The following is a 57671-nucleotide window of genomic DNA, read 5'->3' as shown; positions in this document are numbered from 1 at the left end:
TCGATTGATTCAGCCGCGGTCTGGCGCGGATGTCGGCGATTGTAGCGGGGCGTGGGCGCCGCGGGCATTTGGGTCGGCGCGGGTGAGCATTGATGGTGGGATCGTTGCCGGCCTATTGCGGGCCTTTCGCAGGCCTTTCGCGCGACTTCTGCGCGACTCTTGCGCGACGCGTGATGGTTCGCAACGCGCGTCGACACTTGCGGGTCAGCCGTGGTCGGCTAGATTCAATCGAAGAGTGCCTTGACGTTCTCCGGCGGCCGGCCAATTACCGCTCGTCCGCCGCGCACGACGATCGGACGCTGCATCAGGATGGGATGCTTTTCGATTGCTTCGTATAACTGAGCGTCGGTCAGATTCGGGTTGTCCAGGCCGAGGTCCTGATAAACAGATTCCGTATCGCGCAGCATGTCGCGCACGGGACAGCCCAGCATTGCGTTCAACGCCTTCAATGCGGTTGCCGATAAAGGTTGCTGCAGGTATTCGATGATTTCGACGGGCTCGTCTGCAAGGTCGTAGCTGGTGGTGATCAGTTCGCATGCGCCGCGCGATTTGGAGCAGCGTGGGTTGTGGTAAATCGTGATCATGGTGGGGGGGGCGGCCCGGTGCGGAATGGGTGATGAGAGGACGAAGTTTAGCGTCGATGGATGGGGTTTGTGGGGTGGGCCCGGCCGCATGCGCAGTTGGAGGGCTTGGGTTCAGCTGGAGGGTTGGGTTCGGTTGGAGAGGTTGGGTTGAGCTGGAGGCTGGGTTCTTCGCTGCGGTAGATGAAATGAATACGTTTTGCTTGGGTTGATTCGCGCAATCGACCAAGCGCCGCGCTGATCGGGTCAGTTGTCACACGCTTCCTTAGCGGTTGAGGCCGGTGGGCTGGCCGTGGAGTTTGGTTTATGCGCATAAACCGCGGCGGGTCCGTGCTCTCGATGGAGCCGCTCAACGGCCGCTAAGCAGGCAGCCACCGTCTTGCGTCTCCAAGGACGAACATCTAGTCCCCTAGCCCCGACCCCACCACCAAATCTTTTGCGCATTGGGCTTGCACCGCTGTGATCTGGTTTATGCGCATAAACCGCGGCCGATTCGCGCTCTGCTGATGCGACTGCTCTCATGGCAAACCGTGGCTCGGCCCTCCTTATGGAACCAGACATTGCGATCGCCGCTTGCTTGCGGACCGAAACTCCGATCCAGGAGTCAGTGTTCCAAAGAACTCCCGGACACGTCATTCCCAAGTCGGTCGGTCGATCAACAACACAGTTGTGAACGGAACGGCCGTCGCCAGTGCGGTCTCCATCGACAATGCGCCACTGCGGAGCCGATCAACCTCAGCCGTCACTGGGTCCTCATCCTGTTTATGCGCATAAACCTTGGCCGAATGGCCTACTCCTCTCGTCTTTACGACAAAAAACATTGAAATACAAATTCATCAAGGTAAAATCCATCAGCGTCTAAAAAGAGAGGTGAAGATTGGCAGCTGAAATCATCGCGGTAACGCAACAGAAGGGCGGGGTCGGGAAAAGCACGATCGCGATGCACCTCGGCGCTGCCTTCCACGAAAGAGGCAAGCGAGTCCTCGTCGTCGATGCTGACGGGCAAAACACCCTGGTTCACTGGGCCGGCGCTTCGTCAGATAGCGAATCCGGTATCCCTTTTCCCGTCGTCAATCTCTCTGAATTCGGTGGCCAGATCCATCGCGAGATCAAGAAGTTCGTTGGGGACTACGACATCATCGTCGTCGATTGCCCGCCCTCCATTACCGAAAAAGTCTCTGGCGTCGTGCTGCTGGCGGCGACCGTTGCCATCATCCCGACGTCCTCGTCGCCGGCGGATTATTGGTCGAGCGTGGGCCTCGTCAAACTCGTCCAGCAAGCGCAAGTGATGAACGAGGATCTGCGCGCGGTCTTTCTGCTCAACAAGACTGAAGAGAAGCGGATGCTGACCCGCGAACTCAAGCGCGCCTTGGAAGAACTGGGCTTTCCGTTGCTCAAGACGCAGATTCCCACTCGAGAAGCCTACAAGCAGGCCATGGCACTAGGGCAAACCGTGCTGCAAATGAACGACCGCGGCGCCAAGCTTGCCGCCCTCGAAGTACGCGCATGCGCCGACGAAATCGCCGCGCTGCTCCCCTGAATTTATGCGCATAAAGGACACTGAATGAAACCCTCCCAATTCGCTAAAGGCTTTCAAGCACGTCCGGATACGACTAGCAGTGAAAAGCGGACCGCCCTCGACCGTCTGAACGCGATCGACGGTCTGGTCAAGAATGGGCCGAAGGCCGCTGAAATCACCGGTCGATCGCAGCCGCAAATTGATGCGCAGGCCGTTGCCGAGGCCGACCCAGCGGAGACACTGAACGAGTCCACGGCTTACCATGTATGGCGTCTTGAACATGGATACCGTCCGGGGCAGATCATCGAGCTTGCCTTGAAGGTGATCAAACCGAGTCCGTTTAATCCACGGCACTTCTATTTGAAGTCCTCGATTGCGGAACTGGCGGTCAATCTCGCCAAGCAAGGACAACAGCAGGCGATCCACGTGATCCCTGACTACGACAATCCGGGCAGCTATTTCGTCAGCGACGGAGGACGCCGGGTACGCGCGTTAAAGGAAGCGAACAAGGAGTCGGTCAAGGCGATCGTGATCGATCTGCCAATCGGCATTCAAAGCTACAAGCTGGGCTACGACCTGAACGTTCAGCGCGACTCGCAGACCGTTTTCGACAATGCTGTCGTCTGGAAACGGTTTCTCGACGACCGGCACTTCCAGAGTCAAAAGGAGCTGGCCGAACACCTTGGACTGGACGAGTCGACGGTCGCCGTCGCCCTATCGATTGCGAAGCTGCCCGAGGCGGTCATGCATGAGATGGTTGCAAGAACCGACCGATTCGGCTCGAACATGGCATATCAGGTCGGCCGATACCATGCCGCGCGCGGATCGGACGCCACGCTGCGCCTGATCAACAAGATTCTTTCTGATGACCTGAGCACACGCCAGGTGGCCGACATTGTGAAGGGCAGGGCGAGTGCACAGGAAAGCGCAAAGCCTGCCGGCCGCCAACGCTATGCGCAGCGACTCGAGATCAAGCTGGATGGCGTGTCCGTTGGCGATCTGAAGTCGTACGGTGACGATCGCATCGAACTCAGGTTGAAGGGACTGTCGAAGGACAAACGCGACGATATCCTTCGTCAGATCGAGCAGATTTTGCAGCAGAAGTAACGACCCTGTGTGGCGTCGAAACCCGACGCCGCACACGTCATTGAGCCAGTGCCAGAATCAGGCCGCGCGGGATTGGCTCAAGGTGAAGGCGAGCAAGTCGCCGTCAGTCGGCTCGCCCCACGTCTTACGTGCCAGCCAGTCGAAGAAAGCGGTCTCCGCGAGCTTCGAATCCAGCCCGCGCCGGCGCCAGTCGTCGCGCATATGCGTGCCCATCTCGGGCAATTCGTCCTCTTCAAACGATTGACGCGCGAGTTCGCGATCGGACTCGCCTTGCTCGTCGTAAAGCGCGCGGGCTTCCTTGCGGCGATACGCCGAGTACTCGCCAAGCAATCGCGCTTTGAGATCGTCCGCAGGCGCCGCGACGGCTGCCTTGGCGCCGCTCGCAGACGTGACCGATTCGACCGGCGGCGCGTAACCTTTCTTCAAGGCGTCCTTGAACAGCGCAGGCGCGCTGCGCACCGGCGGCAGCGACGTGCTGCGCATACGCTGCTCCGTCATCTGCAACGCGGCGCGGATGCGATTTTCCTCGCTGTCTGCGTAAAGCGTTTGCGCCTCCTTGAGCGGAATGCCGATCTTGACCATTCTGTCGACCAGCGTGCTGTCGAACACGTTCGGATGCTCGTCGAGCGCCAGCATGGGCTGCTTGCGCTCGGTCACGCGAAACTGAATTTCCGCGACCCGCCGCCCTTCGCGATGCTCGATCAGCTCGACAAAGATGTTCGTTACCGCGTTGACTTCGGCGATAGCCGGCCGCAAATAGTCGCGCTTGAAGTACTTGTACTCGCGCTTCGCCTCGTCACCGGCCTCGGTGTCGGGTGTGCCGGAGAGGATAGGGCGCCACCATTCCCACGACTCCCGCATTGTCAGATGACTCGGATTGGTCAGATAGCGCACGCAGATCTCATACAGTGCGAGGCCCGCGCTACTGCGCAACTGGCTCTGGAACTGCAGACTGAGCCGCGCGTACTGAACTGGATCAAGCAGCTTTTTCTTGATCTTGGGCGCAAACGAGAATTCGACCCAGACACGTCGCGTCGTCGGGTCTTCGAGAATTTCGGCGTCGGCAATCAGGGTTGAGATACCCCATTTTCGGCCGGGCTTCTGACTTGATGTGCCTGTGCTCCATTCGACCTGCACCGACACCATTCGCCGAAGGTGTTCCTTGACCAGCGCGGTGTCATTCGAATCGAATGCCGAGTTGGCGACAATGTCCGAGAGGAGCGCCCGGTAGGTATCGCCGGACTCGTCTGCCTGCTGTGCGACCGCAAGCAGCACATTGAACAGCTTACGGGTGAGGAGGGTGATCTTGCCGCTTTTCGGCTGAATCGCGATCGCCTCGACGGCTTTGCGCAATTCGGCGGAGCTCGGGCTCACCACATCAGTCTTCTTCGCGCGCTTCGTGGCCATGCGTCGGGTCGAGGAGGGATTTGGCGAGAGCATACCGGCTGTGGTGAAGCACGTCTATAGGGTGCATCTCACCATTCCCGGTGAAGTGAGTTTACGGATCACGACTCACCTCGATCGTCTCCTGAAAATCCTCACCTCAAGCGCTGCCGCGAGATTCCGGGGTTTCGTTGCGCCTCGCGCGATCGAGAAAATTGGCCCCATCCAGGGTCCGTCCTGAACGGGAGGATTTTGCTCCTGTATTGGCTCACCTAAAAGATCGTCGTAATTTTGCGACGTGATTTCCGCTGCGAGGACAGCACAGCAAACCAGACTCAACCGTCGGTCCGACCGTCAACCGAGATTGCCGATGACGCGGCAAGGGAGGGGCGTCCTCCCGGATCGGATCAATACCACGACCAGGAATGGGCGATCGGCACACGAGCCTCGCTCATCGATACCTAGAACCCTCTCAAGGTCCAGCGACGCTGCCCGCGCGATGCTTCGTGCGGGACATACCACGTCATCAATCGCGCCGTGCCAACGGCTCGGAAGGGATTTCAGTCATGCGACGGTTCATGCGAGCGTCAAGCACGAGACCCTCAGCTGCCGGAAACAACCTCATGTCACGCGGACGCAAGCGACTCGAATCGCTGCTCACCCACGAGCCCACGCCTCTGGTCTAACCGTACCCTCAGATCGAACCCCCGAAAAGTCTCACCTTGACGCTGGCTGGACCCGCGAAATTACGCGGTTCATGCCGGGCCACGCCAAAATTCACCGTCAGAACACTCCCGAAAAACCTCACCATTGGCGCAAACGGAGCGCCCTCATACGCTCGTTGAGTGACCTCAAGCGGCTCCCGAAAAGCCTCACCTATCCTCGCTACCAGGAAAATCCCCAATCATTTCCGTGACTTAGCAATAACACGTTATAGATCGCTTCAACTTCAGCGGTCCCGAAAACCCTCACCTTTGGAATGTCGCGGCGCCATGCGCTGCTCGATCTTGCGACAGCCGGGTGCCCCCGAATATCCTCACCTTTGGAAAATCCTCGACGCTCAATTCGTTCTCACCCATCAAGTCTGACAGGCCTTTTCCGGTAAGTAACCGCAAACTTTCTCCTGAATATCCTCACCTCAGAGGATTTTCCGCGGCACAAAGGCTCCCGAAAAACCTCACCTCAACGAGTGAAGGATGCTTTACGACCGAATTGGGTGATCAAAAATATCGCCTCCCGAATTCCCTCACCTTGGTACGCCAGGCCTCCTCTCGCGCCTACTTGAGCACCTCAGCAGCGGTGAAAGGGGGCGCAGAGCTCCCGCAAAGTCTCACCGTAGACGTTTCGCCGCTCAAAAAACGGGCATACCTGGCGCCTTGCCCCCGAAAAACCTCACCTTGGGGGCTCGTTTTCTCCCGCGTTGCCTCACCAAAGGCTTCCGACACCCCAAATCCGGGCCGAAAACACGGTGGATTGACCGTCCCGAAAGCGCTCACCCCAAGGTTTCCACACGCTCCGGGTATTTTTTACGTCCCGCGGGCCGCCAGGCTCCGTTTGGTCCCGCAAAATCTCACCTTTGCCCAAACCGCATTTTGTAAGCGACTCCTGAACCCGCTCACTGTACGTCCCGCAGCCCCTCACCCACGCCCCCGAACCCCATCACTCAACCATCCCGCAAGCCCTCACCACGATTCCCGTAAAGCTTCACCTGACTCCCCGGAAACCCTTGCCTGGTAAGGATCTGCCGTGGCGTTAACGTTTTTAACAAGGGTTCAAGGGTGTTTACTTTTATTACTCTCAAGAATTTCCACCCCGTGCGTCCTTCGGACAGCAGCACAACCCCAAGCGGGGCGTCATTCCGCTTCGTGAAACAGTGGCCAAAATCCGGGAAAAGATAGAAATCCGTTTTCAGACAAGGGCTTATAGACTATTCTTCGTTTTGTTTCACGGAAATCGCAATGAAACCCGATGGGACGTCGATTCCGGAGCACGTGGCGGGACCCTATCGCCCCCAAAGCGACCGTACCCTATAAAGTTGTAGCGAATACTACGTAAATTGTTATGATTCACGGAATCCCAGCAATATCGAGGTGTAAATGAATCTGGACGAAGAACGCCAGGCCATTCGGCAAGAACTCGACTCAATGCGCGAATCCGGCGCACGCCGGCAGGAATTGTCACTGCATGCCTGCAAGCGGCTATTTTTCGATCTGGGCATTCGTCCCTCGATGGCCGCGGTACGCGATCTCACGCAAACCGGCAGCGCCAGCGATATCCCCAAAGACATTGATACCTTCTGGGAACGCATTCGTAGCGCGTCGCGCGTTCGCGTGGGTGCCGGATCCATTCCAAAAGCTCTCGAAGATCGCGCCGGTGAACTCCTTGGGGCATTGTTCGAAGAAGCGCTTTCACATGCGCGTTCGTCGTTCGAAGGCGAACGCGAGGAAGCACAGACGCTGATTAGCGCCGCTGAGCGCGAAACCCGCGAAGCAGAAATCCGCCGGCAAGCATCCGAAGCCGCGATCAACCGCAGCGACGCCCGCGCCGACGCGGCGTGGGAGCGTGTTCGGACACTCGAAGCCGAACTGGCCATGGCCAGTTCGCAAGGAACAGTTCATCAGGAAGGTCTACAGGCTACGGTACGTAGACTCGACGCGGAAAACGAATCGCTGCGCAAACGTCTCGATACCGAACAGTCCACCAATGCGTCCTTGCGCGACAGGATCGATACCTTACATATCGAGATGCGTCAAAGTACCGAGCACTATGCGCAACAGATCAAGGATGCGGTCGCCGAAGCCGAGCGTCGCGTCAAACCCATGCTGGTCGAGCTCGATTCGCTACGCACGATGGCGGCGACCTACCAGTCCGGCGTTCGCGATGCAAGTCGCAAGGAATTCGACTTTATTCAGCAGATCGCGGCAGCCAAGGGGCGCGGCGACCGGTTGGACGCGCAGTTGCGCGAACAATCCGATGAACTGGACGCCCTTACCAAAGAGATCGCCACGTTGCGCGCGCAACACGGCATCGACCCCGTTCTCGCGCGCGTGCTATCGGAGCTGGCAAGCGCCGGCCGGTTGAGCGCCGACCAGATGGCGAGTATCGGTACACTCGCCGATGGTCACGTCGTATTGCCGCTGCGCTGCCCGAAATGCGAGGACGGTGAGCCTGAACTGTCCCAGGTCGATCATCGCTACGAACTGCAATGCCCGGAGTGCGAGCATTCATCCGGGCCCGGGCATTCCCGCCTCGAAGCGGTCACGCGATTTTTGGCGGTCAAAGCAGTGCCGGCAGCCGTCTAGCGGAATGCATCCCGTTATCCCGTGATCGAAAGAAGCCTAAAGGTGAGGAGATTCGGGACCAGAAAGGTGAGGCTTTTCGGGCCTCCCTTCACACTTTAGTTAACGTGGATCCGCGTCGGACGGCGCTACCGGCTCTCGGGGCGCGTCCGAATACTCCTCGCTGCTAGTGGGAATTTCCTCCGTTTCCGCCCAGCTTTTCCAGGACCGAAATAGCCGATTCGCGGAAACAGGTTGCATGAAGCCCAGCCACTGCCCAACCAGATCCGGGGCAACGCCGGTTTCAAAAAGATCCGCGGCAAAAGTGTTGCGCAGTGTCTGCGGGCTTGCACGTGATTCGCGGGAGCCTGCGAAGCCAGCGGCCTCGATCAATGCGTCGACGGACCGAAGCATGGTGGCCTTGTGCATGGGCCGCCCGGACGGCGAAGCCGGAAACACCAGGTTGCCGGCCAACTCGGAGGCCCGCCGGTCGGCAAGCCACGCATCCAGCACAGCAACAGCAAAGGGCGAGAGGCGCGTGCGTCGGGTCATTGCCGGATTCGGCGACTCGATCACCACCCAAGGTGAGCCGACGGCCACGCAACTAACCGTAAGTGTTCGGGCCTCACCGGTCTTCAGCCCACCCCCGAGGAACATGGCAATCAGCGCCCGGTCGCGGCGCTCCCGCCAGCGTTGCGCGGCAGACAAGCCGGTGACGGACGAGAACAGATGCGCGATGAGCAACCCCCGCTCGTGGCTGGTCAAAAACCCGGTCGGTTCATTGTCGCGCGCGTTGCGCCAGGCCGCTTCGCCGTCCTGCGCGATGAAGCGCGCCGGGTTGGTGGAGGCGAGTTCGATTTCGCGAACGTGGTCGAGGACCCGCTCGATCAGACGCAGATAGCGCACACGCTGAGGTTTGCGGGCATCGAGACCGGCGACGAAATCGGCGATCGTCCGGGTGTCGACCGTGATCAGCGTTTTGTGACGGATGCTGAGCCAATCAAGAAAGAGGCCCCATTGCGCCTGGTACACCTGTGCGGAGGAGCGGCGGAAATGCTGGCGGGATAGCCACGCATCGAAGGCAATTTGCGGATCGCGTCGCCAGTCTTCGCGTTCCTGATCGAACAGGTCAGTGGACGGAATGTGTCGGTCGGCGGAGCCGGACGAGTGGGGAGGGAGCATGGTCTATCTTTCCGTTAGTTGCGTCTGATTGTAGGTCGTACGCACGAAAGATGACAGCAAGCCGGGCGTGCGAGGCCCGTTCGCCGTCTCAAACACGATCGCAATCAGCCACCCCAGGCGCGCGGACGCCGCACGACCGGCCGCTGTCGGGGGGCGGCGCGTGCCGCATCACGCTGGGCTTCTTCATACACCGCGACGGCGAATGCGAACACCGCCGGCAGTGCATTCGACGCGCCGAAGTCGACTGGTTCGTCCGTCTCGGGATAAGGCAGCGCGGACGGACGTTGAAAGAGGCCAAGCATCAAGGCGTCGTGACGGCTGGCGAATCCCAGGTCCGCGAGTGCCTCCGCTTCGATGGCGTGCAAGAGCCGCCAGGTGAGCGGAACCTGCTGCACGATATAGCGCGCGGCGATGTTGCGGACGATGTGTTCCAGATCGCGCGCCGCTGTTTGATAGCGGCGCGCAGCCAGGCCGTGATCGGCATGGCCGGATGTTAGTTCGTTCATGTTCGGCTCCGGTCAATCTGCGTATACTGTACAAATATACAGTGGTCCGCGCAACCTCGGCCGAATGGCCACGCGTGCAAAAGGTGCGGCGCGCGCTCAGCCGTGAATCACCACGAGCAGCGCTTTGGCTTCGCTTTTGCCGGCATTGCGAATGGCGTGCGGTTCGTCGGCAACATAGCGTGCCGTGTCCGCCGCCTTCAACCGTCTGGTGGTGCCCGCCGCCTCAATTTCGATCGCCCCGTGCAGAACGGTCAAATGCTCACGCGTGCCTGGCTCGTGTGCATTCGACACCAGCGCCCCGCCCGCCTGCAGCGTCAGTTCGTACCACTCGAACTTCCCTGCCAGTTCAATCGGTCCCCACACCCGCAACTGATATTTGGCGTCGTGCCCGTTCAACGTGGGAATCTCGTGCGGTCCCGACACGGCGATGGCCTCCGGCGCCTTTTGCTGCGCGAACAGCGAATCGAGACTGACGCCCAGCGCGTTGGTCAGCCGCCAGGCAACCGCAATAGTCGGATTCGCCTTGTCGCGTTCGATTTCCGAGAGCATCGACTTCGACACGCCCGCTGCCCGTGACAGATCGTCGAGCGTCATTCTGCGCTCGCTGCGCAAGCGCTGAATCTGTTCGCCCACACGCGGCGGCGCAGCCACGCTCTGCGCTAGAGTAGGTGCTGCGCCTGCTGCCGCGCGGCGAGTGCCCGAACTTGCCATTTTCTGACCTATCGTTTAGAGTTGTTCGACATACCGAACATGAGTTCGGAAAATCGAAAATGTTCGATAAAACTGATAATCGACTATAGCAGGCCGCGGCAGCGCCGAACATGGCGGTTGCGCGGCCTCGTGCCCATTCAGGAGTCTGATGTATGCGTGAACCCTATCTCGCCCATCTGCGCAGCACGCTCGAACAGATCCGCGCCGACGGCTTTTACAAGACCGAGCGCGTGATCGCCAGCCCGCAATCGGCCGATGTAAAGCTTGCCAACGGCGCGGACGTATTGAACTTCTGCGCCAATAATTACCTGGGTCTGGCCGACGACGCGCGCCTGATCGCCGCCGCCAAAGACGGGCTGGAGCGCGACGGATTCGGCATGGCGTCGGTGCGTTTCATCTGCGGCACGCAAACGGTGCACAAGGAACTGGAGCAGGCCTTGGCCGCGTTCCTGCAAACCGACGACTGCATTCTGTATTCGAGCTGTTTCGACGCGAACGGCGGTCTGTTCGAAACGCTACTCGACGACAACGACGCCATCATCAGCGACGAACTGAATCACGCCAGCATCATCGACGGCGTGCGGCTGTCGAAGGCCAAGCGTTACCGCTACAAGAATAACGACCTTGCCGACCTCGAAGCGAAGCTGAAAGAGGCCGACGCCGCCGGCGCCCGCTTCAAGCTGATCGCGACGGACGGCGTGTTTTCAATGGACGGCATCATTGCCGATCTCGCCGGCATCTGTGATCTGGCCGACCGTTATGGCGCCCTGGTGATGGTCGACGATTCGCACGCCGTGGGTTTCATCGGCGAGCACGGACGCGGCACGCCGGAGCACTGCGGCGTGCTGTCGCGCGTCGACATCATCACCGGCACGCTCGGCAAGGCGCTGGGCGGCGCCTCCGGCGGTTACGTGGCCGCGCGCAAGGAAATCGTCGAACTGCTGCGCCAGCGCTCACGCCCGTACCTGTTCTCCAATACGCTGACGCCCAGCATCGCCGCAGCTTCGCTGAAGGTACTCGAACTGCTCGCGAGCAAGGAAGGCGCGGACCTGCGCGAGCGTGTGCGTGCCAACGGCGCACACTTCCGCAACAAGATGAGTGCGCTCGGATTCACGCTGGTGCCTGGCGAACATCCCATCATTCCGGTGATGCTCGGTGACGCGCAACTCGCCTCGCGCATGGCCGACGCGCTGCTGCAAGAAGGCGTCTACGTGATCGGCTTCTCGTTCCCGGTGGTGCCGAAGGGGCGCGCGCGCATTCGCACGCAGATGAGCGCGGCACATACGTCCGAACAGATCGACCGCGCGGTCGATGCATTCGCACGCGTCGGCCGTTCGCTCGGCGTCATTTGAACCTGGGGACGCACATGAAAGCATTGGCAAAACTCGAACGCGCTCCGGGCTTGACGCTCACCGACGTGAAGAAGCCCGAAGTCGGTCACAACGACGTGATGATCCGCATCAAACGCACGGCCATTTGCGGCACGGACATTCATATCTGGAAGTGGGACGACTGGGCACAAAAAACCATTCCCGTGCCGATGCATGTGGGTCACGAGTATGTCGGCGAGATCGTCGAAATGGGCCAGGAAGTACGCGGCTTTGCAATCGGCGACCGCGTCTCGGGTGAAGGGCACATCACCTGTGGTTTCTGCCGCAACTGTCGTGCGGGACGCCGGCATCTATGCCGCAACACCGTGGGCGTGGGCGTGAATCGTGAAGGCGCGTTTGCGGAGTATCTGGTCATCCCCGCTTTCAATGCGTTCAAGATTCCGCCTGAAATCTCCGATGACCTCGCGGCAATCTTCGATCCGTTCGGCAATGCGACGCACACGGCACTGTCGTTCAACCTGGTCGGCGAGGACGTGCTGATTACGGGCGCCGGCCCAATCGGCATCATGGCGGTGGCGATTGCGAAGCACGTCGGCGCGCGCAACGTGGTAATTACCGATGTCAACGACTACCGCCTCGAACTCGCGCGCAAGATGGGGGCGACCCGTGCGGTGAATATTTCGCGCGAATCGCTGCGCGACGTGATGGCCGATCTGCACATGACCGAAGGCTTCGACGTGGGCCTGGAAATGTCCGGCGTGCCAAGCGCGTTCACCAGCATGCTCGAAGCGATGAATCACGGCGGCAAGGTTGCGCTACTGGGCATTCCGCCTGCGCAAACGGCAATCGACTGGAACCAGGTGATCTTCAAAGGTCTGGAAATCAAGGGCATTTACGGTCGCGAGATGTTCGAGACCTGGTACAAGATGGTCGCGATGTTGCAGAGCGGACTCGATCTGTCGCCCATCCTCACGCATCACTACAAGGTGGACGATTATCAGGAGGCTTTCGCCAAAATGCTCTCGGGCGAAAGCGGCAAGGTGATCCTCGACTGGACCACCTGATTTTCACCGGCCTTTCACGCTGACATTTTCGTCCGGTTACGAGCCGCAGCGCACCTTAGGTGCTTCAGGAGCCTGCGGCCGGCCGGTCGAATTCCGCCTGGATGCGCACGTGCACATCGTCGCCCACGGCGGGATACCACGTTCCCAAGCCGAACTTCGAGCGGCTGAAACTCCCCTCTGCAGAAAATCCCAAGGTGTCCTGCTTCGTCAGCGGATCGGGTCCATAGCCATTGAAGGTCACGTCGAGCGTCACCGGCTGCGTCACCCCGCGGATGGTCAGATTGCCGGTGAGCTTGCCGCGCGCGTTGCCGGTACGCTCGAAACCCGTACTGACGAAGCGGATCTGCGGATAGCGCGTCACCGCAAACATGTTGTCGCCTTTGACCATCTTGTCGAGCAACGGCACATTGGTGTCGACGCTCGCTGCGTCAATGTTCACCTCGACCGAACTCTTGTCCATGCCGCCCGCATTCCAGTTCAGTTGCGCGGTCGCGCGATCGAAGCGAATCGTGAAGCGCGAATACTTCAGATGGTCGACGTCGAAGATGATGCTCCAGTGATGCGGATCAAGCGTGTACTGCCCCACCGGCACCCGCGCTTCCGTCTGGCTGACGGAGTGCGTGACGACCTGTAGCGGCGTACAGGCGGCGGCTGCCGCAAGCACGGCAATGCATACCGTACGTGCAGCCACGCTTCGAATAGCGTGTTTGTTCATGACGTTCATCTCTGACCCTGATTGATTCCACTCCGCCCCACGATACCGCGAGCCGCGCATTCGTGCCGGCTGAGTGGACGCCAATTGGCACCTACAGGTGTTAACGCGCCAGATGCCGAAAAAATCCCGCCGAAGAAAATTTCTTGACGAAGGAGAATGATCGTTCTACCCTTCGTCCATGAATACGGATACCGAATCCTTGATCCCAGGCAGTGCTCGCGAACGGCTGCTGGCGGCGGCTGAAGCGTTGATTTACGCTGGTGGCATCCATGCGACCGGCGTGGATGCGATCGTCAAGCAATCCGGTACCGCGCGTAAAAGTTTCTACACGCACTTCGAGTCGAAGGACGCACTCGTCGCTGCGGCGCTCGAACGGCGCGACGAACGCTGGATGAAATGGTTCATCGAAGGCACGCTGCGGCGTGGCAAGAGCACGCGCACGCGGTTGCTCGGTATGTTCGACGTGTTGCGCGAGTGGTTCACGTCTGAAGATTTTCACGGCTGCGCGTTCCTCAATGCCGCCGGCGAGATTGCCGGCCCGGACGATCCGATCCGCGTCGTCGCGCGCGAGCACAAGGAGCGCTTGCTGGCGTTCGTGCGTACGCAGTGCGACGAGCACATGAGTGCGATTGACGCGGACAGCCGGCGCGCGGCGCGCCTCGCGCGTCAGTGGCTGATCTTGATAGACGGCGCAATCGGCGTGGCGCTGGTGAGCGGCGACGCCGATGCCGCCCTCGACGCACGCGCCGCAGCCGAACGATTGCTGGACACGGAATCCCCGACCACGCGCCCGCCATCCCGGCGGGCGTCCACCTGACCCAGGAGAGCAAGCATGACTGACCCCATCGAAACCCGTCCGCCCCTGCCACCCTTCACGCGCGAAACCGCCATCCAGAAAGTTCGCGGTGCTGAAGACGGCTGGAACACTCGCGATCCCGAACGCGTTTCGCTGGCCTATACGCCGCAAAGCGTATGGCGCAATCGTTCGGAGTTCGTGACGGGCCGCAAGGAGATCGTCGGCCTGCTCACCCGCAAATGGGCGAAAGAACTCGACTACCGTTTGATCAAAGAACTATGGGCGTTCACGGATAACCGGATCGCAGTGCGTTTCGCATACGAATGGCACGATGATTCGGGCCACTGGTATCGCTCGTACGGCAACGAAAATTGGGAGTTCGACGAGAATGGACTGATGGCGCACCGTCATGCGAGCATCAACGATCTGCCCATCAAGGAAGCGGACCGTCTCTATCACTGGCCGCTGGGCCGCCGCCCCGACGATCATCCTGGCCTGTCCGATCTGGGACTGTGAGCCTCGGTCGAAACTGAATTCGAGGCAGGCCGCCTCTGCATGCGGGCCTGCTTCGGCAATCACGGTGAGCATCGCAAGCGCCTTGCGCTTTTAGAAGGTGTTCACCGATCTGCCACTGCTTATCCGGTATTGTGCTGGCTGGACGGGAGGCTCGCGTTGCGTGCCCGTCCTTCCGAGCGCCACTTCAACATGGACGGTAGGTGTTGAGGTACAGTGCGCGTCGGACGATAACCCAAAATATAACCAGCACATTCATGACACCGGCGTTCGACCGGTGACGGAGCGGATATGCATTTGCGGCAGACCAGCACCATGATCCGGCGCGCGCTTGTGACGCTTGCCGCCAGTTTCGCGGCGATTTCCACCGCGCATGCCGCGGACTGGTGTAGCGGCGGCGTGTGGGCCGACGCGATGCTCGGCTCGTATCACATCGATCCGGACCCCGGCACCGACTTCGAACAGTTCAACCCAGGTCTGGGTGTGGAGTGCTGGCTCAACGGCCAGTGGGCTGTGACGGCGGGGGGCTTTCGCAATTCGCTGCGCCGTCCTTCCTATTATGGCGGTGGTGTATGGGCGCCGGAATTCGCGCATTGGGGCGTGATTCGGCTGGCCGCGATTGCCGGCATCATTTCCGGCTACAACTACGGCAACTGGGGCCTGGGCCGCAATCACACAGTCGGTCCGGTGGCCGCGCCGATCCTGATGTTCGAATACAAGCGCGTGGGCGCCAACATCATTGTGATCCCGCCGATTCCTTCGGACAATTTGCCGTTCACCCTTGGCTTTCAGGTGAAGTACAAGTTCTAAGGTGAGCGATTTCGGGAAGGTGAGGACTTCCAGGAGTGCGTGCAACAGGTGAGGACTTCCAGGGAGTCACGCGAAACCTGGAACTCCAAACCATTCGTGTATGCGTGAATGGTGAGGATTTCCAGGGAAACGCCGGACAAACCGCCGTGAGCGTTACCTGGCGGCGCACCGACCCGCGCAGCCGGCCCGCTCCGGCTCAGAATATCTTGCAGACCTCATGCAGCGTTTCCAGCCGCTTGACCGGATCCGCAACATACGGATTCGTCTCGTCCCATGCATAGCCTGCCAGGATCGCGCTGATCATGCGGCGAATCATCGTCGTCTGGCGCGGATAAAAAATGATGTCCTGGAGTTCGCCCGTGTACCACCGTTCGACGAATGCACGGAACGTGTCGATGCCTTTGCGCAATGGCGCATCGTAATCGGCCTGCCAGTCCACCGTCTCGCCGTTGAACTGACGTTCAAGCGTCTTCACGGCGAGATGCGCTGAACGCAGCGCAATGGTCACACCTGACGAAAACACCGGATCCAGAAACTCGCCGGCGTTGCCAAGCAGCGCGTAACCCGGACCGTGCAAGCGTTCGACATTGGCCGCATACCCGCCAATGTGGCGCACCGGCATCAAAAAAGGCGCCTCGCCAATCAGACGGGAGAGCGTCGGCTCCTGCTGGATCAACGCGCGCAGTTTCGACTCACGTTCGTGCTCCGGACAGTCCAGAAACGCCGCCTCGGCCACGCAGCCGACGGAAGAGCGGCCGCCTGCCAGCGGAATCATCCAGAACCACACGTCACGGCGTTCGGGATGGGTGGCGACGCAAATCTTGTTGCGGTCCGTCGCGTCGAGCGGCAGACCGTCGCGCACGTGGGTGAAGATTGCCGCCCGCGTGGGCATGCCGGTGGGTGCCTCGAGATGCAAAAGGCGCGGCAGCACGCGGCCGAACCCGCTTGCATCGAAGACGTAGCGGGCGTGTACCTGGTACGCCTCGCCATCCTCCGCGACCACCTCGAGAACCGGTGCGCTGCCGGTTTGCATGGCGCTCACCGTGTGTCCGAAACGCACGTCGGCGCCTTGCTCCGCGGCGCAGCGAATCAGCAGGTCGTCGAACACCGCGCGTTCCACCTGGTAAGTCGTGCCCCATCCGGGCGAATGCTTGTCACGAAAGTCGAAGGCCGACGATTTGTCCCGCCAGATGAATTGCGCGCCGTTTTTGTGCTGGAAGCCCGCTTCTACGACTGCCTTCAGCATGCCTGCCTCTTCGAGGTAGGCCATGCTTTGCGGCAGAAGGCTCTCGCCGATCGAAAAACGCGGAAAGTGCTGCCGCTCCAGCACGAGCACCGAACGGCCGGCCTTTCTGAGGAGCGCCGCGGCGACTGCGCCTGCCGGGCCTGCGCCGATGATCGCTACATCGACGCTATTGGTTCTCGCTGTAAGGGAGTTCAATCGGTCCTCTGACGGTTACATTTCATGGACTGCGCCGTAGTGGACACAGCGTCCTCACCATTGTGCTTGTCATTGTAACGATACCGGTTCAAACGAATCAGATCGGATGGGTTTGGCAAAACGTAAGCCGCGCCGGTCGCGCGAAGGTGAGAGGATACGGGATAGTGAGGATTTCCAGGCGTTCGCTACGGTGAGCCTTTTTAAAGGCAGAAAATCATGACTGCGGCGCAAAGGTGAGGTTATTCGGGAGCGTGCACATGACCGCCTATGGGTGATGTTCTACTCACGTGACGCGTTCACCTGTCGCGATGTGAGTGGTGATACACGGCGTGGCGCTGTGCATCACCCTGCAATCGGTGTTCGTCTCGTTGGCGCGGGGAAACGACGCGTGTTGCGCCCCGCCATCTGCCCATACCTGACACTGCCTGCGGAAACTCAAGCGCTTCAGTGACTTGCAGCGGTTGCCCTCAAGTTATTCACACCGTTGCAAACAGAATCTGTGGACAACTCCCGCCGGGCGCCGTCGGTCCCGGTGAACAAAAAAAGGGAATAAACGGTATATACTATTTACATCGTTTTTCACAAGGAGGCCACCATGGCAGCACCCAGCACCAAAAAGACAACCAGGAAATCCGCCGCGGCGCCCAAGGAGCTGAACGGCAGTGCAGAGGCCGTCGGCGCTGCCGTCAAAGCCCCAGCCGGCAAGGCTTCGAGCGCTGAAGCGGCCAAGCCGAAAGCGACCCGCGCGAAGCGCGCGACCCCGGTGAAAGCGGCGCCGGTCAGCATCGCCGTGGAGTCGAAGTCGAAGCGCGCGAAGAAGGAAAAGGTCGTCCGCGACAGTTTCACGATGCCGAAATCCGACTACGCGAAGCTCGCGGAACTGAAGCAGAAGTGTCTCGAAGCCGGCGTGGCCGTGAAGAAAAGCGAGCTGCTACGCGCCGGCTTGCTGCTGCTTGCGGCGGCGCCAGCGGACAAGCTGCTCGAGGTGATCGCCGCGGTCGAGACCGTCAAAACGGGCCGTCCCGCCAAGCCTGCGCAGCAGGAAGCGGCGCAATAAGTGGCGCAGAAAGCGGTGCACTAAGTGGCGCGGCGAGTGGGTGTTTTGCGCCCACGAGGCAGCGGGCGCCGCGCCGCCACCGTGCTGGTTTGAGCCCAGAAACGCCCTGGATGAACCCGAAAGGTGAGGGTTTTCGGGAGTGAGGGCGCAGTGATGTTTTTGTGTTCTCCGCGCTCACCTAGACGGGATGCAGCCCTGCGCGGTTCGACAGGTGAGGAAATTCGGGAGCCTTGCGCGCCGGCTGGGACACCCGTCAGGCCTGCTTTGCCCACTCCCGGATGTCGGCAACCGGGGTCTGTCCGAAGTCGTCGCTCAACGTGAAGTCGATCAACCGGGCGGCGCACTGTTCCGGAGACGTCAATTGGCCGCTGCGCTTGAGTTCTTCGAATCGCTCGCGCATCGGGAACTGTTCGACGCCGCTGCCGCGGATTTCCGCCTGCATATTGGTATCGACGACGCCTGGCGCCACGCTGCAGATGCGCAGCGCGCGGTTCGCGTCGAGCACGACGGCGCGCGCGTGATGGTCGAGCGCGGCTTTGGTCGCGCAATAGATGCTCCAGCCCGCGTACGCATTGCGAGCCGCGCCGCTCGAGATATGCACGATGCGCCGGTCGGTTGCCGTGCCGCTCGCCGCTGCCACGGCGCTCGCCAGCATCAACGGCGTGGCCACATTCAGGCCGACCGCCGTTGCGATCGCGCTCGCCTGCTGGCCTTCGATCGGGCCGATCGGCTGCACCGTCCCCGCGTTATTGAACAGCAACACGCTCTGCGCGCCGTCGACGAAACGGCTCAACGCGTCGCCCGCGATCCACTGCGCGACCCGCGACGGGTCGGCCAGGTCGAGTTCCACTTCCGCGAGCATCTGAGGAAAGCGCTGCGCCAGCGTGGCGTTGCGTGAGCGCGAGAGTGCCAATACCGCGATGTTGCGCGTCAGCAGTTGTTCGGCAAGTGCAGCGCCGAGGCCGCGTGTGTGGCCCGTGACGATGGCGCGTGTGATCTGTGAGGTCATGATGGTGGACGGTGGAGGCAAATACGGCTGCGTATTTTCTCATGATGCGCGGCCGGTCTGCAGCGGCCGGTTCCACAAAACGCTTAACGGCGGGCGCTCCGCTCAGGTTGAACGAAAGCGCTCGCGGTACTGCATTGGCGTGGCGCCGATACGCCGCGTGAAGACGATCCGCATACGATCAGCGGTACCGAATCCGCAGTCGTAAGCAATAGTCTTGAGCGCCGCCGCGCTACTCTCGAGCTGCTTGCGCGCCGCGTCGACCCGCGCGCGCTCGACGAATTCGTGCGGCGTGACATTGGTCTCCTGCACGAATACCCGGGCGAAATTGCGGGCGCTCATGCTCGCGACGTCGGCGAGCTGCTTCACCGTGAAGCTCTCGCCGATATGTTCCATGACGTATGCCTGGACCTTGGCGACCGGCGACGTTTCATCTGCGGGTGCGGTCAGGTACGGACTGAACTGGGACTGCCCGCCTTGCCGCTGTGCAAATACCACGAGGCGCTTCGCCACTGCGAGCGCGGTGCGCGGGCCATGGTCCTCGGCGACGAGCGCGAGCGACAGATCGATCCCCGCCGTCACCCCCGCCGACGTCACGAGCCGTTCGTCACGCAAATAGATCCGGTCGAAGTCGACCCGCGCTTTCGGAAATTGTGCGGCCAGTTGCCCGGCGTGTTGCCAGTGAGTCGTGACGCTGCGTTCGTCGAGCAAGCCCGCATGGCCGAGCGCGAAAGCGCCGGTGCAAATCGACCCGTAGCGCTTGCAATGCGCGGCAACCGTGGAGAGCCAGCTAGTCAGCGGGCCATCGGGGGCGCTGTCGGGCAAGGCGGGACCGCCGGCTACCAGCGCCAGGTCGAAATCGCGTCGCGCGTGTTCGAAGGTGTCGTCGGCAACCAGCGTCATGCCATTGGAGGCGCGCAATGCGCCCGGCTCGCCGCTCAGCAAGCTCACCTCGTAGTGTTCTTCGAGAGGCAGAAACTGGTTGGCTTCGGAAAAAACATCGACCGGTCCTGCGACATCGAGTGCCTGCACGCCAGGAAAGATTGCGACGGCGACGGTTGGCATTAAATGACCTCGTTGAAAACAGGCTTGACGCGGGAAGGACGCGCGAATCAGGTGGCGACGGCAGTAGACACGGCGCACCTGGCAGAGTTGAGCGGCTCACCGCAATTGCCTGCGCGCAGGCGCTGACCAATACTGGATGCCACCAACCCGACCTGGAGACACGCCATGGAACAGCATAGCAAACCCTCGAAGCGCGTCATTTCTGCGTTGCCGTCGCCCGTCGTTCAAGACGCGGTTTTGACGCGGCAGGAAAGCCTGCTGGACGAAGCGCTGATGGAAACCTTCCCGGCAAGCGACCCGATCTCGCCCAGCGTCGTCAACTGAATCCTGCCTGACCCCGGTGTGGATGCGCCCGTGGCCCGCTAAAGGCGCGGGCGCTTTCCATTGCATGAGCAAAAGGTGAGGATTTCCAGGCATTTGCATTTCAAGTCAAGCGCATCTTGCGAAGTCAGGACGCCCAGCCGTTGCGTTCCCGAATATCCTCACCTTTGCTGGGCCATTTACACCACCGCGCACGCGCTGCGGCATCAAAGGTGAGGTTTTTCGGGAGCTGGGTGGATGACGCTTCGTGGCGTCGGTTTTGAACCCGGGTTCACGACCCTCGACCATGTTGCGCGGCGATCTCTTGCAGATCGAGATCGTGTTCGAGGATGGTGAGGAGGTCATCGCCGATCATCCCCGATCGATGCATCTTCAACAGTTCCGTGCGCCCTGCGGCGACGGCGGCCAGCACGACGTCATAGTGAGCGATGCGTTCGTCGACGGGGAACTCGGATTCGAGCTGATGCGCTGCGGTGATCCGGGCGCGGTAGCTGTACTGTTCGAGCAGGCGCGGGTGGATGACGCTGCCGTCGGGGCCATGCACAAGCGGTTGAATCGCGGCAAGCTGCGCGGCTTCGAGACGGGCCCACGCCTGCGGCTCGCTCAGATGCTCCGCATCGCGTTCGGACGTGCCTCCTGGATTGACCCAACGGATCAGCGGACCGATCGTCGTGCCCTGGCCCAGCACGGTTACGAGGATCACTGCGAAGGCGGCAACCAGAATCAGGTCGCGGCCGGGCATTGCTTCGGGCAGTGACAGGGCAATCGCCAAGGTGACAACGCCGCGCATACCGGCCCAGCTCGTGATGGTGGCCGAGCGCCAGTCGGGCGATGCACTGTTGCGTCGAAGCAGCTTGCACAGTGCACCGCTGAGTGCCTCGACGCTGAATACCCACACGAAGCGCGACAGCACGACCGCGGCCAGAATCGCCGCCACTGCCGGCGTGTAGGCGATCAATGCGTCGCCGACGCCACCGAGCCGCATGATCACACCACGCAACGACAAGCCGATGAGGATGAACACCAGCGCTTCCATCAGGAAGATCACCACCTGCCAGAAGGCCAGACCGCGCGTACGCACGGCGGCGGAAAAGACCTCATGCTGGTACCAGCCGAGCATCATTCCGCAACTCACGGTGGCGATTACGCCGGAGACCTCGAGCATTTCACCGGCGATATAGCTGATCCATGCCGCGAGCACTGCCGCGGTGATCATCAGATACGCGTCGTCGAGCGCGCGCAACAGCATGACCACCAGGTAACCGATGATAGCCCCCACTGCGACGCCGCCGAGTGCGAGCATCGCAAAGCTCGCGACAGCGTGCTGCATGCTGAACGTGCCGGTCAGCGCCGCGGCGACAGCGAAGCGGAAGAGCACGAGGCCGGCCGCATCGTTCAGCAGGCTTTCGCCTTCGAGCAGCACCATGAGCCGGCGTGGCAGCGCGACACGTTCGAGCACGGCTTTGGCGGCGACGGCATCCGGAGGCGACACGACGGCACCCAGCGCAAAGCACGCGCCCCAAGGCAAGCCAGGCGCGATGTGATGCACGACGACGCCGACCACCAGCGTCGTAAACGCGACAGCGCCGATGGCGAGCAGCAGAATGCCGCCGAGATTGCGCTTGAACTCGGCCCAGACGGAGAAGTAGGCGCCGTCTTGCAGCAGCGGCGGCAGAAACACGACGAGCACCAGCGCAGGATCCAGCATGACGGGGGGCAAACCGGGCACGAAGGCCATCGCCGCGCCGCCGACCAGCAAAGCGGCGGCGGGCGGCAGGCGCAAGCGCTTCGCGATCAGCTGAAGAGCGATCATCGCGATCAGCGACAGCAGGATGAGTTTGAAGGCCGCTACGGAGGACATAGGCTGGGCTCGGCGAGTGCGTTTTGGGTGTACGAACTCGCTTTCTACCATACGGCCAGGGGAGGGCCGCGTGGCGTAGGGCCAGCGCGCTGCCAGGATGTGCATCTGAGGGCGATAGTCGTGCTGCGTCAAACACTTGGTATGGATGTGCGCATGTTGTCCACAGCCTTATGGACAAATTCTGGGGATAAGTAGCGGCCAGAGTGTCGCGCCGGGGCGGCAGCTTTTTGCGCGACCTTATCACCAGCGCATTTGCATCAACCTTCAGGGCGACTCGGGTCGCCCTTGCTGTTTGCAAGTTGCTTGTTCCACTGTGCCGCTGCATATGTCCATGTCCGATTTTCCTCATACGGAGATACGCGACTTCTTGGGAGCATTGTCAGAGGGCGGAGACATTGCTTTATCTCGACATACGATTCCGTACATTTAGGAGTACTCGTATAGGCGGCAGTATCAATTTCCTTAAAAGTGGTTGGACCATGAAAGGCAAAACCAACGATTAAAGGAGAACCATAAAAACGTGGAAACACCACAGCGCAGCGCGGCGTCTCATCCGCCTGTGCGCCACGTCCTCCCTGCTGTTGACCGCTGCTCATGCCAATGCTGCGGATTACAGCCAATGCATGCAGACGTATCAGAAGTCCCTTGGGGTTCCTGGGACCTGAACCTGCGCTATCCAGGTGGCTGGCACGTCACCCATGTCCAGGGGGGATGGCGACACGTACAACAGCATGAACTACTACAACTGTCCCAATGCGGCCGACTGGATTAATGATTACTGCGGCGGCGCGCCGGTTCCTCCTTCGCCGGAAGATACGTGCCCCGTAGCTGACCCGATATTGCCTGCAGAGGGCATTGTTACCCTCTCGGAAACCGACTTTGCGAGCGGCGACGCGCTACCACTTGTCTTTGGACGGACGTATCTTTCCAGGCCCTATGACACTACCCAGACCGCGATGGGCCGTAACTGGGTCAATAACTGGCAGCGAAGACTTGATCTGACAGCGCTCAAGGCGAGCACGCCGCAGATCGTTATTTATCGGGGCAACCAGCGACCGCTGACGTTTAAATGGAACGGTAAGGCATGGGACATGCTGGGCAACCGCGGCCTTACCCTGACGAAGGCTGACGACGGATATTTTTATCTGAAAGACACCTTACTGGGCACGACCGAAGCCTACTCGGTTAATACCGGCGGTCTCTATTCAGAAACGACTCGCACCGGCTCGCTTCGCAAGTTCCAGTTTGATCACCGGGGCCGGATGGTGACGGTCAACGAGTGGCAGGTCGACAACATAGGTCCGGACAGACTGAAAGTCGATCTCCAGTATGACGACAGCGATCGCGTCGTTGCCATGGTGAATCCTTTGGGCAACGCCACGCGGTATGCGTATGACGGCAAGGGGAATCTTGCTTCGGTAACCCATCCCGATGGCACCACGCGCCAGTATCTATACGAGGACGCTCGTTTTCCTCATGCACTGACGGGCGTAAAGGACGAAACCGGGTCGAAGACGGCAGCATGGAACTACGATGCGAACGCACGAGTGATTTCAGTCAGTCATCCCGACACGATGCGTAATGCATCAATGAGCTATGACCTGTCCGGAAAGACGACACTCAGCGACGCGCGCGGCACAAATACATATAGCTTCAGTTTTCCTGACGCGTGGCGCCCGGGCTCAGTCGCAACGCCGGACGGAACGATATCCCGCGCGTGGGATGCCGCAGGAAATCTGACGCAGAGGGCGACCCCCGACGGGGGCACGAAGTACACGTGGGATAGCGCCAACCGGCCAACAAAGGCGGTTGCGACCGTCGCTGGGAAAGCGACGGTAACGACGATTGCGTACAGCGATGCTAGCTCGCTGCAACCGCATCTGGTCGCTACGCCAGGTAAGGTGCGCGCATTTGTCTATGACGCGCAGGGTAACGTTACGGGCTTTGCCGAGCAGAAGACGACTGACCCGACGGGCGAACAGGGGCTCCAGGCGGCTGGGACGGGTGAACAGATGACGGTCAGCGCCCGGTACGATGGTGGGGGGCGTCTTCTGGCGGCGACGGTCATCCGGAATGGCACGAAGACTGAAGACTGGACCTACACCTACGACACAAGAGGCAACATCGCAACGACACAGGATGCCGTGTCGGGCTGGGCGATGCGAACACTCATTCGAGATGTCGCAAATCGCGCAACGGTTATGGCAGGCAACAGCGGTCAGGCCACCGTCAGTTACGACGCGCGCGGACGCGTGTCTCTTTTCAAGTATGACGAGAAAGCCGGCGCGGTCAACGGCGGAGTCGCTCGCACTCTGGTAGTACGTTATGGCTATGCTGCGAACGGCCCGGTATCGGCACGTGCTGCAACAGTAGCGACGAATGGTGGTGCTCCGCAGTCGATTAGCGACGCCGAACTCGGGGTGTGGCTGAGCAACTGGGAACTCGGTAACGATCCTGTTGCGCCGCCTGCGAATCTGGCAGGGCTTAAGTCCGACGCCGACGCGTTCGTTCCAAAAATCTGCGTTGAATGCTACATGGCGTGGAAAGCGAAGCTGCCCGGGAAGCTTTTCGGCGATGAACTGGGTGAACCACTTCCGCTGTGGAGCGAGTCTACGGAGCTGATGCTGGGCGATCAGGCGCAGGTCCCGTATCCTGTGCTTGTGCCGGACCTGACCGGTTCTGCGAAGAGGTCAACACTTTACAGTGCGTTCTTCGGAGCCAGTACTGGTGTTGGTGGCATCGTTAAATGTGCGAGCAATGGTGACAAGGAGTGGCGCGAGGCAGATTGTCATGTGAAGTATGAATCCGACATGCGTCTTTGCGCGTCTATTGCTTATCCCATGGGCGGCAAGCGGGGCGTCGCGCTGTGCAAACAGCAGGCATTCCTAGACTATCAAGAGTGCAGAGGGTATTAATGGCTATTGATCCACCCCGTTCCGTAGTTCTGAACTACGACCAGGACAGTCAGCGGCTGAATGTGCAGCTAGTTGAACCTGCCAGGCTGGCCCCGATTCTGGCTGGAAAATTTACGGTGCCAATCCTGCTGGATGACTTCGATTTCAGGCTTGACGACGAATTCGCGCGTCGGCTTGGCGTCGCAATGCTCAATGCGATTGCGCTGGGTCAGCCGGGGATCAGGCAATACATGACTGTCACGCAAGAGCCAATCGACAGACCTTCAGAGGAGTAAGTAACTGCCGTTCGGTGCGGTGAGCAAAGAACGTTCAATCGTTGTACCGAGATCACCAGGAACGAACTGGAGCCCGCTCTTCTCCGGGCTGTCTGCTGTCTGCGGCTTCGCAATAGTTCAGCACAATCGTCCAGCGCTTGCGCGAGCTTCGCGGCGCCGCAGTGTGCGGGGAAACACGAGGAAACGGATGTTCGAGAGCGCCCAGGAAGCGGAACGTTTCCCGCAGGTCGCCTGATAAGCCTTATGTGGCGGCCCGCAAATGACAGGGTGTTATTTATCCGCACCCTCATGAACCAAATGTGGGGATAAGTCTGGATGCCTTTGACGCGCGCCTCGAACCCTACCCCCCCAACCCACCCTCAACCGCCTCTTCCTGCGACTGCACCTGCAGCACCGCGTCGCGCTTGTCCAGCAAGTGCTGTCGCAGGATCGCGCTCAAACGCTTGCCGTCGTGCGCTTCGAGCGCCTCCAGCATTTCACCGTGATCGTGAATGGCGCGATCCCATTTGGGCGTCTGGAAGTTCGAGCGAAACCGCAAGGCCTGCAATCGTCGGTTCACCGAAATATACATCTGCCGCAACGCCGAGTTGCGCGCCGCTTCGTTGATCTTGTCGTGGATCGCCTGATTGCGGCTGTAGTAACCCGCCAGATCGTTTTGCGCGCGGCACGCGAGCATCGCGTAGTGCAGCGCCTTGATCTCGGCGAGTTCCACCGGCGTGATCCGCTCGGCCGCCAGTTCGCCTGAAAAGGCTTCGAGCCCGCTCATCAGTTCGAAGGTCTCGCGCAATTCCGCCTCGGACATCTTCGACACCGACGCGCCGCGATTCGGCCAGATCTCGATCAGACCTTCCGCTGCCAGCACCTTCAACGCCTCGCGCAGCGGCGTGCGCGAAATACCGAGCGTTTCGCACAACTCCCGCTCGTTCAGTTTCTTGCCCGGCTCCAGCACCCCTTCGACGATGAAGGTCCGAATGTGCTCGACCACAGTGTCGTGCAGACGCTGCCGCTCGACTTTCGGCATCAGCGGGGTCGCGGCGATGCCCACGTCAATATCCGAATTTTGCATACAAAGCCCTTAACTTACATTGAAAGCGATTTTATCGGAACCTGACCGAATAGTTAACAACACGGGTAAACACCTGTCCCATCTCATCATTTTTGACTTGGGGCGGTCACCGATCATCTGATATAGTTTTTTGCATGCAAAATTCAATCGGAGATCACCCATGCTCAAGTTAGATTTTCATCCCGCCGGCCGCCACTTCCTGCAGATCCCGGGGCCGAGCCCGGTTCCCGACCGCATTCTGCGTGCGATGAGCTATCCGACCATCGACCATCGCGGTCCGGAGTTCGCCGTGCTTGGCCTGAAGGTGCTTGAAGGCATCAAGAAAGTCTTCAAGACCCAACATCCGGTGGTGATTTATCCGGCCTCCGGGACGGGCGCATGGGAAGCCGCATTGTCGAACACGCTGAGCCCGGGCGACACCGTCCTGATGTACGAGACGGGGCACTTTGCGACCCTGTGGAAGAAGATGGCCGAAAGCCTTGGGCTGAAGCCGGAGTTTATCGGCCTGCCGGGCATCGAAGGATGGCGCCGCGGCGTACAGCCGCAGATGATCGAAGCGCGTCTGAAGGAAGACACGCAGCATGCCATCAAGGCGGTCTGCGTCGTCCACAACGAGACGTCCACGGGCGTCACCTCGGATATCGCCGCCGTGCGCCGCGCAATCGACGCAGCCGGCCACCCGGCGCTGCTGCTGGTCGACTCCATTTCGGGTCTCGCCTGCGCCGATTATCGCCATGACGAATGGGGCGTCGACGTCACCGTGTCCGGCTCGCAGAAGGGTTTGATGCTGCCGCCGGGCATCAGCTTCAACGCGGTGTCGCCGAAGGCCATTGCCGCCAGCAAGCAGGCGAAGCTGCCGCGCAGTTTCTGGGACTGGACCGACATCATCGAAATGAACAAGTCCGGCTACTGGCCGTACACGCCGAACACGAACCTGCTGTACGGCCTGTCGGAAGCGCTCGAGATGATTCTCGACGAAGGGCTCGACAACGTCTTCGCACGTCACGACCGCCTCGCCGAAGCGGCTCGCCGCGCGGTGCGCGCCTGGGGCCTCGAGATCCAGTGCGCCGATCCGGCCGTCTATAGCCCGGTGCTGACCGGCGTGATGATGCCCGAAGGCATCGACGCCGACGCGGTGCGCAAAACCATCTACGAACGCTTCGACATGTCGCTCGGCACGGGCCTCGGCAAGATGAGAGGCCGCATGTTCCGCATTGGTCACCTCGGCGACTGCAACGATCTCACATTGCTGGCCACGCTCGCCGGCTGCGAAATGGGTCTGCAACTGGCAGGCGTACCGCTTGCAGCGAGCGGCTTGCCGGCAGCAATGGAGTGGTTGACCGCGCAGGCGCACAAGGCTTCGCTGAAGGCGGCTGCGTAAGGAAATAATTAAAGAAGCCCTTAAGAAAAATAGGGGCGCAGACGTAAATGGGAGAAGGCAGGCCCTTCTCCCGACATGCTTCGCCAGGACGTAGGCAACCAACGACACGCTACGTCCGTGCAGTACATGCTTGGGGACTCACGACGCAGCGCGCTATCCGAGGCGCGCGGTCGACCAGCAACGGAGACAGACAATGAAGCGGTTCCGTGTGACCAGTGCGAGCAGTATTGTCCTAGTGATGCTCTGCATCATGTACTTCATCACCTACCTTGACCGGGTCAACGTCAGCACCGCAGCAGCGGGCTTCGGCAAGGAATTCCATCTCTCGCATACACAGGTCGGTCTGGTTTTCTCCGCGTTCGCGTACCCGTACCTGATCTTTCAGGTGATTGGCGGCTGGGTCAGCGACCGCTTCGGCGCGAAACGCACGCTGATTGCGTGCGGCGCCATCTGGGCGTTGGGTACCGTCCTCACCGGTTTCGCAGGCGGCCTCGTCTCGCTGCTAGGCGCACGTCTGCTGCTGGGTTTCGGCGAGGGCGCAACCTTTCCGGCGGCGACCGCCGCCATGGCGCGCTGGATCGCGAAGGAAAAGCGCGGCTTCGCGCAAGGCATCACGCATGCGGCTTCGCGCATCGGCAATGCCGTGGCGCCAGGCGTGATCGTGCTCGTGATGGCCACGTGGGGCTGGCGTGAATCGTTCTATATCTGCGGTGCGTTCAGCCTGCTGTGGGTCGTGGTGTGGGCGCTCACCTTCACCGAGCATCCGCAGGATCATCCGCGCATCACCGAAGACGAAATCGCCGTGCTGCCGCAACCGAAACCCAAGGGCGCGAAGGTGCCGTGGAAAGCGCTGTTTCGCCGCATGGCGCCGGTCACCGTGGTCTACTTCTGCTACGGCTGGACGCTGTGGCTGTTCCTGAGCTGGATTCCGCAATACTTCCTGCACAGCTATCACCTCGATCTGCAGAAGTCGGCCATCTTCGCCTCGACGGTGTTCTTTGCCGGCGTGCTCGGCGATACCCTCGGCGGCATCGTCACGGACAAGATCTACACGCGCACCGGCAGCCTCAAGCGTGCGCGCAGCTGGATGGTGTCGCTGTGCATGTTGTGCACGCTCGCCGTACTGGTGCCGCTGATGTTTGCGCACAACCTCTATGTGTCGATGGCGTGCCTGTCCGCCGGCTTCTTCTTTGCCGAAATGACGATTGGTCCGATGTGGGCCATTCCGATGGACATCGCCCCCGAATACTCCGGCACCGCGAGCGGCATGATGAACACCGGCTCGGCTCTGGCGGCGATCATTTCGCCGGTCGTCGGCGGCTTGCTGATCGACCGCTTCGGTAGCTGGGAATTGCCGTTCGTCGGCAGCATGCTGCTGATGGCGGTCGGTGTGGTGCTCGCCTTCCGCATGCAGCCGGAAAGCCGCTTCGAACTCCAGGCCACGCCGGACGCTCATCCTGTCACGGGCGTCAACGCGTGACCCGCGCATGCAGTTCGCTCCTCATCCGTTACTCCAGACAATGACCCGCAATACAGATACTTCGATATTGAGCCAACAGCTCGCCGCCGCGCGGCGCGATCAGCAGACGCTCGACAGCCTGACGCCGGAACTGACACCGGCCGACGCCGACGCCGCGTATGCGATCCAGCATGAGATCCTGCGCCTGTCGCGGGCGCGGATCGGCGGCTGGAAGATCGGCGCAAAGTCTCCGACCGGCGCCATTCAGGGCGCGCCGTTGCCCGCGGCGGATGTCTTTCCCGACGGCGTCAAGCTGCCGCACGCCGCCTATACGCCGCTCGGACTCGAGCTGGAGATCGCATTTCGCTTTGGCCGCCGCTTCGAGCCGGCGAGCGAGCCGTATAGCGAAGCCGAAGTGCTGGCGGGGATTGCATCGTTCGGAGCAGCTGTGGAAATCGTCGCGAGCCGCTACGCGGAATGGCCGAACGTCGACAAATTCGCGCAGCTCGCCGATCTGCAAAACAACGGCGCGCTGATCGTAGGCGAGTTCGCGCCGTATCAGGACGACTTTCCGTTTCTCGCGCCGTCGCTGCGTTTCAGTTTCGAAGGACGCGACGTGGTGCTGGCCAGCACGCCCAGCAACCCCGCGGGCGATCCGCGCCGCCTGCTGCCGTGGATCGTGAATCACTGCGCGGTCTATCACGGCCTCGCGGTCACCCCGGAAATGGTGATGACGACCGGTTCGTACACCGGCATGTTCTTTCCGCAAAGCGCAGGCACCGCGAGCGGACGCATCGAGGGGCTCGCCCCCATCAGCGTGACGCTTTTCTAGAGATTTCTTCGGGTTGCCGATATGTCGAACGCCGCTTCTCCCTTACTCGTCAAACCCATCCATCTGGTGCCGTCCACCGCGCGCCTGCTGACGCCGCTCGCTAACCGCCTGCGTGAGGCGCTGCGCGGCGACGTGCTGTTCGACGCGGCCAGCCGCGGCCGCTACGCGACGGACGCGTCGATCTATCAGATCACGCCGATCGGCGTCGTCGTGCCGCGCGATCAGGACGATCTGCGCATCGCGCTCGAACTGGCGCGCAGCGAGAAGGTGCCGTTGCTGGCACGCGGCGCGGGCACGAGCCAATGTGGGCAGACCGTGGGCGAAGCGCTGGTGATCGACACCAGCAAGTGGCTGAACAATATTGTCTCTTTCGATCCTGAAGCACGCACGGTGACGGTCGAGCCGGGCGTGGTGCTCGATCATCTGAATGCGTGGCTCAAGCCCCACGGCCTGTGGTTTCCGGTGGATGTGTCGACGGCCGCGCAATGCACGATTGGCGGGATGGCCGGCAACAACTCATGCGGCTCGCGCTCGATCGAATACGGCAACATGGTGCACAACGTCGAGGCCATCGACGCGATCCTCGCGGACGGCAGCGAAGCGCGCTTCGCCTCGCTGCGCGACGAGCCGCAAGGCAAGCGCCTGCAGGAGATCGTGGAAGGCGTGAAACGCATTGCCTTGCGCGAGCGCGATGAAATCGCTGCACGCGTGCCGAAGGTGCTGCGGCGCGTGGCGGGCTACAACATTGACGTGTTCGATTGCCAGAATCCGCGCGCGTATACCGATGACGGCATTGCAAACCTGTCGCATCTGCTGGTCGGCTCGGAAGGCACGCTGGCATTTAGCCGGCAGTTGACGCTCAAGCTTGCGCCGTTGCCCGCCCACAAGACGCTCGGCGTGGTCAACTTCCCGACCTTCTGGCAGGCGATGGATCTGACGCAGCACATCGTCAAGCTGCAGCCGGTGGCGGTGGAACTGGTCGACCGCACGATGATCGATCTGGCCATCAGCAATCCGGCGTTTCGTCCGGTCATCGAGAAGGCTCTGGTGGGACGTCCCGAAGCGATCCTGCTGGTGGAATTCGCCGGCGAGAATCGCGACGCGCAGGTTGCGTCGCTAAAGCAGCTGACCGAGCTGATGGCCGATCTGGGTCTGCCCGGTTCAGTCGTGCAGATGCCGGACGCAAACGAACAAAAGGCCTTGTGGGAAGTGCGCAAGGCGGGCCTCAACATCATGATGAGCATGAAGGGCGACGGCAAGCCGGTGTCCTTCATCGAAGATTGTGCGGTGCCGCTCGAACACCTCGCGGAATACACGAGCAAGCTGACCGAGGTGTTCCACCGCCACGGCACCGAAGGCACCTGGTATGCACACGCGAGCGTCGGCACGCTGCACGTGCGGCCGATTCTCGACATGCGCCGCGACGGCGCGGGCAAGATGCGCGCGATTGCCGAAGAAGCGGCGGCGCTGGTGCGGGAGTACAAGGGCGCTTATTCCGGCGAACACGGCGACGGCTTGTGCCGCGGCGAATGGGTGGCGTGGCAATACGGCCCGCGTCTGAATCAGGCGTTCAGCGAAATCAAAACGCTCTTCGATCCGGACAACCGCTTCAATCCGGACAAGATCGTGCGTCCACCGAAGATGGATGACGCGAGCAATTTCCGCTTTGCGCCAGGCTACAAGGAACGTGCGCTGCAGACCGCGCTGGACTGGTCGGCCTGGAACGTCACACGCGATCCGCTCACCGGACAGGAAACGCCGCCGGGCACGGGGCACGATCTTTCGGGTGGCCTCGCGAAGGCCGTCGAGATGTGCAACAACAACGGCCACTGCCGCAAGTTTGACGCGGGCACGATGTGCCCGAGCTATCGCGTGACGAAGGACGAACAGCATGTCACGCGGGGGCGCGCGAATACGTTGCGCCTGGCGATCTCGGGGCAGCTCGGCGAGGACGGACTGGCAAGCGACGACGTCAAGGAAACGCTCGACCTGTGCGTGTCGTGCAAGGGCTGTAAGCGCGATTGCCCCACCGGCGTCGATATGGCGAAGTTCAAGATCGAAGCTCGCGCGGCGCGGGTCAAACGCCATGGGGTGAGCTTGCGTGACAAGCTGGTAGCCTTCATGCCCCGCTATGCGCCGCTCGCGAGCAAGATGCCCGGCGTGATGGCATTGGCCGATAACGTACCGCTACTGTCGAGCTGGTTCAAACGCGCGGTGGGTTTTGCTCCGCAGCGGTCGCTGCCGCGTTTCAGGAAGTCGTTTCTGTCGGGCGTGGGCGGCGCGTCGAAGCCTCGCGCCAATGCACAGGGCGAAGTAAAAGAAGTCCTGCTGTTCGTCGATACGTTCAACAACAACATGGAGCCGGAGAACGCCCGCGCGGCGCATCAGGTGCTGGAGGCGGCCGGCTATACGGTGCACTTCAACACCCGCGAAGGCGAGCGGCCGGTGTGCTGTGGCCGCACATTCCTTGCGGCCGGACTGGTTGAAGAAGCGAAGCAGGAAGCGCGCCGCATGCTGGATACTTTCGCGCCGTTCGTTGCACGGGGCGTGCCGATTGTCGGGCTCGAGCCTTCGTGTTTGCTGTCGTTGCGTGACGAGTTTCTGCACTACGGTTTCGGCGCTGAAGCGCAGCAGCTTTCGAAGTCGGCGTTTTTGTTCGAAGAGTTTCTGGTGCGCGAGCAGAAGGCTGGACGTCTTGGCCTCGAACTCAAAGCGCTGCCGATGCCCAACGCGCTGGTGCATGGCCACTGCCATCAAAAAGCGTTCGATGCCTTCACGCCCGTGCAAACCGTGTTGAAGTGGATTCCGGAGCTGAAGGTATCGACGGTCGAGTCGTCGTGCTGCGGCATGGCGGGCAGCTTCGGCTACGAGGCCGAGCACTATGCGACGTCGCAAGCGATGGCGGAGTTGTCGTTACTGCCGGCCGTGCGCAAGCTGGACAGCGACACGGTGATGGTCGCCGACGGCACCAGCTGCAGGCATCAGATTCACGACGGGGCAGGCGTGGAAGCGATTCACGTGGCGCGGGTGCTGGCGCTGGCGCTGAAGTAGCGCCGCCGCGCGCCGACGCGTCAGGCAGCCTGCACTACTTGCCGGTACACCATCGGCGCCACGCCTACGGCCTCGCGAAAGCGATGGCTGAAGTGGCTCGCGTTGGCATAGCCGCACTGCGCCGCGACCTGCGCCAGCGGCAGCGAAGTGGTTCGCAGCAGCGCGCGAGCCCGTTCGATACGCTGCTGCGCGATCCATGCTGCCGGCGGCAAACCGAACGACATGCGGAACATGCGCGCCAGATGGTATTCCGACAGGCAGGCGAGGTCTGCCAGTTCGCCCAGCGTCAACGGCTGGCTTAGATGTTCGTCGATATAGTCACGCAAGCGCCGCCGCGTCGCCACCGTCAAGCCGCCCTTCAAGCCACCACCCGGCCGGCTCACGCCTTGCGATCGCAGCAGCAGGCTCAAGACTTCGTGCGCCGATTCATTGGCCCGCAAGAGGCCGTCGGCGTCTTCCCAGCTTTCGTCCATCAGCGTCTGGCACGCACTCGCGATGCGCGCGTCTTCGAAGTACGTGCGATCGGCCAGCGTCACCTCGCGCGGCTCGCGATCCAGTTCGCGCACAGCGCGCTGCGTGAAATGCTCCGGCAGAAAATACAGGTGCATGAAGTGCATCTGACCGCGCACCCACCAGCGTGATTCATGGTCGCCGGGCAATGCGCAGAGCCGCGTCGGCGCGCCGAAACGCCCCGGCAGTTTCTGCCGCTCGGTCCGGTATCCGCCATCCAGATAGCACGACAGCGTGTGATGGCCGGGCTGCTCATAGACGGTCTCGGCCTCCTCGGTCACGCGGGTCCATTCCGCCACCGCCAACTGGTCGCCGAGCCACGCAAAGCGCTCCAGTTTCGCGTTGGCGTCGCGCAGCGTGTGACACACCGATTGCAGGCCGAAGGGCGTGTCAGCGGGGTCGATCACGGCGGTGGTGGGGTTGGTGTTCACGACAGAAACCAGCGGCAAGTGGCATACGAATGGCTTCCAGTATAGAGCGTGCGCGTGAGCGGCCGGCCGCCACTGACGATATTTGCGCAATCCTGGACAAGTGCCGCCCATGCCGTGAGAGCACAGTGGCGTGAGCGAATCTGCGCATCTCTCTTCTGCAAATACTGGCCATGAATCTTCTGCTGTATATCTCGACCGTGCTGATCTGGGGCACCACCTGGATCGCGATCAAATGGCAACTCGGGGTTGTGCCGCCGCCTGTTTCGATTGCGTGGCGCTTCGGCCTGGCCGCGCTCGTGCTGTTTGCGCTACTGCGCATCATGCGCCGGCCCATCTGGCCGCCGCGTCATGCATGGCGGTTCCTGTTCGCACAAGGCCTGGCCCTGTTCTGCCTGAACTTTCTATGCTTTTACTACGCGGAGCAGGTCGTGCCGAGCGGTCTGGTCGCCGTGGTGTTTTCCACGGCGCCGTTGCTGAATTCGCTCAACGGCCGGCTGTTCATGGGCCGTCCGTTGCAGCCCACGGCGATCGCGGGCGCCATGCTGGGACTCGTCGGCATCGTCTGCCTGTTCGTTCAGCAAATGGCCGGCCACATCGGCGATCACGCCGAGTGGCTGGGCCTCGGCATCGCCTTTCTCGGGACCTTGTGCTTTTCGACGGGGAATCTGTTGTCGAGCCGCATGCAGTCGATGGGTCTGCACCCGTTCGTCACCAATAGCTGGGCGATGCTGATCGGCGCCAGCATTCTGACGCTCGGCAGCGCGGTCGCGGGCCTGTCCTTTGCTATCGAGCCAAACCTGCGTTATGTAGGCGCGCTCGCCTATCTGGCCGTGTTCGGCTCGGTGATCGGCTTTACCGCGTATCTGATGCTGGTGGGGCGGATCGGACCTGAACGCGCGGCATACTGCACGGTGCTGTTTCCGCTCGTGGCGCTGGCGGTATCGACCGTGTTCGAAGGGTACCAATGGTCCGCGCTGGCTGTCGTCGGCCTCGTGCTGGTCGTGGCCGGCAATCTGGTCGCCTTCAATCTGACGCGGCGCATCTTCATGCGGCGCGTGCGGGCGTCGTAAGTCACACACTGCCGCATGATGGCCCCCGCTTTGCAAGGCGGGCGGCCAGCGGCTCTAAAGGCGCCCTTCACACGTCTTCCCAACGGCCACAAACCGGCGCGCCGCCCACAGCGGGCCGTCCTCGAGGTGAGCTTATTCGGGAGCGAAATTCATGCCAATTCAGGCGCGCCATACCCAAAGGTGAGAAGGTTCGGGAGCAGTCGAGCCCGGCCGTCAGCGCGCAACCCGCCTCTGAAAATTCTTGCGCAATTTCATAAAAAATCCATGCGCGATGAATGAGTCAAATTAAATCTGTTTCTTTCTATATTTTTTATCCATTTATTTAATCAGGAAATATGCGAGGATAAAGATCACGTCGCAAGGAGCAGATTGTGAAATTCCCGTCCCGCCTGTTACCTCCCGGCCTGGTCACAGCCTTGCTGATTCTGGCTCTGCAAGGTGTCGGTTGCGATACCGTGTTCGCGCAATCCCAATTGAATTACGCAACCTCATGGATTGGTAATTCATTTGGATTTGGTGACGGTAAATGGATGCAGCAGGATATTCAGGCAATTAGCGTCGCGCCGAATGGCATCGTATATACCAACTCGCCGTGGGACGAAAGCGGCAGCGAGATCGCGGCCTATCAGGGCGGCAACAAGCTCGCCGTGGCGGGCAATACGCACGGCTGGGGCGCGGCCGGCGGCGACGCGGTGGCGGTGAACAGCACGTATCTGTACGCGGCGATGTCCATTGGCAATGAGAGCAACGCGCTGGTGGGCGCGGACTATCCGCCGCAGAACCAGACGTGGTACGGCCTGACCCGGCGCCTCTTGTCCAATATCGCGACGGGTGCGCCGTTTGCGAGCGGCATCGGCAATAGCGCGAACGCGACCAAAAACAGTTTCCTGCGCGTGAGCGCCGTCCCGAGCGGCGCCGATGCGGGCGTGCGCGGCATTGCCGCGACCGATGCCGAAGTCTACGTGGCCGACACCTACGGCAACCGCATCGTCGTCTATGACGCCGGGACCATGCGGCAGTTGCGCTCGTGGAGCGTGGCGTCGCCAGGCCGCATCGTGATCGATGCGGATACCACGCTGTGGGTCATCAGCGGCTTCGGGTCCACCGCGGGGCAAAGCGTTCTGCACTTTTCGAACACCGGCGCGGCGCTCGCGGGCACGCTTGCACTGCCGGCCGGGACGGTGCCCACCGCACTCGCACTCGCGCCGTCAGGACAACTGCTGGTCGCCGATAACGGACCCTCTCAGGAGATCCTCGTATTCAACAAGAGCACCTCGGGATTATCCGCGCTGGCAGGCACGCTCGGCACCCGCAACGGCATTTTCCACACGGTCAAGGGCACGCCCGGCAATTGGCGCTTCAATGGCATCACGGGTATCGGCTTCGACCAGAGCGGCAATCTCTATGTAGGGCAGAACGGCGAGGGACCGCGTCCGCCCGGTTCCGCATCGGTCGGCGAAGGCGCGGTGCTGGAGAGCTACGGTTTTGCGTCGCAGGCGCTCAACTGGCGGCTCTACGGCTTGCTGTTCGTGGATAGCGGCGCGTTCGATCCGGCTTCGCCCGGCAATGTCTACACGGGTTCGAAGCGCTTTACGATCGACTACAGCCAGTCCACCGGCAACGAATGGTCGTATGCAGCCTTTACGCTGGACCGCTTCGACTATCCGGATGACCCGGCTTTTCATCTGACGCGCGGCGTGCGCGGCGAGCCGATGATGCGGCGAATCAATGGCCAGCCGTTCCTCTTCGCGCTCGATCCCTACGCGCACTACCTCAGCGTGTATCGCTTCAATGCGTCGGAAGAAGAGATTGCGATTCCGTCGGGCTTGCTGGCGCAGAACCCCATTCCCGGAAACTGGCCTGCCGGGCAGCCAACCTACGGCGAATGGATGTGGCGCGACATGAACGGCGACGGCGTGGTGGACGCGAGCGAGATCACCGGGAATCCTTCGACCGGCAGCACCGTCGGCGACGGCTACTGGTGGGTCGACAGCCCCGGCAACGTCTGGCTGGCGACGCCCGTTAGCGGCATCCGCGAGTTGCCGTTGCAAGGTCTGGATCCGGTTGGCAACCCCATCTATCAGTACTCGACGGCGAAGACGTTTCCCATGCCTGCGCAGTTCACGCGTCTGGGGCGCCTCGTGTATGACGCGACGAACGATCGCATGTACGTGACGGGCTTCACGGCAGCGAATCCGTGGAATTCGACGCTCTGGAAAGAGGCCGGCCCGTTGCTCGCGCGTTACGACAACTGGAGCACGGGCTCGCCCACGCTGGTCTATACGATCGCGCTGCCGTGGAATACCCAGAGCAACCCGCAAGTGACGACAGTGGGCCTCGCCGTGGCCGGCAACTACATCTTCGTGGCGGAGCTCTATACGGACAGGATCGACGTGTACGACGTGCGATCCGGACAGGCGGTGGGTTATATGACGCCGGGGGCGAGTGTAGGCGGTACGAGCGGCTGGGTGGATGTGTATCTCGGCATCAGCGCGGTCGAGCGCGACAACGGCGAGTACGTCGTGCTGGTGGAAGACGACGCCCGTGCCAAGCTGCTGATGTACCGCTGGACGCCTTAGCCGCACGCGCGGCAGGCGGCGACGCAATGGCCGAATGGACGAATAGACGACCGATCGTGATCGGTATATAACAATATTGAAGATTCGTTCACCACTGCCATAACAGGAGAGACGGTCCATCATGACGCGCGACGTTTCGCAAAAGCAGGAAGCCGACGAGCAGGCGGGCGAACGGCCCGATCTCGAACACCTCGACGCGGCAATTTCTCACGTGGATCAACTGGTGACGTCGGGAGGCATTGCGTCAGGCGCTGCCAAGGGGTTGCTATATAGCCTGATTGAGACGCTCGGTACGCTGGTTGGCGATCCGGATCTGCCGGAGCATGCACGCTCGGGCTACGAGGGCTTGCTCGAAACGGCCCGTGAATTGCGGGTCAAGCTCGAACACTAGGCTGCACGAAAATGCGCGGCACGAAATTCGCCGTACGCCATGCGCCGGCACATTGGCCGGCGGATTTCACGCTTCCGCGGTTTCCTGCGCCGCCAGTGCTTCCAGCAATTCTGCGGGCGCCGCCGTGATTTGCACTTGCGGTGTGCCGTGCCAGTCCGCACAGCGCTGAAAGGCGCGCTTCAGATCTCCCGCGAGGCGCGCGCTGACCCGCACGCCCGGCTCCAGATGCACCGTCTTCAGTTCGAAGATGCCGCTCGTGCGGTGTGCTTTGGCATCGGCGCGTCCAATCAGCTTGCCGCGGCTCAGGATAGGCAGCACGAAGTAGCCGTATTTGCGCTTCGCCGCGGGCGTATAGCACTCGATCGCGTAGTCGAAATCGAACAGCGCCGCGGCCCGCTTGCGATCCCACACCACCGGATCGAACGGCGACAGCAAGGTCGTGACCGTGGAACTGAGCTTGCCGTTGCTGGCATCGTCGATCAACGGCGCAAAGTCGCGGTGCACGAACGTGTCCTGCTTCCAGCCATCCACGCGAACCGGCATCAGCTCGCCCTGGTCCGCGAGAGCGTGCAGTGCATCGACGTAGGGTTTGCGCGGCAGACGGTAGTAATCGGCGACCCAATCGGCGCGCGCCACTCCTAGCGCCTGGCAGGTGCGCCGCAGGACTTGTTGGGCGACCGCATCCGCCGGCTGCAGATCGCGCGCGTCGTCCCAGCCCGGCAGCACGCGCTCGGTCAGATCGTAGACACGGTGAAAATTGCGCCGCTCGGCCACCATCAACTGACCGATCGCGAACAGCACTTCGAGGTGCCGCTTCTCCGGCTTCCAGTCCCACCAGCCATTGCTTTTGCCTGCTTCGCGCGCGAAGTCCGCCGAGCGCACCGGACCGGTCACGCGAATATGTTCGAGCAGAAGTTCGATTTCCTTGCGATATTTCTTGTGCCACTCGGCTGCGTATTTCCAGCCCATGCCGCTGGGATCCAGCATGCGGTGACGCAGCAGGCCGTAGTCTTCAATCGGCACGAAACACGCTTCGTGCGACCAGTATTCGAAGAGTTTGCCTTCGGCGAGATGCTCGTCGAGCCACCCCGGCGTGTACGAACCGAGGCGGCTGAACAGGACGAGGTAAGGGCTGCGCGCGACGACGTGAATCGTGTCGATCTGCAATTGCGCCATGCGGCGAATCGTGTCGAGTACGTCGGCTTTGGTGGCCCTGCGGCGCGGCGGTATCAACAGACCTTGCGCGGCCAGATGCAAGGTGCGGGCGGCAGCGAGCGGGAGAATCTGCACGCTTGCGTTCACGCGCCAAGTGCCATGGCTTCTCCCTCGGTCACCGCCAGCAACTGATGGATCTGCGACACGACTGCCGCGCCTTCGCCCACCGCTGCTGCCACCCGTTTGGTCGATCCGGCGCGCGCATCGCCAATGGCGAACACGCCGTCTACCGTGGTGCCGAGATCACAGGTGGAGTTGCCGCCGCTCAAACCGGTCACGACGAAGCCCTTGGCATCGAGCCGGACGCCGCAAGTGCGCAGCCAGTCGGTGTTCGGATCCGCGCCGGTGAAGAGAAACAGATGCCGCGACTCGAAACGGTCGGTGCCGTCCGCCAGCGGCTGTTTCAGCACGACCGTCGAAAGGCCCGACTCATCCGCTTCCAGCTGCCCGATTTCCGAGCGCGGATGGACGAAGACATTCGGCAGCGAGCGGATGCGGTCGATCAGATAGCGCGACATGGTCGCCTCGAAGCCGCTCCGGCGAATCAGCACATGCACCTTGGCGGCGTGCGACGCGAGATAGACGATGGCCTGTCCTGCCGAATTGCCGCCGCCCACCAGCACGATCTCTTCGCGCTTGCAGAGCTTCGCTTCAACCGGCGATGCCCAGTAGTAGACGCCGCGTCCGTCGAAGCGTTCGAGACCCTCGATTTCCGGCCGCCGGTAAACGGCGCCGCTTGCAATCACGATGGTGCGCGCCTTCACGCTGCCGCCGCATTTGAGTTCCAGCCGGTGCGGCGCCTCCGCGCAGTGCAGGGCTTTGACCTTGACCGGAATGGCGACGTGCGCGCCGAATTTCTGCGCCTGCACGAAAGCGCGCCCGGCGAGCGCCTGACCGGAGATGCCGGTCGGAAAGCCAAGATAGTTTTCGATGCGCGAGCTGGCGCCGGCCTGGCCGCCGGGTGCACGGCTGTCGAGCACGATCACCGAAAGACCTTCCGAGGCGGCATACACAGCCGTAGCGAGCCCTGCCGGACCCGCCCCGACGATGGCGACGTCGTAGATCAACGAGGCATCCAGCTCGGGCAGCATGCCGAGACACGTGGCGAGCTCAGGGTCGCTCGGATGACGCAGCACCGAACCGTCCGGGCAGATCACGAGCGGCATGTCTTCAGGCTGCGCGCCGAACTGTTCGATCAGTTGCAGCGCGTCGTCGGCGCGCTCGTCGATGACCGAGTGTGGATGCCCGTTGCGCGCGAGGAAACCCTGCAGCGACACGAGCCGCGAGTCGTTGCTTTTGCCGAGCAGGATCGGGCCGCCCGCGCCCTTTTCGATCAGCGAGACGCGTCGCAGGATCAGCGCGCGCATGATGCGCTCGCCAAGCTCGGCTTCCGCGACGATCAGCGCACGCAGCCGTGCCGGCGGAATCAGCAAGGCATCGACCGGTTCCAGCGCAATACCGGTGACGAGCGCGGGCCGTCCCGACAGCTGGCCCACTTCGGCAAGGAAGTTATGTGGCCCGTGTTCGACGACCACATGCTCGCGTCCCAGACCGTCGCGCTGAAAGATCTTGACGCGTCCCGACAGCGTGACAAACATGCCCGGGCCGACCCGGCCAGTCTCGAACAGCAGTTCGCCTGATTCCCAGTGATACACCTCGCCGAATTTGCGCAGGCGCCTGATTTCTTCACACGTAAGCTCGGGGAACATCTGATGACGTCGCGTTGCGAGCGAAGAAAACGGGGCATCGGCAACGATAGCTTGCTGTCCTTCGGCTTCCTGAATCGCAACCATCAATCAGCTCCTTCTGTGACGTTGTGCAGCGTTTTGATCTTGCAGGAGAGCGACCCCTGACCAGTGCTCTGGCCGGGACCGCGAAGCGGAGCGCGAATCGGGTCAGGCAGCGTCACACCGCCGGCGCAATGCCGGCGTGCACTTCCGGCGCCGGCTCTTCCTCGAGCGGCTCGAGTTGACGCCCCGCGTCGCGCCACGCGTCGAGGCCGCCGCGTAGCGGCAGCACGTCGGTGAAACCGGCTTCGTTCAGTTGCTTGGCCATCCACGCGGCGGAAATCTCGTTCGGGCACGAACAGTAAATCACCAGCTTCTGCTCGGGCGGGTACTTGGCGACGATCTCGTTGAGTTGCCGTTCGTCCGCGAACAGCGACCCTGGGATGACAAACGGATCGAGCTTGCGCTTTTCGCGCGAACGGATGTCGAACAGCACCGGTGCGCTGCCAGCCGTCATCAGCGAGTACAGCTCGTCCACGTCCATGCGTGCGGTCGCGAGCTTGTTGATGAGCTGACGACGCCGGATCCAGCGGTATGTTGCGTAAAGCAGCAGCAACGCGACGATCACCACCATCGCCATTTTGCCCAGGCGGCCCGCGCCTGCGAGCAGCATGTCGATCTGCGCCGCGAACATTGCGCCGATGATGAGACCCGTGCCCGACCATAGCGCCGCGCCCACACCGTCGTAGGTCAGAAACAGGCGATACGGCGTGCCCATGGCGCCGGCCATCGGGATGGAGACGATCGACAGGCCCGGCACGAACTTGGCGACGGCGAGCACGCGCACGCCCCACCGTCCGAAAAAGCGTTCGGTTTTCTTCACGCAGGTATCGCGCGAAAGCGACAGCCGGCATAACGTCTTCAACGTGTTGCCGCCGTAGATGCGGCCGGCGAGATACCACGCGCTGTCGCCGATCAGCGTAGCGAAAATGGCGAGAATCAGCACCGACGCGAGCTGCGTGCCGACCGTGGCCGGATGCGTAGCCGCCATGGCTCCGAACAGGACAAGCGCAGGCATCGCGGGCACGGGCAGCCCAAGCGATGCGGCAAGCACATTGGCAAAGACGAGTGCAGGCCCGTACTGCTCCACGAGGTCATGTAGCATCGGCTTACTTCCGCAACCGTTTCCGGCGGGAAGCGAAGAGGTGATTCAACGATTATGGGCGCATTTTCCAGACGCGCAAGCGGCTGAAAATGTGCTGTCCGAACGAAGCGGGATAAGCGTACCGGGACTGGCGTGACGTGCGATGAAGAGGAATTCGCTGGACGTCCGCCGAGCCCATGCATTGCTCTGATTGATGATACACCGGCGGACGGTAAGCGGTATGTAACGTGCCACTGCCGTGAAAGGGTTACTGGCGATGGTTGTGCTGTTCGCCTGGCAGTTCGGCGCCGTGCGCGCGAATGGCCGCAATCAGTTCGGCCGGCGTGATTTCATAACGCACTTCGCGGTGAATGCCCGGCTTGCGCTCGTCGACTTCGATCAGAAGAATACCCTTGCCGTCTTCTGTCGATTCGAGGCGCAGCGAGCGAAGTTCGCGCGCCGTTGCGTCGTCGTATTCGGTGAGCAGGGCCATTGACCCGGAAGACCCGGTAGTGCGCATCGAAGTTGTCCTCTTCCGTTGTTGATCGAACCATTGTACGGGCAGCTTTGCGCGCCGTGTGTCGCGCGCGGCTGATACCGCGTTGTCTGCCACGAACCGCCGAAAGGCGCGCCACGCGGTGTTATGCGCGGTGCGACCAGATTACGTCAGCCAGTTTAACGCGACTCTTCGCGAGAACGGATGCATTTTTCGTGCCCCGCTCAGGTGCAATGCTTTCGCCTGATTGTCACGGTTCTGACGCGTGCGGCGGTTAGGTGCCGGTCGCGTGCCACGTAACCCGTCTCGTGCTGCACGCGCTGCGCAGCGCCTCGATACTCATGTCCGAATCCGGCCAGCCGTGCAGGCGCGGATGCGCTACATTGAGGCCATGAATCTCGATCGTGAAGCCTGTTATGAGGCGGTGCTCGCACGTGACCGGCGCTTCGACGGCTGGTTTTTTGTCGCGGTGACGTCGACAGGTATTTATTGCCGCCCGGTGTGTCCGGTGCGCGCGCCGAAGCTCACCAATTGCCAGTTTTTTCCGAACGCGGCTTCGGCGGAGCACGCGGGCTTTCGGCCGTGTCTGCGCTGCCGCCCGGAACTGGCGCCGGGTCATGGCTTGCTCGACGTGTCGCCGCGCCTCGCGCAGGCCGCCGCTGCGCTGATCGACGGCGGCTTTCTCAATGAAGCGAATCTGACCGCGCTGGCCGCGCGGGTCGGCGTGAGCACGCGGCATTTGCGGCGCATCTTCGAAGCGGAATTCGGCGTGTCGCCGATCGACTACGCGCAGACACAGCGGCTTCTGTTGGCCAAGCGGCTGCTCACCGACACGGCGATGTCCGCGGCGCAGATCGCGTTGACGGCGGGCTTCGGCAGCGTGCGCCGTTTCAACGATCTGTTCAGCCGCCGTTACGGCTTCAGTCCGGCGCGCCTGCGCAAGCACAGGCGGGACGCGCTGACGGATCACACGCTCGTCTTCGAACTGGGCTACCGGCCGCCGTTCGCATGGGAGGCATTGCTGGATTGCCTCACCGATCACGCCGTCGAAGGCGTCGAGCGTATTGCGGGCCGAGCCTATGTGCGAGCCGTGGACATCTGGCACGACGGCAAGCACGTCACTGGCTGGCTGCAAGTGGAAAACCTTCCGGCCCGGCACGCGCTGCGGGTCACGTTGTCGGCCTCCTTGAGCGCGGTGTTACCGCAATTGCTGGCGCGAGTACGGCATTTCTTCGATCTCGATTGCCGCCCCGATCTGATCGAGGCGCGTCTCGGCGAACTGGCCGCTATGCTGCCGGGCATCCGCGTGCCGGGTGCGTTCGACGGTTTCGAAATCGCCGCGCGTGCAGTCGCGTTGCGACAATGGCCGCAGGCGGATGGCCGGCAGTGGCTCACGCGCCTTGCCGAGACCTTCGGCAGGCCGGTGGAGCACGCGCCGGACGGATTGCATCACGCATTCCCCACGGCCGATGCGATGGCTCAAGTGCCGCCTGAAATGCTGCGCGCGACCGGTCTCTCCGCTCGCGGCGCCACGTTGTTGCTGAAGCTTGCGCAAGACATGGTCGAGCGGCGCGTGTTTCTCGAACCGCTGACCCCGCTCGACGAGACGCTTGCGCATCTGCGCCATGCAATTGGCTTCGACGAGTGGTCGACGCAATACATCGCGATGCGCGCGCTCGGCTGGCCGAATGCTTTTCCTGCCGGCGAACCGTTGAGCGCCGTGAATGCAGCGGGGGCATCCGGCGCAAGCGCGGCGGCGCTCGCCGAACACGCGACACGCTGGGCACCGTGGCGCGCCTACGCGGCACAGCACCTTGCATTTATCCACGAAGAAAAGGCGAACGCAGCATGAAACACTACCGTGTGATTCCGAGTCCACTGGGCGAGATGCTGCTGCGCGCCGAGGATGACGCGTTGACCGGTCTCTACTTCGTCGGCCAGAAATACTTCCCGCAAGATGTGACGCAAGCCGGCGGCGCGCATTCACCACGCGTGCTCGAAGAAAGCGCCGCGCAGATGGCCGAATATTTCGCCGGGGAGCGGCAACGCTTCACCATCAGGCTGCAGATGACGGGTTCGCCATTTCAACGCAGCGTGTGGAGCGAACTCGTCAAGATTCCGTACGGCGAGATTGAGAGCTATGGCCGCCTCGCGCAGCGGCTCGGTCTGCCTGCCGGCAGCGCGCGTGCAGTGGGCGCCGCGAACAGCCGCAATCCGGTGTCGATCATCGTGCCGTGTCACCGCGTAATTTCAAGCGCGGGCGATCTGACCGGCTATGCCGGCGGCCTGGCTCGCAAGTCCGCGTTGCTCGCGCTGGAGCGGCCTTCGAGCGCGCCGCAACAGCTTGAATTGCTCGATGCCGAACTGCCTCAATAACGCGCGTTCAGAGTTCAAGACGGCGCTCAACGCTCGAACGGAAAGGCAAAAAAAATGGCCCGTTCCAGATGTGGGCAGGCCATTCAAACGCCGGTATTACTCGGGTCAGCCGGCCCACACAGCAAGGGCGCTGACGGACTTATGCTGATCTGTCAGATGAGCTTTGTCGAGGTGGGGCTAACGCCGATCCATCAGACCAAAGCAGCATCACGCGACGCGCTTTGAGGCGCGGCCGCGCTGCGCTGTTGCAGCCTGGTATGCTGGCCCGGCGCGGCGTCGGCGACGGTGAACAGGCGCACCGCTTCGTCCAGCACGTCGGCCTGTTCGGCGAGCCGTTGCGCCGTCGCGGCGGCTTGCTCCACGAGCGTGGCGTTCTGCTGCGTGGCGCCGTCCAGATGCGATACCGCCTGATTCACCTGGCGGATGCCTTCCGCCTGTTCGCTGCTCGCGTTGGCCACCTGCACGATGATCGACGACACGCGGCTCACGGCCTCGTCGATCACGCGCATCTGTGAAGTGGTGCGCGCAACCAGTTCGGTGCCTTGCGCGACTTCGGTAGCGCTGGCTTCGACCACCGACTTGATCTCCTTCGACGACGCCGCACAGCGTTGCGCGAGCATCCGCACTTCGGACGCGACGACCGCGAACGAGCGGCCCGCTTCGCCTGCCCGCGCCGCTTCGACGGCTGCATTGAGCGCGAGGATGTTGGTCTGAAACGCAATGCCGTCGATCACGCCCGTGATGTCGGCAATCCGTCTGGAAGCGGCCGTGATGCCTGCCATGGTCTGCTCGACCTGGCCGGCAATCGTGCCGCCCGTCGCGGCGGCGGCTTGCGCGTCCTTCGCCAGATCGAGGGCACGCACGCTGGCGTCGGCGTTGGCCTGAACGGTGGTGGTGAGCTGCTCCATCGTCGCGGCGGTTTCTTCGAGCGAGGCGGCCTGCAGTTCGGTGCGGCGTGCCAGATCCACATTGCCGCTGGAGATTTCGCGCGCGGCGTCGAGCATGCCGGTGATCTGCGCGCGCACGTCGTGGACGATCGCCAAGAGATTGGCCTTCAGCTGGTTTAGCGCCTGCAGCACGTCGCCCAGGTCGTCGTGACGGGCAATGAACAGATCGGCGGTCAGGTCGCCCGCGGCCAGGCGGGTCGCGAAGCCCGACATGTCGCGCATGGGTTCGGCCAGATGACGCGCCAGCAGTTGCCACGCGCCTACGCTGATCACCGCCGTCACGCCGAAGGCGATCCAGAACGCCAGAGGCGGTTGTCCGCCCCACGCGGCGAGGCCCGTGATCAGCAGCGCAAGCGGCGCGAGCGAGTAACCGAACGCCGCGCGGGTCGCGACCGGCAGCCGCAGCATGCTTTGCAGCCGCCCGGCGAGTCCGGTGCGCACGACAGTGCCGTGATGCAGCTTGTGCGCACGTTCCTTGCCGGCGCGGATGCGGGCATACAGCGCCTCGGCTGCGCGCACGGCTTCACGATCCGGCTTGACGCGCACGCTCAGATAGCCGACCACCGTGCCTTTCTCGACCACCGGCGTGACGTTGGCGCGCACCCAGTAGAACTCGCCGTTCTTGCGGCGGTTCTTGACCAGTGCGGTCCACGGCCGGCCGCTACGGATGGTGGCCCACATGTCGGCGAATGCCTCGCGCGGCATGTCCGGATGACGGATCAGATTGTGCGGCTGGCCGATCAACTCCTCTTTCGTGAAGCCGGAAACCGCGATAAAGGCCGGATTGCAGTACTCGATGCGCCCGCTCAGATCGGTCGCGGAAACGAGCATCTGGGAAGCGGGGAATTCGTACTCTTGCTGCGAGACAGGCTGGTTGTTGCGCATCGTATTTCCTTGCAGGGTAGGGCGCGCACACGGCGCAGCCCGTTTGTCGCTGCAAGGCTTAACGGCATTAACCTCGCGGGCTTTAGGGTTTTCCCAGTATTCCACTCAGGTTTAGCGGGCCATTGGCCGTTATTACAGGGTTGCTGATGCGGACAAAATGACGCAGCAAGCGGAGGCGGTGCACGGTTGTCATGCCCGCCGCAGCGCGTTTCTCAGGTCTGACAAACGCGTTACACTGCGCCGGAAAGGGCGGTGTGGTTTGCGGACGATGCTGCTCGCAAACCGGCATCAGCGGCGGTCTGCCTGTGCTAACGACGTTAAACGCGTGATCCGATGCAGAAGATCCTCGACCGGACCCAGGAATCGCTGGCGCAGGCCTTTGCCGCGCTGGCGAGAAACGCCAGACGCCAGCAGTCGCTGTACTTGACGGCGATCGGCACGCTGATGGCGATCGTGGTCGTGTCCGCCGGGCTGCTGGTTGTGCTGGCTGCCGGCAAGCAACTCGACTACCGCCGCAGTCTCGTCATCCAATACGCGGCCGATATCTCGATTCTGCTACATGGCGAAGTCTCGTTCCTGCGGCGCACCGAACTCACGCTCCAGTATTACCGGCAGACCCACGATATCCGCAGCCTGCCGGATGGCGTCGAGGACGCGATCCGGCGCACCGGCGTGGCGTCCGGCAAGGTTGGCGCAAGTGCCGATGCCGGCGCGGCTGACGCGCGCTTCAACCTGCTGGTGTCGCCGCGCACGCGTGACGCGTGGGGGCCGGCGCTCGACGAACGGTTGTGGCGCCTGTACGAGACCGGTCAATCGACGCTCACCACGCAACTGGCCTTCGACCTCGAGCATCGGGCGACGCTGATCGGCCTCGACGAGGACTACGCGCTGATCACGCCGGCGCTCGAAGCGAAGTCCGACAACAACAACAGCGAGCCGCCGCTGCAAGCCGCGGACATAGCCGTGCTGCGCACCACGCTGACGCGCGAGTTGCAGGCTCAGACCGGCCAGCGAGTGCCGGCCAGAAACCAGCGCATCTGGCTGGGCCCGTATCTCGATCCGCTCTTGCATGTGCCAGTGATGACCACGGTGAGCGCCTACTACGAAGGCGGCAAACCGGTCACGCTCGTCGCCATGAGCATGCGCGTCGACGCTCTGATTGGGCGCCTCTACCGGCATTCGCGGGTCGGCACGCTAATGCTGCTGACGGCTGATCGACACGCCTTGATTTCGCCGGAGCCTGGCGGCGCCGAGATCGGCGATATGCCGCAAGCCATCGCCGCGCAGATGCCGGATGACACGTATCGCTACACGCTGCAGGGCGCGATCTTGCGCGAGCCGCTGACGGCGGGTTTCGGCGCGCTGATCGGCTATCTGCCGTGGAGCGCGCTTGCGGCCACGCTCGGCTGGCAACTTTGGGCGATCGTCTGCGCGGCGTTGTTCCTGCTCGCGGGCATTGCGTTGACCGCGCGTTTCTGGGGATTGCGCCTGTTGCGCGCGACCCACGACGAGGCCGCACATGCGCTTGAAAACGAGGCCATCAATCATGTGCTGGCGAGCGCGACGCCGATCGGTTTGTGCATCGTGCGGCGCGGCGACTATTCGATCCTCACCGCGAATGCGCTGGCAGGCGAACTGCTGCACCTCGAAGGGTCCGCGCAGGCGTTGCCGGATCATGTCGTAGAGAGATTCCGCGCGCAGTTCGGTGCAACCGCTGCGAGCGGGGATGAAGCGAGGATTGTCGCTTTCGATCTGCCCGCGCTGCCCGCTTCGCTTACGGCGTCGGGTGATGCGGCGAACCATCAGATCGTGCAGTTCAGTTGCGCGCCGGCACGTTACGCCGGCGCGCCGGTACTGTTCTGTGCGATCCTCGATGTGACCGCGCAGCGCAGGCTGGAACAGCAGCTGCGTTCCGCGCAGCAGGCCACCGAAGCCAACATGCGGGCGCGCTCGACGTTCTTTGCCTCGATGAGCCATGAGATTCGTACGCCGCTCAATGTGCTGCTCGGCAACCTCGAATTGCTCGCACGGGCGCCCGGCCTGGAGAGTCACGAGCAGCGGTTGCGCTCGCTGGGTGTGGCGGCCGATTCGTTACGCCGCATCGTCAATGACATCCTCGATTTTTCGAAGATCGATGCGGGTGAGATGAAGCTCGTCACCGAATCGTTCAGGCCTATCAGCGACCTCGAAAATCTCGCACTGTCGTACGCGCCGATGACCCAGGGGCGCCCCATCCGTTTTTACTCGCATCTTTCGCCGACGCTGGATCAGCTATTGCTCGGTGACCGTACCCGCATTGCGCAGATCGTGAACAATCTGCTGAGCAATGCGTACAAGTTCACCGCGTGCGGCAAGATCACGCTCAATGCCGAGATTCAGCCGGATCTGCAAGGACGCAGCATTCTGCATTGCCGGGTATACGATTCCGGCATTGGCATGGATCCCGCGCAGGTTGCCCGCCTGTTCCATCCGTTCGCTCAGGCGGAAACGAGCACCTCCAGCCGGTATGGCGGCACGGGGTTGGGCTTGTCGATCTGCGCGAGCCTGTGCGAATTGATGGGCGGTCATATCTCGGTTGAGAGCGTGCGAGGCGTGGGCAGTGCGTTCAGCGTGTCGATCCCGCTGGCGCTCGCGCCGGAAGACGAACACGTGCCCGCCGCTGCGCCGGCGCGTCGCGGTATGGCGATGGTGTTGTGCCAGGAGACAGAGTCGGGACAGATTATCGATGCCTGGCTGAGCAGTGCCGGATGGCTCACGCACAGCGTCAATTCGATGCGCGCCGCCGAAGACTGGCTGAGGGCGAACCGGCCTGATGCACTGGTTGTGACCGGCGAGCATGATCTGGAGGTGGTCGCTTCGCTGCGCGCAGTGCGTCCGGTCGGAGCGGTCTGGATCACGCGGAATGGTCCGCATCGACCGCTGCTGTGCGGCGACCACGTACTGGAAGCAAGTGAGTTTAGTCACGTCGCGATTCTGGCGGCGGTGGAGATGGCGGCTAGTCAGATAGATGAACCCGCCGCACTCAGGCGGATGGCGAGCTTGCCGGAGTCGACTGACGAGTCGCCCGCGCAGGCGAACCGTATGACGCAATCCGCGGCATCCGTCGAGCCCGCATTGCGGGGGCTCGCGATTCTGGTTGCCGAGGACAACCCGCTGAACCAGTCGTTGATTATCGAGCAGCTCACCGCACTGGGTTGCGAGCCGGTTCTTGCGGGTGACGGCAGGCAGGCGCTTGCGGTTCTTGAGCATACGGAGGTCGACGTCGTTTTGACCGATATCCACATGCCGGTCATGGACGGCTACGAACTGCTGGCGGCACTGCGCGGGTTGCATCCGGGATTGCCGGTGTTCGCGTTCAGCGCGACCTCCGATACAGGGCAAACCGAAGAATGGCTGCAACGTGGCTTTACCGGTCACGTTACCAAACCGACTTCGCTCAAGGAACTCGAGACGGCGCTCAGCGCGTTAGGTGCGTCCGCAACGGATAAACAGGAGCCGGAGACGCCGGACCCTTCACCCGACACACTCGATCCGGCCACCAGGGCACGATATGTCGGCATGCTAAAGGATCATCTGGGCACCGACTTGCCCAGGCTGTCCGCGATCATCGAGCGCGGCGATCGTCAGGCACTGCGCGATTGGGCTCACAGTGCGGGCGGGGCGTTTCTGATCGTCGGAGAACCTCAGTTCGCGGTGCAATGCCGTGAGCTGCAGAACCTGTGTCAGACGCAGCCAGAGTGGACCGCGCAGATGGCGGAGGATGCCCTCGCGCTCCATGACGGTCTGCGCAGTCATTTCGGACTCGACGAGGCTTCGCTGCACTGAAGCCGCATAGGCATGCGGTCTTGCAGCGAGCGGCACGCCTTACGGTTCACTGACCACTGAACCCACCTCAAGATTCCCGGGCGTGCGTCGTAAACCTGCATGTCCGAAGCGTATGCGTCACGCAGCGCGTCGCATCCCACGGGTCAGGCTGCGCCCTTGCCAGCCAGGTTGTCACGCCCCCGTCACATCCCCACTCCGAATACAACGCCACAGGAATGAGTAAGATGAAACGTTTGGTTGTCGCTCTGGTTGCAGGCCTTGCCACGCTGTATGGACCGCTCGCCTTCGCGGATGAAGTGTATGGACAGGTCGGCACGGAAGGTGTCGGCATCGGCTACGGCCACCCGTTCGGCTCGAATGTGAACGTGCGCGCCGATTTCAACGGCATGAGCTTCTCGCATGGTTTCAACTCGGGCGGTATCCATTACGACGGTACGGCAACGCTGGTGCACGCCGGCCTCTATGCCGATTTTTTTCCGGCGCCCACTGTGGTGCCGTTTCGCTTCACGGCCGGCATGCTGATTGGCGACGATAACGTCGACGCAACGGCAAACAGCATGTCGGGCACGTACACGATCAATGGCGTCGCTTATCCGACCCTCGGCCAGAGCATTCACGCGAAGGCGAAATATCCTGCGGTGCGCCCGTACCTCGGTATCGGCTTCGGCCATTCGCCGCTTGCCACCAAGGGCTTTTCGATGTTCTTCGATGCCGGCGTAACCTACGGCAAGCCACACGTGGACTTCGACGTTCCCGCCGACATCGTCGCCGAAGCAGGTCAGGCGAACGTCGACGCGGAAGAGCAGTCGCTCCAGAATACGGCGGACCGGCTGCGCTTTTATCCGATCGTGAAGATTGGCGTGACGTATCGCTTCTGAACGGCGCGCGTCGCGCCGTCGCCCTCAGGCAGGCCGTTTAGCGATGAAGTCGATTTCGACGAGGGCGTCGCGCGCCAGACCCGTCACGCCGATGCACGTTCTGGCGGGCAGCGCGTCCTGAGGAAAATAGGCGCGATACGCGTCGTTCATCGCCGCGTAATCGCGTTTGAATTCCGTCAGAAAAATACGCGCGCTCAGGACGTGTTCCAGCCCAAGCCCAAGGCCTTCCAGCACGAGCTTCAGATTGTCCATCACACGGCGCGTTTGCGCGACGACACCCTCGGGCAGCGGCGCGGAGTCGTCGGTAGGCGAGGTGGGCATCTGTCCGGTGACGAAGACCCAGCCGTCGCTTTCGGTAGCGTGGGAAAACGGGGCTACGGGGGTTGGGGCGGCGGGGATCATCCAGAATTTCGGTCCTGCGGTCATGCCTGTTTCTCCGTTCACGACGTTGACATTGAATCGCCGGCTGCGCCGGTCATGTTCAAGGTAACCCGCCAAAAAACGGCGTGACGGCGAGCCGTCCGCTCGCGCGGCCCCGGCGCAATGTCACGGCGGCGCATTTTTCGCATGCTACGATGAGCCGCGAAGTGACTGACGGTCGAGCGAGTGATGGCAACCCTATACGACAAGCTTGGCGTTCAGCCGAACGCCACCGAGGACGAGATCAAGCGGGCGTACCGGAAGGCCGCCATGCGCTGGCATCCGGACCGCAATGCCGGCTCCGAGGAAGCGGCGCGCGCCGCGTTTCAGGACATCAAGGACGCCTACGGCATTCTTTCCGATCCGGCGCAGCGCAAGGTCTACGACAGCGTGTTTGCCCAGCAGATGCGCGAATGGGAGACCCAGCAGGAGCGCAGGAGGCAGCAACGGGCGAAGCGCGAAGAGGCCGCACGCGCAGCCGAGCAGGCGGCATACGCAAAAATGGTCTCATTGGCGATGCGCTTTGCCGAGCAAGGCTACAACCGCGACGTCGTGTTCGGCGCGCTGCTTGGCAATCAATGCGATGTCGGCGAGGCAGGGCGGATTGCCGACAGCGTGCTGGCGCTGCACGCGTCGCGTCAGCCGCAGCCTGCACCGGATGTCCCGGACGTGCGGGACGCCGGAAAGGACCAGACGTCCCCCGCGGATCACGCGAAGGCGGCCAACGGTGCGAACGGCACGACGCTGGGCGGCCTGTGGTTCCAGTTCCTGAATGGCTTGCGCTTCTGAACCGCACGCGTGATTTTTACGCGAATGCCCATGCAACGCGGTCAATCGGCTTATCTATAGCGGCGCTTTCAAACGGTATTGCATACCCGCTGCTTACGATGCTTGCTGGCCGGCCGGGGTGCGCCGCGCAGGCGCCACTTCGAAGTGATCAATGGACTGTCCTGCACTGATGGCGCGGCGCAGCCAGTCCGGCATCTCGCCTTCGCCGTCCCAGCGCTCGCCGTTTGCACTGCGGTAGCGGTCGACACCGGGCGCTTTCACGACCGCAGGTGCCGCGACAGGGTCGGGCGCAAGGTCCTCCGGCTTAATGCCGAACTCGGCCATTCTGTGACGCAAGTAAGCCACCATGCGCTCACGTTTCATTTCGTCCATTTACTGCCTCCAATCGTATTGGTATTGCTTGTCCGGATGTGTCATTACATCGGCGGAAATGCTGTTATGGGTTGCCCGGTTTCGGGCGGAGGAACTCGTTATGAAGCGTGCGGAAAGCCTTACCGCGACGGCGCGGTGCGACGCCTGATCAGACGCCGTTTCTAGCGGCGGATTCAGGCGCGTGGTTTAAGCATGACGAAATGCGAGAGCCGTGCGTTTGAACGATATGCCCGGCCTTTAGCTGCACGAACGCGCGCGCAGGCTGACGGCAAGCTGGCTATCCGGGGTCATTCGATCTGGAGCAATGCGGCTGGATTCGTGGGATGGCTTTGCGTTTCCCACGGCAATCCGTGCAGATTAACACGGCTTTGGGAACTCGCGTGACTTGTCGAAGAAAGTGGCCTCGCGCGCGGTGGGCCTTTGCGTCGCTCGTTGCGACGTCGCTGCAACAGTCCCGTGCATTGCGAGAAAAACAGCGTCACCGATGCAGTGGCATTTGCTTATAGTAGAAGAAGTCCGTTGTGCTGCAGAAGAGAAGGGCCTGGCGTTTCTGGATGCGCGAACTTGACGGGGAACGGTGCGATGACAACAGCAACCGGTTCAGCCTACGCGATGCAAACGAGCACGCCTGCATCGTTGCGGGAGCTTGCCAACTATCTGGAACTGGCCCTGGACGCCGGCCAGGCCGTGGTCGTCATGCGCTATGGGGCGAGCGAGCGTCCGGTGTATATCGGCGACCCGAATGGTTCGCTCGATGAATTCGCCATCAGCGATGCCTTCGCCGCCCATCTTGCCGACGAAGTGCTGACGCTGACCGCTCCCGGCATGAACCGGATCACCGCGGACGGCCAGATCTATCGTTTCACGCGCACGCACCGCTACATCGCGGACCGGCAAGCGGTTATCTTTGCGCCGGCTTGAGCGCGTCGAAATCAGACGCAAGCCGGCTACCCACCCGCTGCGAGGGAACGGTCGGCACACGCTGCACAAAAACAAAAAGCGAACCGAAGTTCGCTTTCTGAAACGACGCCGCGCCTAAACGGGGTTTATCGCGGCAATCGGAATGTTACGCGCCGGCCGATACGGTTGCGACGAATTGCTTGGCTGCCTTGCTCGCCGATTCATACGTAGCGTTGGCTGCGGAGAAGGCCGAATTCCAGGCTGCGACGGCGCCTTCGCTGCCTGCAGGCGCATTCTTTGCCAGGCTTTCAATGAAACCTTGTGCGTCTTTCTGAGCCTGCTGGAATTGCGACGTGGCGGCGCTCGAAAGTTCAGCCTGCACACCCGACACGATTTCATGCACCTGGCGGCCGTAGGCTGCAACTTTCTCGGCTGCGGGCTGCGAGAGGCTCGCCGACAAGGCGATCAGCTCGCTCGGGTCCTTGACTGCGACAGCCTTCGCGAGGATCTGCTGGCTTTCGGCGAGGTTTGCCTTGCCGACCTGCAGATTCAGCGCCACCAGCTTCTCAAAACCGGCGAAAGCCTGGTTTGCGAAGCCGAAGAGCGTTTCCAGGCTGCTTTGTTGTGCGGCGATCAATTGTTGGGGGGTAACCGTGCTCATCACTGCTCCAAAAGGTAAAGGCGGCGAGTGCGAGGGGCTCTCAATACATGCAAGGATCCGCGCGCCGCTAGGGCCAAAAAGGCAAAATTGCTGCAATGCACAAATTCATTGTACGGGGGATTTTTGGGATGTCAATGGATTTCGTAGCGGTGGTCACAAGCAAGCGCGAAACCTGGCATTCGTCAGACATACCGTGGCATAGTGCGAGCCATTCACGAGCGACTGTGTAGAGGAGCAAGGCGAGGTCATGAACAGCACTTCCAATTCTCACGAGCAGGACCAGGTGGTTCTGCTGGAAGACGTGCCCAGTCCGGCTGCTGAGGCGCCGGAGCCGTTCGTGGTCGCCAGTGAACGGCGCGTGGTGATTGCGTACCGGATCGCCGAGGCGGCTTATGAACGCTTCGGCCCGTTCGATGCGGACGACGACCCGTTTTGCGCCGTCGAGTTTTCCGCAGCGGCGTTTCATCAGTTCGGGCCGCCGGGCGGCGACGATCTGTATGCGCATCCGCTGGCCGCGAACGGCTTGCGTGAAGATGCGGCGCATGAAATCGTCAATTCCTCGCTGGTCGCGGATTCGTGGGGCCCCGGCGCGGCGGAGGACGGCCGGCATCACTACGTCATTACGTTCCAGGACAGCACCTATGAGTGCGTCGCGGCGGATTGCACGGTGGTGGGGATCTACGGGAACGGCGACATTGCCGCCAGAGAGGCGTTTTCCCTGTGCAAGTGAGCGCAGGTGTAAATGAAAAGACCCGCCGAAGCGGGTCTTTTCGTATCAATCAGTCCGGCTAGCCAACGCCACCCCAAGCCGCATCAAACCAGCCCGGTCGTGTAATACACGCCAATCACGAAGAACACGGCCAGTGTCTTGATGATCGTTACCGCGAAGATGTCGCGGTACGACTCGCGGTGCGTCAACCCTGTCACCGCCAGCAGCGTAATCACCGCGCCGTTGTGCGGCAGGGTATCCATACCGCCGCTCGCCATGGCGACTACACGGTGCAACACCTCCATAGGGATATGCGCCGCGGTGGCTGCCTTGATGAAGGTATCCGACATCGCGGCCAGCGCAATGCTCATGCCGCCTGATGCCGACCCCGTAATCCCGGCCAGCGAACTGACCGACACGGCCGCGTTGACGAGCGGATTCGGAATGCTCTTGAGCGCGTCGCTGACGACGATAAAGCCCGGCAATGCCGCGATCACGCCGCCAAAGCCATATTCCGACGCCGTATTGAGCGACGCCAGCAGCGCGCCCGCGACGGCTGCCTTGGTGCCCGTCGCGAAGTGCTCGCGCATGCGGCGCAGGGCAGTCAACATCACGAACACGATGCCGAGCAGCAGCGCGCCTTCCACAGCCCAGATGCCGACCACGGCCTTGATCGACGTCGTGACAGGCGCGTGAATGCCGGGCAGCACCTCCGGGGCAACCGTGTACGACGCGCCGTACCAGTCGGGGATCAGCTTGGTCAGCGCGAAGTTTGCCACGCCCACCAGCACGAGCGGCGCGACCGCCAGCAGCGGATTCGGCAGTTGCTTCGATTCGATGCGTTCCGGCTCGTTGACGAGCGACGTGCCGTAGCCTTCGCCCTTGGCCATCGCGGCGCGGCGGCGCCATTCCAGATACGTCAGACCCACGACGATGATGAACAGCGAGCCAATCGTGCCGAGCCACGGCGCGGCCCACGAGGTGGTCTTGAAGAACGTGGTGGGGATGATGTTCTGGATCTGCGGCGTGCCAGGCAGCGAATCCATCGTGAACGAGAATGCGCCTAGCGCGATTGCACCCGGCATCAGGCGCTTCGGAATATTGCTCTGGCGGTACAGCTCAGCGGCAAACGGATACACCGCAAACACCACCACGAACAGCGACACGCCGCCGTAGGTGAGCAGCGCGCACACCGCGACGATCACCGCATTGGCGCGCGAGCGGCCAATGTAGCGAATGGCGGCGGCCACGATCGACTCGGAGAAGCCGGACAGTTCGATCACCTTGCCAAATACCGCACCCAGCATGAACACCGGAAAGTAGAGCTTCACGAAGCCGACCATCTTGTCCATGAAGATGCCGGAGAACACCGGCGCGACGGCGGAGGGTTCGGTCAGCAGGACGGCGCCGAGCGCGGCGATTGGTGCGACCAGAATCACGCTGTAGCCGCGATAGGCGGCAAGCATCAGAAACGCCAGGGCGGCGAGGACGATGACAAAGGACAATTGAGTCTCCAAAACTTGGTTTTATACGTGTACGTGCGCTCGCTGGCGTCGCGACCCGGCGCCCGCCTACGCAGGTTCCGTGCCACGCACGCTGGAACGGCCCTGTGCCCGGGTTTCCCGGCGAGACGCCGGCGCGCGATCGGACGATTGTACAGAATCGTCTCCATTTCGGGACGCAAAGCGCATTCAGGACTGCTGAGCCGGTCCCGGCAGCCTTGCTGGGCGCGCTTGCCCGTCATCTCCGCAATGAGATAAGCTTGTCTACAAATAGAGACAAGCAGATGAAAAACCTACCCGCTTTGCACGGGACCGGAGACCGCGACAGGATGATGAACGACTGGGCAGGACTCCCTGCCACTTATAGCGATGTATTGCGCCGCGCGATGGAGTCGCTCTTTCGCACCTTCGAGAATTTCAGCGAGGGCACCTTCATTGTCGACGCCGAAGCACGCGTCGTCTGGATCAACAAGCGCTATGCGGCACGTTTTGGCTTCTCCGATCCGCAGCAGGCCATTGGCCGCGACTGCGAAGCGGTGATTCCGAACAGTTTGATGCGAGAAGTCGTGAGAACCGGCAAGCCCATTCTGCTGGATATTCTCGAAACGGATCGCGAAC

Annotated in this window: 47 protein-coding genes and 2 pseudogenes (1 of these 49 only partly in view); 28 read left to right on the top strand and 21 right to left on the bottom strand. The window is 62.0% G+C overall.

Features of this window, described 5'->3' with window-relative positions; translation table 11 throughout:
- Window positions 1-224: 224 nt before the first annotated feature.
- Window positions 225-584, bottom strand: coding sequence for an arsenate reductase (glutaredoxin) (gene arsC / locus VGH41_RS13975; RefSeq protein WP_331598038.1), 360 nt, complete (start codon window positions 582-584; stop codon window positions 225-227).
- An 874-nt stretch (window positions 585-1458) separates the two neighbouring features.
- Here arsC and parA point away from each other — a divergent pair.
- From parA to VGH41_RS13965, 3 genes and pseudogenes are all read left to right on the top strand, one after another.
- Window positions 1459-2121: a ParA family partition ATPase gene (parA, locus tag VGH41_RS13970; RefSeq protein WP_331598037.1), complete on the top strand. Its 663-nt coding sequence runs from the start codon at window positions 1459-1461 to the stop codon at window positions 2119-2121.
- 24 nt (window positions 2122-2145) lie between these two features.
- A pseudogene (locus VGH41_RS26610) lies at window positions 2146-2256 on the top strand (chromosome partitioning protein ParB); the annotation flags it as partial.
- A gap of 90 nt (window positions 2257-2346) precedes the next feature.
- Window positions 2347-3207, top strand: a pseudogene (locus VGH41_RS13965) (ParB/RepB/Spo0J family partition protein); the annotation flags it as partial.
- Window positions 3208-3264: 57 nt separating this feature from the next.
- Here VGH41_RS13965 and VGH41_RS13960 read toward each other — a convergent pair.
- A complete protein-coding gene (locus VGH41_RS13960; RefSeq protein ID WP_331598035.1) occupies window positions 3265-4614 on the bottom strand; it encodes a replication initiation protein in 1350 nt (449 codons plus the stop codon).
- A gap of 2072 nt (window positions 4615-6686) precedes the next feature.
- Here VGH41_RS13960 and VGH41_RS13955 point away from each other — a divergent pair.
- Window positions 6687-7892: a DNA-binding protein gene (locus tag VGH41_RS13955; protein ID WP_331598034.1), complete on the top strand. Its 1206-nt coding sequence runs from the start codon at window positions 6687-6689 to the stop codon at window positions 7890-7892.
- A gap of 99 nt (window positions 7893-7991) precedes the next feature.
- Here the strand turns inward: VGH41_RS13955 and VGH41_RS13950 are convergent, their stop codons facing one another.
- From VGH41_RS13950 to VGH41_RS13940, 3 genes are all read right to left on the bottom strand, one after another.
- The gene (locus VGH41_RS13950) at window positions 7992-9050 is read right to left on the bottom strand and encodes a tyrosine-type recombinase/integrase (RefSeq protein WP_331598033.1); all 1059 of its coding nucleotides are present in this window, start codon (window positions 9048-9050) and stop codon (window positions 7992-7994) included.
- A gap of 104 nt (window positions 9051-9154) precedes the next feature.
- The gene (locus VGH41_RS13945) at window positions 9155-9556 is read right to left on the bottom strand and encodes a DUF2471 family protein (protein WP_331598032.1); all 402 of its coding nucleotides are present in this window, start codon (window positions 9554-9556) and stop codon (window positions 9155-9157) included.
- Window positions 9557-9652: 96 nt separating this feature from the next.
- Window positions 9653-10267 (bottom strand): XRE family transcriptional regulator, encoded by a 615-nt coding sequence (locus tag VGH41_RS13940; protein WP_331598031.1) that lies wholly within the window; start codon window positions 10265-10267, stop codon window positions 9653-9655.
- A gap of 152 nt (window positions 10268-10419) precedes the next feature.
- Here VGH41_RS13940 and VGH41_RS13935 point away from each other — a divergent pair, with 152 nt between their 5' ends.
- Both VGH41_RS13935 and tdh read left to right on the top strand, forming a co-directional pair.
- Window positions 10420-11619, top strand: a complete 1200-nt coding sequence (locus VGH41_RS13935) for a glycine C-acetyltransferase (protein ID WP_331598030.1) — start codon at window positions 10420-10422, stop codon at window positions 11617-11619.
- A gap of 14 nt (window positions 11620-11633) precedes the next feature.
- Window positions 11634-12662, top strand: a complete 1029-nt coding sequence (gene tdh / locus VGH41_RS13930) for an L-threonine 3-dehydrogenase (RefSeq protein WP_331598029.1) — start codon at window positions 11634-11636, stop codon at window positions 12660-12662.
- A gap of 64 nt (window positions 12663-12726) precedes the next feature.
- Here the strand turns inward: tdh and VGH41_RS13925 are convergent, their stop codons facing one another.
- A complete protein-coding gene (locus VGH41_RS13925; protein WP_331598028.1) occupies window positions 12727-13377 on the bottom strand; it encodes a YceI family protein in 651 nt (216 codons plus the stop codon).
- 178 nt (window positions 13378-13555) lie between these two features.
- Between VGH41_RS13925 and VGH41_RS13920 the strand changes: the two genes are divergently transcribed.
- From VGH41_RS13920 to VGH41_RS13910, 3 genes are all read left to right on the top strand, one after another.
- Window positions 13556-14194 carry a TetR/AcrR family transcriptional regulator gene (locus tag VGH41_RS13920; protein ID WP_331598027.1) on the top strand — a complete coding sequence of 213 codons (639 nt, stop codon included), beginning with the start codon at window positions 13556-13558 and terminating at the stop codon, window positions 14192-14194.
- 15 nt (window positions 14195-14209) lie between these two features.
- The gene (locus VGH41_RS13915) at window positions 14210-14689 is read left to right on the top strand and encodes a nuclear transport factor 2 family protein (RefSeq protein WP_331598026.1); all 480 of its coding nucleotides are present in this window, start codon (window positions 14210-14212) and stop codon (window positions 14687-14689) included.
- Window positions 14690-14977: 288 nt separating this feature from the next.
- Window positions 14978-15496, top strand: coding sequence for a hypothetical protein (locus VGH41_RS13910; protein WP_331598025.1), 519 nt, complete (start codon window positions 14978-14980; stop codon window positions 15494-15496).
- A gap of 196 nt (window positions 15497-15692) precedes the next feature.
- Here VGH41_RS13910 and VGH41_RS13905 read toward each other — a convergent pair whose 3' ends face one another.
- A complete protein-coding gene (locus VGH41_RS13905) occupies window positions 15693-16937 on the bottom strand; it encodes an NAD(P)/FAD-dependent oxidoreductase (protein WP_331598024.1) in 1245 nt (414 codons plus the stop codon).
- Between the two features lie 595 nt (window positions 16938-17532).
- On the opposite strand from VGH41_RS13905, the gene VGH41_RS13900 reads away from it, so the two are divergent.
- Window positions 17533-17994 (top strand): hypothetical protein, encoded by a 462-nt coding sequence (locus VGH41_RS13900; RefSeq protein WP_331598023.1) that lies wholly within the window; start codon window positions 17533-17535, stop codon window positions 17992-17994.
- A gap of 253 nt (window positions 17995-18247) precedes the next feature.
- Here the strand turns inward: VGH41_RS13900 and VGH41_RS13895 are convergent, their stop codons facing one another.
- Window positions 18248-19003, bottom strand: a complete 756-nt coding sequence (locus VGH41_RS13895; RefSeq protein WP_331598022.1) for an SDR family oxidoreductase — start codon at window positions 19001-19003, stop codon at window positions 18248-18250.
- A gap of 102 nt (window positions 19004-19105) precedes the next feature.
- The gene (locus tag VGH41_RS13890; RefSeq protein ID WP_331598021.1) at window positions 19106-20065 is read right to left on the bottom strand and encodes a GlxA family transcriptional regulator; all 960 of its coding nucleotides are present in this window, start codon (window positions 20063-20065) and stop codon (window positions 19106-19108) included.
- Window positions 20066-20230: 165 nt separating this feature from the next.
- On the opposite strand from VGH41_RS13890, the gene VGH41_RS13885 reads away from it, so the two are divergent.
- Window positions 20231-20389, top strand: a complete 159-nt coding sequence (locus VGH41_RS13885) for a hypothetical protein (protein WP_331598020.1) — start codon at window positions 20231-20233, stop codon at window positions 20387-20389.
- Between the two features lie 268 nt (window positions 20390-20657).
- On the opposite strand, the gene VGH41_RS13880 is transcribed toward VGH41_RS13885, so the two are convergent.
- The gene (locus VGH41_RS13880) at window positions 20658-22247 is read right to left on the bottom strand and encodes a Na+/H+ antiporter (RefSeq protein ID WP_331598019.1); all 1590 of its coding nucleotides are present in this window, start codon (window positions 22245-22247) and stop codon (window positions 20658-20660) included.
- Between the two features lie 731 nt (window positions 22248-22978).
- Between VGH41_RS13880 and VGH41_RS13875 the strand changes: the two genes are divergently transcribed.
- Together VGH41_RS13875 and VGH41_RS13870 are read left to right on the top strand one after the other, a co-directional pair.
- Complete coding sequence (locus VGH41_RS13875; RefSeq protein WP_331598018.1) at window positions 22979-25162, top strand: DUF6531 domain-containing protein; 2184 nt, start codon at window positions 22979-22981, stop codon at window positions 25160-25162.
- A complete protein-coding gene (locus VGH41_RS13870) occupies window positions 25162-25437 on the top strand; it encodes a hypothetical protein (protein WP_331598017.1) in 276 nt (91 codons plus the stop codon). Before VGH41_RS13875 ends, VGH41_RS13870 begins: the two co-directional genes overlap by 1 nt.
- A 340-nt stretch (window positions 25438-25777) precedes the next feature.
- On the opposite strand, the gene VGH41_RS13865 is transcribed toward VGH41_RS13870, so the two are convergent.
- The gene (locus VGH41_RS13865; RefSeq protein ID WP_331598016.1) at window positions 25778-26503 is read right to left on the bottom strand and encodes a GntR family transcriptional regulator; all 726 of its coding nucleotides are present in this window, start codon (window positions 26501-26503) and stop codon (window positions 25778-25780) included.
- Between the two features lie 160 nt (window positions 26504-26663).
- Between VGH41_RS13865 and VGH41_RS13860 the strand changes: the two genes are divergently transcribed.
- The 4 genes from VGH41_RS13860 (at window position 26664) to VGH41_RS13845 (ending at window position 33226) form a co-directional block, all read left to right on the top strand.
- Entirely contained in the window at window positions 26664-27884 is a 1221-nt protein-coding gene (locus VGH41_RS13860) for a pyridoxal-phosphate-dependent aminotransferase family protein (RefSeq protein WP_331598015.1), read from the top strand.
- Window positions 27885-28077: 193 nt separating this feature from the next.
- Window positions 28078-29364, top strand: coding sequence for an MFS transporter (locus VGH41_RS13855; protein WP_331598014.1), 1287 nt, complete (start codon window positions 28078-28080; stop codon window positions 29362-29364).
- 40 nt (window positions 29365-29404) lie between these two features.
- Entirely contained in the window at window positions 29405-30175 is a 771-nt protein-coding gene (locus VGH41_RS13850; protein ID WP_331598013.1) for a 2-keto-4-pentenoate hydratase, read from the top strand.
- A gap of 21 nt (window positions 30176-30196) precedes the next feature.
- Window positions 30197-33226, top strand: coding sequence for an FAD-binding and (Fe-S)-binding domain-containing protein (locus tag VGH41_RS13845; protein ID WP_331598012.1), 3030 nt, complete (start codon window positions 30197-30199; stop codon window positions 33224-33226).
- A gap of 20 nt (window positions 33227-33246) precedes the next feature.
- Here VGH41_RS13845 and VGH41_RS13840 read toward each other — a convergent pair whose 3' ends face one another.
- Window positions 33247-34167: an AraC family transcriptional regulator gene (locus VGH41_RS13840; protein WP_331598011.1), complete on the bottom strand. Its 921-nt coding sequence runs from the start codon at window positions 34165-34167 to the stop codon at window positions 33247-33249.
- 170 nt (window positions 34168-34337) lie between these two features.
- Between VGH41_RS13840 and VGH41_RS13835 the strand changes: the two genes are divergently transcribed.
- From VGH41_RS13835 to VGH41_RS13825, 3 genes are all read left to right on the top strand, one after another.
- Entirely contained in the window at window positions 34338-35237 is a 900-nt protein-coding gene (locus tag VGH41_RS13835; RefSeq protein ID WP_331598010.1) for a DMT family transporter, read from the top strand.
- A 530-nt stretch (window positions 35238-35767) separates the two neighbouring features.
- On the top strand, window positions 35768-37816 hold the full coding sequence (locus VGH41_RS13830) for a hypothetical protein (protein ID WP_331598106.1): 2049 nt from the start codon (window positions 35768-35770) through the stop codon (window positions 37814-37816).
- 121 nt (window positions 37817-37937) lie between these two features.
- On the top strand, window positions 37938-38207 hold the full coding sequence (locus tag VGH41_RS13825) for a hypothetical protein (protein WP_331598009.1): 270 nt from the start codon (window positions 37938-37940) through the stop codon (window positions 38205-38207).
- A 66-nt stretch (window positions 38208-38273) separates the two neighbouring features.
- On the opposite strand, the gene VGH41_RS13820 is transcribed toward VGH41_RS13825, so the two are convergent.
- From VGH41_RS13820 to VGH41_RS13805, 4 genes are all read right to left on the bottom strand, one after another.
- Complete coding sequence (locus VGH41_RS13820) at window positions 38274-39497, bottom strand: winged helix-turn-helix domain-containing protein (protein ID WP_331598105.1); 1224 nt, start codon at window positions 39495-39497, stop codon at window positions 38274-38276.
- 8 nt (window positions 39498-39505) lie between these two features.
- Complete coding sequence (locus tag VGH41_RS13815) at window positions 39506-41215, bottom strand: FAD-dependent oxidoreductase (RefSeq protein ID WP_331598008.1); 1710 nt, start codon at window positions 41213-41215, stop codon at window positions 39506-39508.
- A 112-nt stretch (window positions 41216-41327) separates the two neighbouring features.
- Window positions 41328-42314 carry a DedA family protein/thiosulfate sulfurtransferase GlpE gene (locus VGH41_RS13810; RefSeq protein WP_331598007.1) on the bottom strand — a complete coding sequence of 329 codons (987 nt, stop codon included), beginning with the start codon at window positions 42312-42314 and terminating at the stop codon, window positions 41328-41330.
- 247 nt (window positions 42315-42561) lie between these two features.
- Complete coding sequence (locus VGH41_RS13805) at window positions 42562-42813, bottom strand: hypothetical protein (protein ID WP_007178686.1); 252 nt, start codon at window positions 42811-42813, stop codon at window positions 42562-42564.
- Window positions 42814-43180: 367 nt separating this feature from the next.
- On the opposite strand from VGH41_RS13805, the gene VGH41_RS13800 reads away from it, so the two are divergent.
- Together VGH41_RS13800 and VGH41_RS13795 are read left to right on the top strand one after the other, a co-directional pair.
- Window positions 43181-44641, top strand: a complete 1461-nt coding sequence (locus VGH41_RS13800) for an AlkA N-terminal domain-containing protein (RefSeq protein WP_331598006.1) — start codon at window positions 43181-43183, stop codon at window positions 44639-44641.
- Window positions 44638-45165, top strand: coding sequence for a methylated-DNA--[protein]-cysteine S-methyltransferase (locus VGH41_RS13795; protein WP_331598005.1), 528 nt, complete (start codon window positions 44638-44640; stop codon window positions 45163-45165). The genes VGH41_RS13800 and VGH41_RS13795 overlap by 4 nt, the downstream gene beginning before the upstream one ends.
- A 191-nt stretch (window positions 45166-45356) precedes the next feature.
- Here VGH41_RS13795 and VGH41_RS13790 read toward each other — a convergent pair whose 3' ends face one another.
- Complete coding sequence (locus tag VGH41_RS13790; RefSeq protein WP_331598004.1) at window positions 45357-46997, bottom strand: methyl-accepting chemotaxis protein; 1641 nt, start codon at window positions 46995-46997, stop codon at window positions 45357-45359.
- A 333-nt stretch (window positions 46998-47330) separates the two neighbouring features.
- Here VGH41_RS13790 and VGH41_RS13785 point away from each other — a divergent pair, with 333 nt between their 5' ends.
- Window positions 47331-50822, top strand: coding sequence for a hybrid sensor histidine kinase/response regulator (locus VGH41_RS13785; protein WP_331598003.1), 3492 nt, complete (start codon window positions 47331-47333; stop codon window positions 50820-50822).
- 224 nt (window positions 50823-51046) lie between these two features.
- Window positions 51047-51700, top strand: a complete 654-nt coding sequence (locus tag VGH41_RS13780; protein ID WP_331598002.1) for a hypothetical protein — start codon at window positions 51047-51049, stop codon at window positions 51698-51700.
- Window positions 51701-51724: 24 nt separating this feature from the next.
- Here the strand turns inward: VGH41_RS13780 and VGH41_RS13775 are convergent, their stop codons facing one another.
- Window positions 51725-52126, bottom strand: coding sequence for a RidA family protein (locus VGH41_RS13775; protein WP_331598001.1), 402 nt, complete (start codon window positions 52124-52126; stop codon window positions 51725-51727).
- Between the two features lie 183 nt (window positions 52127-52309).
- Here VGH41_RS13775 and VGH41_RS13770 point away from each other — a divergent pair, with 183 nt between their 5' ends.
- Window positions 52310-52909 (top strand): J domain-containing protein, encoded by a 600-nt coding sequence (locus VGH41_RS13770; RefSeq protein ID WP_331598000.1) that lies wholly within the window; start codon window positions 52310-52312, stop codon window positions 52907-52909.
- A gap of 93 nt (window positions 52910-53002) precedes the next feature.
- Here the strand turns inward: VGH41_RS13770 and VGH41_RS13765 are convergent, their stop codons facing one another.
- The gene (locus tag VGH41_RS13765; protein WP_331597999.1) at window positions 53003-53281 is read right to left on the bottom strand and encodes an H-NS family nucleoid-associated regulatory protein; all 279 of its coding nucleotides are present in this window, start codon (window positions 53279-53281) and stop codon (window positions 53003-53005) included.
- Window positions 53282-53863: 582 nt separating this feature from the next.
- Here VGH41_RS13765 and VGH41_RS13760 point away from each other — a divergent pair.
- Window positions 53864-54202 (top strand): hypothetical protein, encoded by a 339-nt coding sequence (locus tag VGH41_RS13760; protein WP_331597998.1) that lies wholly within the window; start codon window positions 53864-53866, stop codon window positions 54200-54202.
- 145 nt (window positions 54203-54347) lie between these two features.
- Here VGH41_RS13760 and phaP read toward each other — a convergent pair whose 3' ends face one another.
- Window positions 54348-54842, bottom strand: a complete 495-nt coding sequence (gene phaP / locus VGH41_RS13755; protein WP_331597997.1) for a TIGR01841 family phasin — start codon at window positions 54840-54842, stop codon at window positions 54348-54350.
- Window positions 54843-55089: 247 nt separating this feature from the next.
- Here phaP and VGH41_RS13750 point away from each other — a divergent pair, with 247 nt between their 5' ends.
- Complete coding sequence (locus VGH41_RS13750) at window positions 55090-55572, top strand: hypothetical protein (protein ID WP_331597996.1); 483 nt, start codon at window positions 55090-55092, stop codon at window positions 55570-55572.
- An 83-nt stretch (window positions 55573-55655) separates the two neighbouring features.
- On the opposite strand, the gene VGH41_RS13745 is transcribed toward VGH41_RS13750, so the two are convergent.
- Window positions 55656-57056, bottom strand: a complete 1401-nt coding sequence (locus VGH41_RS13745) for a GntP family permease (RefSeq protein ID WP_331597995.1) — start codon at window positions 57054-57056, stop codon at window positions 55656-55658.
- Between the two features lie 326 nt (window positions 57057-57382).
- Between VGH41_RS13745 and VGH41_RS13740 the strand changes: the two genes are divergently transcribed.
- Window positions 57383-57671: the beginning of a sigma-54 interaction domain-containing protein gene (locus tag VGH41_RS13740; RefSeq protein WP_331597994.1), read on the top strand. Its footprint extends 1175 nt past the window's final position; only the first 289 of its 1464 coding nucleotides appear in the window; it begins with the start codon at window positions 57383-57385; its stop codon lies off the right edge, out of view.

The sequence above is a fragment of the Paraburkholderia sp. genome (assembly GCF_036488795.1).
Taxonomy (GTDB): Bacteria; Pseudomonadota; Gammaproteobacteria; order Burkholderiales; family Burkholderiaceae; genus Paraburkholderia.
This window is presented reverse-complemented; position numbering and strand designations above follow the sequence as displayed.

What these genes read in the sequence shown, in the direction of transcription:
- phaP (WP_331597997.1), bottom strand. Translation starts at nt 54,842, where the DNA reads ATGAGCACGGTTACCCCCCAACAATTGATCGCCGCACAACAAAGCAGC.
- VGH41_RS13845 (WP_331598012.1), top strand. Translation starts at nt 30,197, where the DNA reads ATGTCGAACGCCGCTTCTCCCTTACTCGTCAAACCCATCCATCTGGTG.
- VGH41_RS13925 (WP_331598028.1), bottom strand. Translation starts at nt 13,377, where the DNA reads ATGAACAAACACGCTATTCGAAGCGTGGCTGCACGTACGGTATGCATT.
- VGH41_RS13900 (WP_331598023.1), top strand. Translation starts at nt 17,533, where the DNA reads ATGGCAGCACCCAGCACCAAAAAGACAACCAGGAAATCCGCCGCGGCG.
- VGH41_RS13920 (WP_331598027.1), top strand. Translation starts at nt 13,556, where the DNA reads ATGAATACGGATACCGAATCCTTGATCCCAGGCAGTGCTCGCGAACGG.
- VGH41_RS13760 (WP_331597998.1), top strand. Translation starts at nt 53,864, where the DNA reads ATGACAACAGCAACCGGTTCAGCCTACGCGATGCAAACGAGCACGCCT.
- VGH41_RS13880 (WP_331598019.1), bottom strand. Translation starts at nt 22,247, where the DNA reads ATGTCCTCCGTAGCGGCCTTCAAACTCATCCTGCTGTCGCTGATCGCG.
- VGH41_RS13795 (WP_331598005.1), top strand. Translation starts at nt 44,638, where the DNA reads ATGAAACACTACCGTGTGATTCCGAGTCCACTGGGCGAGATGCTGCTG.
- VGH41_RS13830 (WP_331598106.1), top strand. Translation starts at nt 35,768, where the DNA reads ATGCAGCAGGATATTCAGGCAATTAGCGTCGCGCCGAATGGCATCGTA.
- VGH41_RS13885 (WP_331598020.1), top strand. Translation starts at nt 20,231, where the DNA reads ATGGAACAGCATAGCAAACCCTCGAAGCGCGTCATTTCTGCGTTGCCG.
- VGH41_RS13935 (WP_331598030.1), top strand. Translation starts at nt 10,420, where the DNA reads ATGCGTGAACCCTATCTCGCCCATCTGCGCAGCACGCTCGAACAGATC.
- VGH41_RS13825 (WP_331598009.1), top strand. Translation starts at nt 37,938, where the DNA reads ATGACGCGCGACGTTTCGCAAAAGCAGGAAGCCGACGAGCAGGCGGGC.
- VGH41_RS13775 (WP_331598001.1), bottom strand. Translation starts at nt 52,126, where the DNA reads ATGACCGCAGGACCGAAATTCTGGATGATCCCCGCCGCCCCAACCCCC.
- VGH41_RS13770 (WP_331598000.1), top strand. Translation starts at nt 52,310, where the DNA reads ATGGCAACCCTATACGACAAGCTTGGCGTTCAGCCGAACGCCACCGAG.
- VGH41_RS13850 (WP_331598013.1), top strand. Translation starts at nt 29,405, where the DNA reads ATGACCCGCAATACAGATACTTCGATATTGAGCCAACAGCTCGCCGCC.
- VGH41_RS13895 (WP_331598022.1), bottom strand. Translation starts at nt 19,003, where the DNA reads ATGACCTCACAGATCACACGCGCCATCGTCACGGGCCACACACGCGGC.
- VGH41_RS13765 (WP_331597999.1), bottom strand. Translation starts at nt 53,281, where the DNA reads ATGGACGAAATGAAACGTGAGCGCATGGTGGCTTACTTGCGTCACAGA.
- VGH41_RS13785 (WP_331598003.1), top strand. Translation starts at nt 47,331, where the DNA reads ATGCAGAAGATCCTCGACCGGACCCAGGAATCGCTGGCGCAGGCCTTT.
- VGH41_RS13960 (WP_331598035.1), bottom strand. Translation starts at nt 4,614, where the DNA reads ATGGCCACGAAGCGCGCGAAGAAGACTGATGTGGTGAGCCCGAGCTCC.
- VGH41_RS13955 (WP_331598034.1), top strand. Translation starts at nt 6,687, where the DNA reads ATGAATCTGGACGAAGAACGCCAGGCCATTCGGCAAGAACTCGACTCA.
- VGH41_RS13800 (WP_331598006.1), top strand. Translation starts at nt 43,181, where the DNA reads ATGAATCTCGATCGTGAAGCCTGTTATGAGGCGGTGCTCGCACGTGAC.
- VGH41_RS13780 (WP_331598002.1), top strand. Translation starts at nt 51,047, where the DNA reads ATGAAACGTTTGGTTGTCGCTCTGGTTGCAGGCCTTGCCACGCTGTAT.
- VGH41_RS13860 (WP_331598015.1), top strand. Translation starts at nt 26,664, where the DNA reads ATGCTCAAGTTAGATTTTCATCCCGCCGGCCGCCACTTCCTGCAGATC.
- VGH41_RS13870 (WP_331598017.1), top strand. Translation starts at nt 25,162, where the DNA reads ATGGCTATTGATCCACCCCGTTCCGTAGTTCTGAACTACGACCAGGAC.
- VGH41_RS13790 (WP_331598004.1), bottom strand. Translation starts at nt 46,997, where the DNA reads ATGCGCAACAACCAGCCTGTCTCGCAGCAAGAGTACGAATTCCCCGCT.
- VGH41_RS13865 (WP_331598016.1), bottom strand. Translation starts at nt 26,503, where the DNA reads ATGCAAAATTCGGATATTGACGTGGGCATCGCCGCGACCCCGCTGATG.
- tdh (WP_331598029.1), top strand. Translation starts at nt 11,634, where the DNA reads ATGAAAGCATTGGCAAAACTCGAACGCGCTCCGGGCTTGACGCTCACC.
- VGH41_RS13855 (WP_331598014.1), top strand. Translation starts at nt 28,078, where the DNA reads ATGAAGCGGTTCCGTGTGACCAGTGCGAGCAGTATTGTCCTAGTGATG.
- VGH41_RS13945 (WP_331598032.1), bottom strand. Translation starts at nt 9,556, where the DNA reads ATGAACGAACTAACATCCGGCCATGCCGATCACGGCCTGGCTGCGCGC.
- VGH41_RS13750 (WP_331597996.1), top strand. Translation starts at nt 55,090, where the DNA reads ATGAACAGCACTTCCAATTCTCACGAGCAGGACCAGGTGGTTCTGCTG.
- VGH41_RS13915 (WP_331598026.1), top strand. Translation starts at nt 14,210, where the DNA reads ATGACTGACCCCATCGAAACCCGTCCGCCCCTGCCACCCTTCACGCGC.
- VGH41_RS13835 (WP_331598010.1), top strand. Translation starts at nt 34,338, where the DNA reads ATGAATCTTCTGCTGTATATCTCGACCGTGCTGATCTGGGGCACCACC.
- VGH41_RS13890 (WP_331598021.1), bottom strand. Translation starts at nt 20,065, where the DNA reads ATGCCAACCGTCGCCGTCGCAATCTTTCCTGGCGTGCAGGCACTCGAT.
- VGH41_RS13875 (WP_331598018.1), top strand. Translation starts at nt 22,979, where the DNA reads ATGAACTACTACAACTGTCCCAATGCGGCCGACTGGATTAATGATTAC.
- VGH41_RS13810 (WP_331598007.1), bottom strand. Translation starts at nt 42,314, where the DNA reads ATGCTACATGACCTCGTGGAGCAGTACGGGCCTGCACTCGTCTTTGCC.
- arsC (WP_331598038.1), bottom strand. Translation starts at nt 584, where the DNA reads ATGATCACGATTTACCACAACCCACGCTGCTCCAAATCGCGCGGCGCA.
- VGH41_RS13815 (WP_331598008.1), bottom strand. Translation starts at nt 41,215, where the DNA reads ATGGTTGCGATTCAGGAAGCCGAAGGACAGCAAGCTATCGTTGCCGAT.
- VGH41_RS13950 (WP_331598033.1), bottom strand. Translation starts at nt 9,050, where the DNA reads ATGCTCCCTCCCCACTCGTCCGGCTCCGCCGACCGACACATTCCGTCC.
- VGH41_RS13940 (WP_331598031.1), bottom strand. Translation starts at nt 10,267, where the DNA reads ATGGCAAGTTCGGGCACTCGCCGCGCGGCAGCAGGCGCAGCACCTACT.
- VGH41_RS13805 (WP_007178686.1), bottom strand. Translation starts at nt 42,813, where the DNA reads ATGCGCACTACCGGGTCTTCCGGGTCAATGGCCCTGCTCACCGAATAC.
- VGH41_RS13910 (WP_331598025.1), top strand. Translation starts at nt 14,978, where the DNA reads ATGCATTTGCGGCAGACCAGCACCATGATCCGGCGCGCGCTTGTGACG.